This window comes from Pseudomonas sp. SG20052, assembly GCF_031766055.1.
Taxonomy (GTDB): Bacteria; Pseudomonadota; Gammaproteobacteria; order Pseudomonadales; family Pseudomonadaceae; genus Aquipseudomonas; species Aquipseudomonas mandelii.
Genome location: NZ_CP134498.1, coordinates 5,497,270 through 5,553,024 on the forward strand (window position 1 = coordinate 5,497,270; position 55,755 = coordinate 5,553,024).

At 58.5% G+C, this 55,755-nt stretch carries 55 protein-coding genes, 1 tRNA gene and 5 pseudogenes (2 of these 61 cut by a window edge); 22 read left to right on the forward strand and 39 right to left on the reverse strand.

The genetic code is table 11. From position 1 onward, the window contains the following. On the forward strand, positions 1-1,490 hold the final stretch of the coding sequence (locus RHP74_RS25175; protein WP_311096564.1) for a membrane-targeted effector domain-containing toxin. It extends 1,570 nt beyond the left edge of the window; the window shows 1,490 of its 3,060 coding nt (coding positions 1,571-3,060); the start codon falls outside the window, past its left edge; it ends in the stop codon at positions 1,488-1,490. Positions 1,491-1,561: 71 nt separating this feature from the next. On the opposite strand, the gene guaA is transcribed toward RHP74_RS25175, so the two are convergent. From guaA to RHP74_RS25195, 4 genes are all read right to left on the reverse strand, one after another. Further along, complete coding sequence (gene guaA, locus RHP74_RS25180) at positions 1,562-3,139, reverse strand: glutamine-hydrolyzing GMP synthase (protein WP_010457818.1); 1,578 nt, start codon at positions 3,137-3,139, stop codon at positions 1,562-1,564. A gap of 98 nt (positions 3,140-3,237) precedes the next feature. Next, positions 3,238-4,707 (reverse strand): IMP dehydrogenase, encoded by a 1,470-nt coding sequence (gene guaB, locus RHP74_RS25185; protein ID WP_010457821.1) that lies wholly within the window; start codon positions 4,705-4,707, stop codon positions 3,238-3,240. Positions 4,708-4,824: 117 nt separating this feature from the next. Continuing rightward, a complete protein-coding gene (locus tag RHP74_RS25190) occupies positions 4,825-5,373 on the reverse strand; it encodes a sugar ABC transporter ATPase (protein WP_311096565.1) in 549 nt (182 codons plus the stop codon). 164 nt (positions 5,374-5,537) lie between these two features. Next, on the reverse strand, positions 5,538-6,305 hold the full coding sequence (locus RHP74_RS25195) for a sulfite exporter TauE/SafE family protein (protein WP_311096566.1): 768 nt from the start codon (positions 6,303-6,305) through the stop codon (positions 5,538-5,540). 124 nt (positions 6,306-6,429) lie between these two features. On the opposite strand from RHP74_RS25195, the gene xseA reads away from it, so the two are divergent. Together xseA and RHP74_RS25205 are read left to right on the forward strand one after the other, a co-directional pair. Further along, positions 6,430-7,809, forward strand: coding sequence for an exodeoxyribonuclease VII large subunit (gene xseA / locus RHP74_RS25200; protein ID WP_010457826.1), 1,380 nt, complete (start codon positions 6,430-6,432; stop codon positions 7,807-7,809). Between the two features lie 3 nt (positions 7,810-7,812). Next, complete coding sequence (locus tag RHP74_RS25205; RefSeq protein ID WP_311096567.1) at positions 7,813-8,634, forward strand: peptidoglycan DD-metalloendopeptidase family protein; 822 nt, start codon at positions 7,813-7,815, stop codon at positions 8,632-8,634. A gap of 64 nt (positions 8,635-8,698) precedes the next feature. On the opposite strand, the gene RHP74_RS25210 is transcribed toward RHP74_RS25205, so the two are convergent. Beyond that, complete coding sequence (locus RHP74_RS25210) at positions 8,699-9,055, reverse strand: hypothetical protein (RefSeq protein WP_311096568.1); 357 nt, start codon at positions 9,053-9,055, stop codon at positions 8,699-8,701. Between the two features lie 395 nt (positions 9,056-9,450). On the opposite strand from RHP74_RS25210, the gene leuA reads away from it, so the two are divergent. Further along, the gene (gene leuA, locus RHP74_RS25215) at positions 9,451-11,130 is read left to right on the forward strand and encodes a 2-isopropylmalate synthase (protein WP_010457834.1); all 1,680 of its coding nucleotides are present in this window, start codon (positions 9,451-9,453) and stop codon (positions 11,128-11,130) included. A 204-nt stretch (positions 11,131-11,334) separates the two neighbouring features. Here the strand turns inward: leuA and RHP74_RS25220 are convergent, their stop codons facing one another. The 21 genes from RHP74_RS25220 to trmJ form a co-directional block, all read right to left on the reverse strand. Then, positions 11,335-12,126 (reverse strand): amidohydrolase, encoded by a 792-nt coding sequence (locus RHP74_RS25220; RefSeq protein WP_010457836.1) that lies wholly within the window; start codon positions 12,124-12,126, stop codon positions 11,335-11,337. Next, on the reverse strand, positions 12,114-13,262 hold the full coding sequence (locus RHP74_RS25225; protein ID WP_077749337.1) for a pyridoxal phosphate-dependent aminotransferase: 1,149 nt from the start codon (positions 13,260-13,262) through the stop codon (positions 12,114-12,116). Before RHP74_RS25225 ends, RHP74_RS25220 begins: the two co-directional genes overlap by 13 nt. Before the next feature lie 146 nt (positions 13,263-13,408). Continuing rightward, the gene (gene der / locus RHP74_RS25230) at positions 13,409-14,878 is read right to left on the reverse strand and encodes a ribosome biogenesis GTPase Der (protein WP_010457840.1); all 1,470 of its coding nucleotides are present in this window, start codon (positions 14,876-14,878) and stop codon (positions 13,409-13,411) included. Positions 14,879-15,018: 140 nt separating this feature from the next. Continuing rightward, positions 15,019-16,170, reverse strand: a complete 1,152-nt coding sequence (gene bamB / locus RHP74_RS25235) for an outer membrane protein assembly factor BamB (RefSeq protein WP_042932605.1) — start codon at positions 16,168-16,170, stop codon at positions 15,019-15,021. After that, the gene (locus RHP74_RS25240; protein ID WP_145308442.1) at positions 16,163-16,804 is read right to left on the reverse strand and encodes a tetratricopeptide repeat protein; all 642 of its coding nucleotides are present in this window, start codon (positions 16,802-16,804) and stop codon (positions 16,163-16,165) included. Before RHP74_RS25240 ends, bamB begins: the two co-directional genes overlap by 8 nt. Positions 16,805-16,846: 42 nt before the next feature. Beyond that, a complete protein-coding gene (gene hisS / locus RHP74_RS25245; protein ID WP_010457847.1) occupies positions 16,847-18,136 on the reverse strand; it encodes a histidine--tRNA ligase in 1,290 nt (429 codons plus the stop codon). Between the two features lie 23 nt (positions 18,137-18,159). Continuing rightward, complete coding sequence (gene ispG / locus RHP74_RS25250; RefSeq protein ID WP_010457850.1) at positions 18,160-19,269, reverse strand: flavodoxin-dependent (E)-4-hydroxy-3-methylbut-2-enyl-diphosphate synthase; 1,110 nt, start codon at positions 19,267-19,269, stop codon at positions 18,160-18,162. A gap of 3 nt (positions 19,270-19,272) precedes the next feature. Continuing rightward, entirely contained in the window at positions 19,273-20,307 is a 1,035-nt protein-coding gene (locus tag RHP74_RS25255; protein WP_311096570.1) for a helix-turn-helix domain-containing protein, read from the reverse strand. Then, complete coding sequence (gene pilW, locus RHP74_RS25260; RefSeq protein ID WP_311096571.1) at positions 20,307-21,065, reverse strand: type IV pilus biogenesis/stability protein PilW; 759 nt, start codon at positions 21,063-21,065, stop codon at positions 20,307-20,309. Before pilW ends, RHP74_RS25255 begins: the two co-directional genes overlap by 1 nt. 17 nt (positions 21,066-21,082) lie before the next feature. Continuing rightward, a complete protein-coding gene (rlmN, locus tag RHP74_RS25265) occupies positions 21,083-22,225 on the reverse strand; it encodes a 23S rRNA (adenine(2503)-C(2))-methyltransferase RlmN (protein ID WP_010457857.1) in 1,143 nt (380 codons plus the stop codon). Between the two features lie 28 nt (positions 22,226-22,253). After that, positions 22,254-22,679, reverse strand: coding sequence for a nucleoside-diphosphate kinase (gene ndk / locus RHP74_RS25270; RefSeq protein ID WP_010457859.1), 426 nt, complete (start codon positions 22,677-22,679; stop codon positions 22,254-22,256). Positions 22,680-22,771: 92 nt separating this feature from the next. Then, entirely contained in the window at positions 22,772-22,972 is a 201-nt protein-coding gene (gene iscX, locus RHP74_RS25275; RefSeq protein WP_047538086.1) for a Fe-S cluster assembly protein IscX, read from the reverse strand. 14 nt (positions 22,973-22,986) lie between these two features. Next, a complete protein-coding gene (gene fdx, locus RHP74_RS25280; protein WP_010457863.1) occupies positions 22,987-23,328 on the reverse strand; it encodes an ISC system 2Fe-2S type ferredoxin in 342 nt (113 codons plus the stop codon). 2 nt (positions 23,329-23,330) lie between these two features. Next, entirely contained in the window at positions 23,331-25,193 is a 1,863-nt protein-coding gene (hscA, locus tag RHP74_RS25285; protein ID WP_083375808.1) for a Fe-S protein assembly chaperone HscA, read from the reverse strand. A 51-nt stretch (positions 25,194-25,244) separates the two neighbouring features. After that, a complete protein-coding gene (gene hscB, locus RHP74_RS25290; protein WP_010457866.1) occupies positions 25,245-25,766 on the reverse strand; it encodes a co-chaperone HscB in 522 nt (173 codons plus the stop codon). A gap of 8 nt (positions 25,767-25,774) precedes the next feature. Continuing rightward, a complete protein-coding gene (gene iscA / locus RHP74_RS25295; RefSeq protein WP_007903589.1) occupies positions 25,775-26,098 on the reverse strand; it encodes an iron-sulfur cluster assembly protein IscA in 324 nt (107 codons plus the stop codon). Positions 26,099-26,126: 28 nt separating this feature from the next. Further along, on the reverse strand, positions 26,127-26,513 hold the full coding sequence (gene iscU, locus RHP74_RS25300; protein WP_003443374.1) for a Fe-S cluster assembly scaffold IscU: 387 nt from the start codon (positions 26,511-26,513) through the stop codon (positions 26,127-26,129). 84 nt (positions 26,514-26,597) lie between these two features. Further along, a complete protein-coding gene (locus RHP74_RS25305) occupies positions 26,598-27,812 on the reverse strand; it encodes an IscS subfamily cysteine desulfurase (RefSeq protein WP_010457878.1) in 1,215 nt (404 codons plus the stop codon). 50 nt (positions 27,813-27,862) lie between these two features. After that, positions 27,863-28,354: a Fe-S cluster assembly transcriptional regulator IscR gene (gene iscR, locus RHP74_RS25310; RefSeq protein ID WP_007903581.1), complete on the reverse strand. Its 492-nt coding sequence runs from the start codon at positions 28,352-28,354 to the stop codon at positions 27,863-27,865. Positions 28,355-28,579: 225 nt separating this feature from the next. Continuing rightward, positions 28,580-29,356 (reverse strand): serine O-acetyltransferase, encoded by a 777-nt coding sequence (cysE, locus tag RHP74_RS25315; RefSeq protein ID WP_010457882.1) that lies wholly within the window; start codon positions 29,354-29,356, stop codon positions 28,580-28,582. Between the two features lie 2 nt (positions 29,357-29,358). Next, positions 29,359-30,129, reverse strand: a complete 771-nt coding sequence (trmJ, locus tag RHP74_RS25320; protein WP_010457884.1) for a tRNA (cytosine(32)/uridine(32)-2'-O)-methyltransferase TrmJ — start codon at positions 30,127-30,129, stop codon at positions 29,359-29,361. A 145-nt stretch (positions 30,130-30,274) separates the two neighbouring features. Here trmJ and suhB point away from each other — a divergent pair, with 145 nt between their 5' ends. Beyond that, complete coding sequence (gene suhB / locus RHP74_RS25325) at positions 30,275-31,093, forward strand: inositol-phosphate phosphatase (protein WP_008053258.1); 819 nt, start codon at positions 30,275-30,277, stop codon at positions 31,091-31,093. Between the two features lie 250 nt (positions 31,094-31,343). On the opposite strand, the gene RHP74_RS25330 is transcribed toward suhB, so the two are convergent. The 6 genes from RHP74_RS25330 to queA all read right to left on the reverse strand — a co-directional run bounded on the left by RHP74_RS25330 (position 31,344) and on the right by queA (position 37,427). Beyond that, on the reverse strand, positions 31,344-31,892 hold the full coding sequence (locus RHP74_RS25330; protein WP_010457893.1) for a glycine zipper 2TM domain-containing protein: 549 nt from the start codon (positions 31,890-31,892) through the stop codon (positions 31,344-31,346). Positions 31,893-32,012: 120 nt separating this feature from the next. Next, the gene (gene secF, locus RHP74_RS25335) at positions 32,013-32,927 is read right to left on the reverse strand and encodes a protein translocase subunit SecF (RefSeq protein WP_304817020.1); all 915 of its coding nucleotides are present in this window, start codon (positions 32,925-32,927) and stop codon (positions 32,013-32,015) included. 9 nt (positions 32,928-32,936) lie between these two features. Next, the gene (secD, locus tag RHP74_RS25340; protein ID WP_311096572.1) at positions 32,937-34,805 is read right to left on the reverse strand and encodes a protein translocase subunit SecD; all 1,869 of its coding nucleotides are present in this window, start codon (positions 34,803-34,805) and stop codon (positions 32,937-32,939) included. Positions 34,806-34,868: 63 nt separating this feature from the next. Further along, positions 34,869-35,204 carry a preprotein translocase subunit YajC gene (gene yajC / locus RHP74_RS25345; protein ID WP_007982729.1) on the reverse strand — a complete coding sequence of 112 codons (336 nt, stop codon included), beginning with the start codon at positions 35,202-35,204 and terminating at the stop codon, positions 34,869-34,871. A 43-nt stretch (positions 35,205-35,247) separates the two neighbouring features. Further along, entirely contained in the window at positions 35,248-36,363 is a 1,116-nt protein-coding gene (gene tgt / locus RHP74_RS25350) for a tRNA guanosine(34) transglycosylase Tgt (RefSeq protein ID WP_010457900.1), read from the reverse strand. A 14-nt stretch (positions 36,364-36,377) separates the two neighbouring features. Further along, positions 36,378-37,427 carry a tRNA preQ1(34) S-adenosylmethionine ribosyltransferase-isomerase QueA gene (gene queA, locus RHP74_RS25355; RefSeq protein WP_008025479.1) on the reverse strand — a complete coding sequence of 350 codons (1,050 nt, stop codon included), beginning with the start codon at positions 37,425-37,427 and terminating at the stop codon, positions 36,378-36,380. Between the two features lie 107 nt (positions 37,428-37,534). Here queA and RHP74_RS25360 point away from each other — a divergent pair. From RHP74_RS25360 to RHP74_RS25375, 4 genes are all read left to right on the forward strand, one after another. After that, positions 37,535-37,619: transfer RNA gene (locus tag RHP74_RS25360), tRNA-Leu, on the forward strand. A gap of 163 nt (positions 37,620-37,782) precedes the next feature. Beyond that, on the forward strand, positions 37,783-38,112 hold the full coding sequence (locus RHP74_RS25365; RefSeq protein WP_311096574.1) for a hypothetical protein: 330 nt from the start codon (positions 37,783-37,785) through the stop codon (positions 38,110-38,112). Positions 38,113-38,474: 362 nt separating this feature from the next. Further along, positions 38,475-39,170, forward strand: a complete 696-nt coding sequence (locus RHP74_RS25370; RefSeq protein WP_311096575.1) for an HNH endonuclease — start codon at positions 38,475-38,477, stop codon at positions 39,168-39,170. Between the two features lie 191 nt (positions 39,171-39,361). After that, entirely contained in the window at positions 39,362-40,102 is a 741-nt protein-coding gene (locus RHP74_RS25375) for a hypothetical protein (protein WP_311096576.1), read from the forward strand. A 117-nt stretch (positions 40,103-40,219) separates the two neighbouring features. Here RHP74_RS25375 and RHP74_RS25380 read toward each other — a convergent pair whose 3' ends face one another. Continuing rightward, entirely contained in the window at positions 40,220-41,665 is a 1,446-nt protein-coding gene (locus RHP74_RS25380) for a hypothetical protein (RefSeq protein WP_311096577.1), read from the reverse strand. 909 nt (positions 41,666-42,574) lie between these two features. Between RHP74_RS25380 and RHP74_RS25385 the strand changes: the two genes are divergently transcribed. Continuing rightward, entirely contained in the window at positions 42,575-42,883 is a 309-nt protein-coding gene (locus RHP74_RS25385) for a DUF3077 domain-containing protein (protein ID WP_311096578.1), read from the forward strand. A 430-nt stretch (positions 42,884-43,313) separates the two neighbouring features. Here RHP74_RS25385 and RHP74_RS25390 read toward each other — a convergent pair whose 3' ends face one another. Next, positions 43,314-43,682, reverse strand: a complete 369-nt coding sequence (locus RHP74_RS25390; RefSeq protein ID WP_010457986.1) for a PH domain-containing protein — start codon at positions 43,680-43,682, stop codon at positions 43,314-43,316. 74 nt (positions 43,683-43,756) lie between these two features. Then, positions 43,757-44,098, reverse strand: coding sequence for a potassium channel family protein (locus RHP74_RS25395; protein WP_077749351.1), 342 nt, complete (start codon positions 44,096-44,098; stop codon positions 43,757-43,759). Positions 44,099-44,513: 415 nt separating this feature from the next. Here RHP74_RS25395 and RHP74_RS25400 point away from each other — a divergent pair, with 415 nt between their 5' ends. The 9 genes and pseudogenes from RHP74_RS25400 to RHP74_RS25440 form a co-directional block, all read left to right on the forward strand. Beyond that, positions 44,514-44,990 (forward strand): formate dehydrogenase subunit gamma, encoded by a 477-nt coding sequence (locus RHP74_RS25400; protein WP_010457990.1) that lies wholly within the window; start codon positions 44,514-44,516, stop codon positions 44,988-44,990. Beyond that, a complete protein-coding gene (locus RHP74_RS25405) occupies positions 44,987-46,519 on the forward strand; it encodes an NADH-ubiquinone oxidoreductase-F iron-sulfur binding region domain-containing protein (RefSeq protein ID WP_311096580.1) in 1,533 nt (510 codons plus the stop codon). Before RHP74_RS25400 ends, RHP74_RS25405 begins: the two co-directional genes overlap by 4 nt. Continuing rightward, complete coding sequence (gene fdhF / locus RHP74_RS25410) at positions 46,516-49,398, forward strand: formate dehydrogenase subunit alpha (RefSeq protein ID WP_311096581.1); 2,883 nt, start codon at positions 46,516-46,518, stop codon at positions 49,396-49,398. The genes RHP74_RS25405 and fdhF overlap by 4 nt, the downstream gene beginning before the upstream one ends. Next, complete coding sequence (locus RHP74_RS25415) at positions 49,395-49,616, forward strand: formate dehydrogenase subunit delta (protein ID WP_010457997.1); 222 nt, start codon at positions 49,395-49,397, stop codon at positions 49,614-49,616. The genes fdhF and RHP74_RS25415 overlap by 4 nt, the downstream gene beginning before the upstream one ends. A 183-nt stretch (positions 49,617-49,799) precedes the next feature. Then, positions 49,800-49,886, forward strand: a pseudogene (locus RHP74_RS25420) (formate dehydrogenase); the annotation flags it as partial. 183 nt (positions 49,887-50,069) lie between these two features. After that, positions 50,070-50,156, forward strand: a pseudogene (locus tag RHP74_RS25425) (formate dehydrogenase); the annotation flags it as partial. A gap of 183 nt (positions 50,157-50,339) precedes the next feature. Further along, positions 50,340-50,426 (forward strand): annotated as a pseudogene (locus RHP74_RS25430) (formate dehydrogenase); the annotation flags it as partial. 183 nt (positions 50,427-50,609) lie between these two features. After that, positions 50,610-50,696 (forward strand): annotated as a pseudogene (locus RHP74_RS25435) (formate dehydrogenase); the annotation flags it as partial. Positions 50,697-50,879: 183 nt separating this feature from the next. Further along, a pseudogene (locus RHP74_RS25440) lies at positions 50,880-50,966 on the forward strand (formate dehydrogenase); the annotation flags it as partial. A 195-nt stretch (positions 50,967-51,161) separates the two neighbouring features. On the opposite strand, the gene RHP74_RS25445 reads toward RHP74_RS25440, so the two are convergent. The 3 genes from RHP74_RS25445 to RHP74_RS25455 form a co-directional block, all read right to left on the reverse strand. After that, positions 51,162-51,614, reverse strand: coding sequence for a hypothetical protein (locus RHP74_RS25445; RefSeq protein WP_311096583.1), 453 nt, complete (start codon positions 51,612-51,614; stop codon positions 51,162-51,164). 71 nt (positions 51,615-51,685) lie between these two features. Next, the gene (locus RHP74_RS25450) at positions 51,686-53,017 is read right to left on the reverse strand and encodes an ATP-binding protein (RefSeq protein WP_311096585.1); all 1,332 of its coding nucleotides are present in this window, start codon (positions 53,015-53,017) and stop codon (positions 51,686-51,688) included. Next, positions 53,014-53,724, reverse strand: a complete 711-nt coding sequence (locus tag RHP74_RS25455) for a response regulator transcription factor (RefSeq protein WP_311096587.1) — start codon at positions 53,722-53,724, stop codon at positions 53,014-53,016. The genes RHP74_RS25450 and RHP74_RS25455 overlap by 4 nt, the downstream gene beginning before the upstream one ends. A 166-nt stretch (positions 53,725-53,890) precedes the next feature. Here RHP74_RS25455 and RHP74_RS25460 point away from each other — a divergent pair, with 166 nt between their 5' ends. Both RHP74_RS25460 and RHP74_RS25465 read left to right on the forward strand, forming a co-directional pair. Further along, positions 53,891-54,682: a VacJ family lipoprotein gene (locus tag RHP74_RS25460; RefSeq protein WP_311096589.1), complete on the forward strand. Its 792-nt coding sequence runs from the start codon at positions 53,891-53,893 to the stop codon at positions 54,680-54,682. Further along, positions 54,672-54,992: a hypothetical protein gene (locus RHP74_RS25465; RefSeq protein WP_288113018.1), complete on the forward strand. Its 321-nt coding sequence runs from the start codon at positions 54,672-54,674 to the stop codon at positions 54,990-54,992. Before RHP74_RS25460 ends, RHP74_RS25465 begins: the two co-directional genes overlap by 11 nt. 27 nt (positions 54,993-55,019) lie before the next feature. Here the strand turns inward: RHP74_RS25465 and RHP74_RS25470 are convergent, their stop codons facing one another. Further along, positions 55,020-55,487, reverse strand: a complete 468-nt coding sequence (locus tag RHP74_RS25470; RefSeq protein ID WP_288113020.1) for a hypothetical protein — start codon at positions 55,485-55,487, stop codon at positions 55,020-55,022. Between the two features lie 134 nt (positions 55,488-55,621). Between RHP74_RS25470 and RHP74_RS25475 the strand changes: the two genes are divergently transcribed. Beyond that, positions 55,622-55,755, forward strand: partial view of a hypothetical protein gene (locus tag RHP74_RS25475; protein ID WP_311096590.1) — the 5' end (the start) only. Its footprint extends 238 nt past the window's final position; the window shows 134 of its 372 coding nt (coding positions 1-134); it begins with the start codon at positions 55,622-55,624; its stop codon lies off the right edge, out of view.

Genomic DNA, 55,755 nt, shown 5'->3' on the forward strand with positions numbered 1-55,755 from the left:
CGCTGGACTCAAACCCTTCCACCGCCATCATGATGAACGATCAGGCTTATTACGTGCGCTACGAAGCCGACATCAACGGTGGCGGTACGTGGGCGATCATCGACCCCAGTCATCCGCAGGCGTCCACGGGATCGATTCCCGTACGCCTGAATGACGAGGGCGAATGGGAGTTGGCACCCACAGCCGGATTGAAAGGCGGCGGCAAAGGCCTCAGCAAGCCTGCGCCCGTACCCGGTCCTTCCAGGCCGACGACTCACGCCCGGCCAAGGTCTGATTTTTTCAGTCATTTGACGCGATACGATGCACCCAATGGACGTTCGCTGAACTTCCTGGCCCTGGGAAAGCCGGAAACCCATATAAAAGTCGTGGCCATGCCTAACGGGTTCATCAGAGGAGTCTCCCCCTACGAAGAGTATGTCGCTGGGCGTCGAGCGGTGCTGATCAGGGATGCGATCGTATTCCAGACCCCGGAGGACTTTTTTGCCTCGTTGCCCGCCCGGCCGGTGCAGCCCGTGATCACACCCTCCACCACCGTGACGGAACTCATCGAGAACATTTTCAACACTGCGCCCGGCCTTGTCGTCGGTGAAAGTCAGGATCGAATTGCCAGCATGCGGTTCCTGATCGAGAACATGCAGACCCTGGCGAAACAAGGCGTCAAGACGATCTACATGCATCGCCTGCTCAACGACTTCAATCAGGTCGACCTGAACGAGTTCGCCGAAACCGGGGACATGCATGGGATGCTGGAGAAATACCTGCAGAAACTGCCAGGTGATCCTGCCGGACAGTACACCCCCCTTGAAGTCGTCAAAGCGGCCCAGCAGAACGGCATTCGAATCCAGGCCACCGATTGCCTGGCGAGTTATCGCTACACAGATTCAAACTTCCGTGCCATCTCACGACAATCCGTCAAGACCTACCTCACCCATACCATCATGCAAGCCACTCAAGCCCGCAATGGCGGCGGAAAATGGCTGGCGCTCACCGACCAGGAGAGTACAAACACATTCAGGGGGATGGCCGGCATCAGCGAAACGGAGGGAGGTATCGGTCTACGCATCGAAGAAGTGGGCCCAGACCAGCCTATGCACCTGGGCATCGACCATGGCATCGAGGTCGGCCGTGATGTTTCGGAGGCCGGCGCTCAAATGCGCGGTGATTTCGACACCCTGTATGCCGACATCAGCTTGCAGATGCCGACTCCGGTCATTCAACGATCGTCTGAGCAAATCAATCAGCTGCTGTTCCGCCAGGGCATGTTCACCATTGAAAGGTCGGAAGACACGTTGACGCTGATCCATCGCAGCCGGTCGAATCAGATTGTGCGAACGATGATTGAGCGAACGGCGAATGGGGGCTTTCTGATCAACCGCCCTGCCTGGGCCGCCGTGCATCAGGTCACTTACGCGAATCTGATCAGCCTTGTCCACGCGCTCAATCGCATGGGCCTGATGCTTGAAGGGCGCCTGCCCACTGTAGCGGCCTGATCGCAAAAAGGCCCCGTGAACTCACGCTCACGGGGCCTTTCAGGTGTTACGGGCGATCAGTCAGACCGGGATCATTCCCACTCGATCGTCGCTGGCGGCTTGCTCGACACGTCGTAAGTCACGCGGGAGATGCCTTCGATTTCGTTGATGATCCGGCCGCTGACGGTTTCCAGCAGTTCGTAAGGCAGGTGGGCCCAACGCGCGGTCATGAAGTCGATGGTTTCCACTGCACGCAGGGCCACGACCCAGGCGTAACGACGGCCATCACCAACCACGCCAACCGATTTCACCGGCTGGAACACCACGAAGGCCTGGCTGACTTTGTGGTACCAGTCGGCTTTGCGCAGTTCTTCGATGAAGATGTGGTCGGCGCGACGCAACAGGTCGGCGTATTCCTTCTTCACTTCACCGAGGATGCGCACGCCCAGGCCCGGGCCCGGGAACGGGTGGCGGTAGACCATGTCGTACGGCAGGCCGAGTTCCAGGCCCAGACGACGGACTTCGTCCTTGAACAGCTCGCGCAGGGGTTCAACCAGCTTGAGGTTCATTTCTTCCGGCAAGCCACCCACGTTGTGGTGCGACTTGATCACGTGGGCCTTGCCGCTTTTGGCGCCAGCCGACTCGATCACGTCCGGGTAGATGGTGCCTTGAGCGAGGTACTTGATGTTGTCCAGTTTGTTGGACTGGGCATCGAAGACGTCGATGAAGGTACGGCCGATGATCTTGCGCTTCTTCTCCGGGTCGGACTCGCCGGCCAGGTTGTTCAGGAACTGGTCTTCAGCGTTGGCGCGGATCACCTTGACGCCCATGTTCTCGGCGAACATGGCCATCACTTGCTCACCTTCGTGCAGACGCAGCAGGCCGTTGTCGACGAAGACGCAGGTCAGCTGGTCGCCGATGGCTTTGTGCAGCAGCGCGGCAACCACCGAGGAGTCAACGCCGCCGGACAGGCCGAGCAGCACGTTGTCAGTGCCGACCTGGGCGCGGATATTGGCGATGGCGTCTTCCGCAATCTTCGACGGCGTCCACAGGGCTTCACAGCCGCAGATGTCGAGGATGAAGCGCGACAGGATGCGACCGCCCTGCTTGGTGTGGGTCACTTCCGGGTGGAACTGCACGCCGTAGTAGCCACGAGCATCGTCGAACATGCCGGCAATCGGGCAGCTCGGGGTGCTGGCCAGGATGTGGAATTCCTGCGGCATCTTGGTGACCTTGTCACCATGGCTCATCCACACGTCGAGACCGAACAGGCCGTCAGCGTCGATGTGGTCTTCGATGCCGTCGAGCAGGCGGCTCTTGCCGACCACGTCGACACGGGCATAACCGAACTCACGCAGTTCGGAACCTTCAACCTTGCCACCCAGCTGTTCGGCCATGGTCTGCATGCCGTAGCAGATACCGAAGACCGGAACGCCCAGGTCGAACACCGCCTGCGGGCAGCGAGGGCTGTCGGCTTCGTGCACGGACTCGGGGCCGCCGGCGAGAATGACGCCTTTTGGAGCGAATTCGCGAATCGCGTCTTCATCCATATCGAACGGATGCAGTTCGCAGTACACGCCGATTTCGCGCACGCGGCGGGCAATCAGCTGGGTGTACTGGGAACCGAAATCGAGGATCAGGATGCGGTGAGCGTGAATGTCGAGGGCCATGATTCAGTCTCGTCTAGTAATTCAGAAACAGTCGTGATTCAGAAACAACTCGGGGCTGAATAAAACAGCCCCGGTTACTTAACGTTTTGCTTGAAGTCTCAACCTACGCGGTAGTTTGGCGCTTCTTTGGTGATCTGTACGTCGTGGACGTGGGACTCGGCCATGCCAGCGCCGGTGATCCGCACGAACTCAGGCTTGGTGCGCATTTCTTCGATGTCGGCACTGCCGGTGTAGCCCATCGAGGAACGCAGGCCGCCCATCAGTTGATGGATGATGGCGCTCAGGCTGCCCTTGTAAGGAACACGCCCTTCGATGCCTTCCGGAACCAGCTTCTCGGCACCCGCGGAGGAGTCCTGGAAGTAACGGTCGGAGGAACCCTGGGCCTGGGACATGGCGCCCAGCGAACCCATGCCGCGGTATGCCTTGTACGAACGACCCTGGAACAGTTCGATCTCGCCCGGGGCTTCTTCAGTACCGGCGAACATCGAGCCCATCATCACGCAGGAAGCACCGGCTACGATGGCCTTGGACAGGTCACCGGAGAAGCGGATGCCGCCGTCAGCGATCAACGGAACGCCAGTGCCTTCAAGGGCAGCGGCGACGTTGGCGATGGCACTGATTTGCGGGACGCCGACACCGGCAACGATACGGGTGGTGCAGATCGAGCCAGGGCCGATACCGACCTTGACCGCATCAGCGCCGGCTTCGGCCAGGGCCTTGGCAGCAGCGCCGGTGGCGATGTTGCCGCCGATGACCTGCACTTCAGGGAAATTCTGTTTGACCCAGCGAACGCGGTCGATCACGCCTTTGGAGTGACCGTGTGCGGTGTCGACCACCACCACGTCAACGCCGGCATTGACCAGGGCAGCGACGCGGTCACCGGTGTCTTTACCGGTACCGACTGCTGCGCCAACACGCAGACGACCTTGATCGTCCTTGCTGGCCAGCGGGTACGCCTTGGCTTTTTCGATGTCGTTGACGGTCATCATGCCTTTGAGGGCAAATTTGTCGTCGACGATCAGCACGCGTTCGATACGGTGTTTGTGCAACAGCTCGCGAACGTCGTTCTTGTCGGCGCCTTCCTTGACCGTGACCAGACGCTCTTTGGGCGTCATCACTTCGCGGACAGTGGCTTCCAGACGATTTTCGAAACGCACGTCACGGGAAGTGACGATGCCGACCAGGTCGCCATTGTGCAAAACCGGAACGCCGGAGATGTTGTGCAGACGGGTCAGTTCGAACAGTTCACGCACCGTGGCTTCAGCCTCGATGGTGATCGGGTCCTTGACCACGCCGGCCTCGTAACGCTTGACCTTGCGCACTTCGGCAGCTTGCTGCTCGATGGTCATGTTCTTGTGGATGATACCGATGCCACCTTCCTGAGCCATGGCGATTGCCAGACGGGCTTCAGTGACGGTGTCCATGGCGGCAGAAACCAGAGGAATATTCAGCTCGATGCCACGGGTAAGGCGGGTCTTGAGACTGACTTCGTTAGGAAGCACCTCGGAATAACCGGGCACTAGGAGAATGTCGTCGAATGTCAGAGCTTCTTGGCTGATACGCAGCATCGCGGGGGCTCCCGAGCGGGAAAATGGAAGCGCGCCATTATAGTCAGACACCCCCTCGTGTTCAATGTAAAACTCTTTCTATTATTAGCATTACTGATATACGGGGATTGTCGCTTCCTACAACTCGACTTTCACCGAACTGACGGGCTGATCCAGCCAATCGGCAAACTCATCGATAAAGCTCTGCTTGAACCCGGCCTCGGCCCAGTTGTTAAAGATGAACCCCAGGTTGGAAAAGCCGCATTCCTGCAGGAAAAGAAAGCCGTTGATGTCGTCTTCATGCCCGCATTCCGGGCAGGTGAAGTTATCGGTGCGACCTGGCATCCACTCCTCCAGGCTTTCGAACAGCGCTTCGCCGACTTCCTTGCGGCACTCGGCGCAACCCGCCTCCCCCAGGAATCCCTTGGCCGGCGTGTAGATGCAGCGCTTGGTGATGATCTCCAGGCCATTGATCGGCTCGCCGAACGGCAGCGCTTGTGGGTGCAACACCACGGCGCGGGCACCGTCGGCGATGGCGTGGCCCATGCGGTTACCGGTACGGCCACACGTGGTCAGCTCTTCCTTGATGATGTTCTTGCGCACCAGCCAGCGCACGACCGCCCGGGCCCGGGGTTCGTGTACCGGCAGTGTGGAGATTTTCGGGACGATGATGCTTTGCGAATTCATGGTGCAAGCCTACTGCGTCAATTGGATGTTTCTGCGGTGTTCTTACTGACGCCTTCGCGGGCAAGCCTCGCTCCTACCGGAAAAGTTTGCGAACGACTGTAGGAGCGAGGCTTGCCCGCGAAGGCATCGGAACGGCCGGCAGCTTAATCCCTGACGAAATCCGGTCAAGTACTCAAATAACGCCCGATCAAGGCAATCCCGCTCGCCAGCACCAACCAGGTCACCAGCCGCACGAACGCCTCGCGGGACAATCTCAGGGTCAATCGCCGCCCGACCCACAGCCCCACGGCCATGGCCGGCAATAGACACAGGGCCAATATCAATAAGGGTAGCTCGGCATAGACACCTGCGACGGCAAACAGGCTCAAGCGCACCACGGTGCTGCAACTGATCAGCGCACTCTGGGTCGCCCGTGCCGCCTCTTTCGGCAACCGGCTGTTCAAATAGATCGCATATAAAAAGCCGCCACTGCCAAACAGCGCCCCGAACAGCCCACCCACAGTGCCCATCGGCATGGCCCAACCGGCGGACAATTGCGTCGGCCGGGTTTTGACCCACAGGCTGTAAATCGCATAAGCGCTGATGAACAGCCCCATCAACAGCAATAACACATCGGATTTGAGGTTCAGCAGAAAGATCACCCCCAACGTGCAGCCCACCGCCATGCAGGGCAGCAGCCGCAGCAACTCGGGCTTTGCCACATCCCGCCGCGAAGGCAGCAGATTGCCAAACGCTGCGACAAAATCCAGCAGCACCAGCAACGGCACGATCTTCGACAGCGGCATGAACAGAATCAGAATCGGCCCCGCCACCAGCGCAGTGCCAAATCCGGCGATACCAAACACAATATAGGCTAGGGCAATGCCCAGCCCGATCACCAGCCAATCCGTGGCGCCGAATGGCCATGGGGTCAACAGCTCAAGCACACTCATTCCCTCGTCTTCCCTGAATCCCGGGGCTGACTTTACTCCTTATGGGAGCGCGCAGGCCCGCTCTCACAAGGGATTTGTGCGCACTCATGGAGATTGTTCGACGAATGCCTTTATCATGCGCCCCATGATTAAAGATCCCTTTGCAAGACTCGGCCTGGACCGTGAAGTCCTGACTGTCAGCCAGCTCAACGGCCGCGCGCGGGTGTTGCTCGAAGACGTGTTCAGCAACATCTGGGTCGAAGGCGAAATCTCCAACCTCGCCCGCCCGGCGTCCGGCCACGTGTATTTCACCCTCAAGGACAGCGGTGCCCAGGTCCGTTGCGCGCTGTTTCGGCAGAACGCAGCACGGGTTCGCCAGGCGCTGAAGGACGGCCTGGCGGTCAAGGTGCGCGGCAAGGTTTCGCTGTTCGAGGGGCGTGGCGACTATCAGCTGATCCTCGACACCGTGGAGCCGGCCGGTGACGGTGCGCTGCGTCTGGCGTTCGATGCACTGAAGGAAAAACTCAGCGCCGAAGGCCTGTTCAGCGCCGAGCGCAAAGTGCCGTTGCCGGCGCATCCGCAGCGCATCGGCATTATCAGTTCGCCGACTGGCGCGGTGATTCGCGACATCATCAGCGTCTTTCGCCGCCGCGCACCGCAGGTTCAACTGACTCTGATCCCGACCGCCGTACAGGGCCGCGAAGCGACTGCGCAAATCGTCCGCGCGCTGAAACTGGCGGACGCTCGCGGTTTTGATGCGCTGATCCTCGCCCGTGGCGGCGGTTCGCTGGAAGACCTCTGGTGTTTCAACGAAGAAGCCGTGGCCCGCGCCGTGGATGCGTGCGTGACGCCGATTGTCAGCGCCGTCGGCCATGAAACCGATGTCTCGATCAGTGACTTCGTCGCCGACGTCCGCGCCCCGACGCCCTCCGCCGCCGCCGAATTGCTCGCGCCGGATTCCAGCGACCTGGTGCGCCGGGTCGAAAGCCTGCACCGGCGCCTGGTGATGCGCATCCGCGACCGCTTGATGCGTGACCGTCTGCGCCTGGAAGGCATGTCTCGCCGCTTGCGCCATCCCGGCGAACGTCTGCGCCAACAAGCGCAACGTCTGGACGACCTGGACATGCGCATGCGCCGCGCGTTCGAACGCAGCCTCAATACCCGTCGCGAACGCTTGATTCGTCTGGAAACCCGCCTCGCCGGGCAACACCCGGGACGGCAATTGGCAATGCTTCGTCAGCGCCTCGACAGCTTCGCCGAGCGCCTGCCGCGAGCCATGCGCGAAGGGCTCAAGTCCCGTCGCCTGCAATTGCAAAGTCAGGTGCAGACGCTGCAAGTGGTCAGCCCGCTGGCGACCCTGGCCCGTGGCTACAGCATTCTGCTGGATGAACGCGGCAACGCGATTCGCAGCGCCGAGCAAACCCATACCGGTCAGCGCCTGAAAGCCAAACTGGGCGAAGGCGAGCTGCACGTCCGGGTCGAAGACAATCACCTGACGCCTGTCACCCTTTCTTTACTGGATTGATCCATGCCGCGTTTTTTAGCTCCGCTGCTGTTGCTATGCCTGACCTTCAATGCCCACGCCGACAGCTACATCACCCGCCTGTTGAATAAACCGGTGCCGGGGGGCGTGGCCGTGGTGGACCTGGGTGCTTCTGCACAGGCGCCAAAAGCCAGCTACCAAGGCAAGTCGGTGCTGGTGGTCAAGGAACAGAACAATTGGCTGGCGATTGTCGGCGTGCCATTGACGGTTAAACCGGGCACGCAGCAGGTCAGCAGCGGCGGTCGCATCCTGAGTTTCACGGTCGGCAACAAGAAGTATCCGGAACAGCACATCACCCTGAAAAACACGCAGCAGGTCAATCCGAACCCGGAGAACCTTAAGCGCATCGAAGGTGAACTGGCCGAGCAAATCGCCGCCTACCGCACGTTCAGTCCGAACACCCCGAGCAACCTGCTGCTGGACAAACCGGTCAACGGGCCGCTGTCGAGCAAGTTCGGTGTGCGCCGGTTCTTTAATGGCGAAGAGCGCAATCCCCACTCGGGCCTGGATTTCGCCGTGGGCGCCGGCACACCGATCAAGACTCCGGCGGCGGGCAAGGTGATCCTGATCGGCAACTACTTCTTTAATGGCAATACGGTGTTCGTCGACCATGGGCAGGGCTTTATCAGCATGTTCTGCCATATGTCGAAGATTGACGTGAAGGTGGGGCAGCAACTGGCGCGCGGCGGTGTAGTCGGGAAAGTCGGCGCCACCGGGCGGGCGACCGGGCCGCACATGCACTGGAATGTCAGCCTGAATGATGCGCGGGTGGATCCGGCGATTTTTATTGGTGCTTTCCAGCCCTGAATCTTCTTTGAGGCGACTGGCCCATTCGCAATCAGACTCGCGATAGGGCCATCACTGCCGCCGCTTATTCAGCGTCCAGATCCTCAATACCATGGACCTCCCGGTTCGCCAGACAATTGCTGATCCATGTTTGAGTGTCTTGCGAGAAGCCAGCCAATTCTTCAGCCGTGATCAACTCGCGGGCACACAACGCCAGCAAGTGAGAACTGGCGTCATCGCGTGAGAACCTGAAAGCGCCAAATGCCCAATACAGCTCCTTTTGTCCGGCTTTGAGCAGCTCTTCGCTCGCTTCAATTCGATCATAAGGCGCTTGGCTTCTATCCAGCACCGTGCGCTCGACTTCGTCCATGATCCGGTTACACATCCGCTCATGGGCCAACGGGCGCAACGCACTGTAAAGCTTCCAATCCGACTCGTTCATTGCTGACTCCTGCATTCCAGTCGTCTGGTTGAGGCTTTAAGAATAGCTGCCGTCGCCAAGACAAGGCTGCCAACTTTCAATTGCGCCCTCTTCAAACCTCGCGCAAACATCAACACAATCACCCGGCCGAACCGCAATAAAATCGCGATAATCCCGACTATTCGAGTATTCCTCTCAATTTTTTTCGACTGCTTGCCATCCTCAATCACGGCGGTTAGGGTTGAAGGCATGAAAACCTCTCACACCCTCATTCAGCTTCGTCAGCACCGCAGCCTGTGCCTCGTCAGTGCACGACTGCCAGGCTGAATCGCGGTGCCTCGCCCCACGCTTTTCCCCAAGAACATTGATCCACCGGCAGGCCGCCTTTTTTCGGCCCACACAATAAGGATTTCCCGATGAGCATGCTCAAAGACCCGTCTTCGAAATACCGCGCGTTCCCGACCATCGACATCCCGGACCGCACCTGGCCATCGAAGACCATCACCGCAGCGCCGATCTGGTGCAGTTCCGACCTTCGTGACGGCAACCAGTCGCTGATCGAGCCAATGGACGCGGTCAAGAAGCTGCGTTTCTGGAAGACGTTGGTGCAAGTCGGTGTGAAAGAGATCGAAGCGTCGTTCCCGGCCGCGTCGCAAACCGACTTCGACTTCGTGCGTACCCTGATCGAAGGCAACCACATCCCGGACGACACCACCATCCAGGTGTTGACCCAGGGCCGTGAAGACCTGATCGAGCGCACTTTCGAATCCCTGCGCGGGGCGAAGAAAGCCATCGTTCACTTGTACAACGCGACCTCCCCGTCCTTCCGCCGCATTGTCTTCAACCAGGACAAGGAAGGTGTCAAGGCCATCGCCGTGAACGCCGCCAAGCTGTTCGTCAAATATGCCGCCCAGCAACCGGACACCCAGTGGACCTTCGAATACTCGCCGGAAACCTTCAGCGCGACCGAATTGGAGTTCGCCAAGGAAGTCTGCGACGCGGTCATCGACGTCTGGAACCCGACGCCTGAGCACAAGGTGATCCTCAACCTGCCGGCCACCGTCGAATGCGCGACCCCGAACATCTATGCCGACCAGATCGAATGGTTCGGCCGTCACATCAACCGTCGTGACAGCGTGATCATCAGCCTGCACACCCACAACGACCGTGGTACAGGCGTGGCGGCCACCGAACTGGGCCTTATGGCCGGTGCTGACCGTGTCGAAGGCTGCCTGTTCGGTAACGGCGAGCGTACCGGTAACGTTGATCTCGTGACCGTGGCACTGAACCTCTACACCCAGGGCATTCATCCTGAGCTGGACTTCTCCGACATCGACGGCGTGCGCAAAGTCGTTGAAGAATGCAACCAGATCCAGGTGCACCCACGTCACCCCTACGTCGGCGACCTGGTTCACACCGCGTTCTCCGGCTCGCACCAGGACGCGATCCGCAAGGGCTTTGCCCAGCAGAAACCGGACGCCTTGTGGGAAGTGCCGTACTTGCCGATCGACCCGGCCGACATCGGCCGCAGCTACGAGGCGGTGATCCGCGTCAACAGCCAGTCGGGCAAGGGCGGTATCGCCTACTTGCTGGAACAGGAATACGGCATCAGCTTGCCGCGTCGCATGCAGATCGAGTTCAGCCAGGTGGTACAGCGTGAAACCGATCGCCTCGGCTTGGAGATGACCGCCCAACAGATCCACGCGTTGCTGCACAGCGAGTATTTGCAGGCCAACACCCCGTATGCGCTGGTCAGCCATCGCCTGCAGGAAGAAAACGGTCACAGTGCCGTGGAAGTGGAAGTCTCGGGCAAAGGCCAGGGCGAAACCAACCTGCACTGGCGCGGCAAGGGCAACGGCGCGCTGGAAGCCTTGGTGGCCGGCCTGCCGATCCCGGTGGAAATCATGGACTACAACGAACACGCAATCGGCGCGGGCACCAATGCCAAGGCAGCGGCTTACATCGAACTGCGTGTGAACGGTGAACGTGCGGTGCATGGCGTCGGTATCGATGAAAACATCACCACCGCGAGCTTCAAGGCCCTGTTCAGCGCGCTGAACCGCTCCCTGAGCCAGCCGGAAGCGAAAGCGGCGTAAGCGTTCGCGGCAATGCAAAAGGCCCCGAGGTGAAAACCTCGGGGCCTTTTTGTTTGCCTGGCATTTTTAGGGTGCCTGTCATGGCCTCTTCGCGAGCAGGCTCACTCCCACAGGAGGCTTCGGGTGCACACAAAATCTCTATTCACGCGATCCACTGTGGGAGTGAGCCTGCTCGCGATGAGGCCGGCTCAGGCTGCCGAGATATCAGGTGAACTCGAACGTATCAGCATCGAGATTCGCCGGAAACCGTGTGCGATAGGCTTGCAGATCCGCCGCATTCAGCACGACCTGGAACACGCCATCGGCTTCGCCGGCACTGAGCAATGTCTCACCCTGAAAATCCAGCACCTGGCTATCACCAGTGTAAGCAAAGCCTTTGCCGTCGGTACCAATGCGATTGACCGCCGCGACGTAGCACAGGTTTTCAATCGCCCGCGCTGGCAGCAAACGGTTCCAATGCTGACGACGCGCGCCGGGCCAGTTGGCGGTGTAGAGCAGCAAGTCAGTGTCTTGTGCATCGCGGCTCCAGACCGGGAAACGCAAGTCGTAGCAAATCAGCGGCCGCACACGCCAGCCCTTGAGCTCGAACTGCACCTGGCGCTCACCCGGTGTGTAGTGGTTGTGCTCACCGGCCATGCGGAACAGGTGACGCTTGTCGTAGTGCCAGACTTCCCCGTCCGGCCGCGCCCACAACAATCGATTGCGGTGGCTGCCATCAGCGGCCTGGACGATGACGCTGCCGGTGATCACCGCATCAAGTTTCGCCGCCTGGACACGTAGCCATTTGCTGGTCGGACCGTTTTCCGCTTCGGCGAGGGTCTGCGATTCCATGGAAAAACCGGTGGTGAACATCTCCGGCAGAATGATCAGATCCGCCCCGCGAGCCTGCTCAAGCAATGGCTCGAAATGCTCCAGGTTGGCCTGACGGTCGTGCCAGGCCAGGGTGGTCTGGATCAGCGCGACGTTCAGATTGGGCAGTGCACTCAGATCACGCATAGTTTTGCCGCTGCTTCACGCAACGTCTCCTCGCGTTTGGCGAAGCACAAGCGCACCAGGCGCTGGCCTTCAGGTGGTGTCTGGTAGAACACCGAGATCGGGATGCTCGCCACGCCATGTTCACGGGTCATCCACAGCGCCATTTCGACGTCATTGAGGTCCGGGCGGATCTGCGAATAATCGACCAACTGAAAATACGTGCCGGTCACGCGCTTGAAGCTGAAACGCGACGACGCCAGCAGATCGCAGAACAGATCGCGCTTGGCCTGGTAGAAACCCGGCAGTTCTTCGACGTGTTCAGGATGTTCGGCCATGAAGTCGGCCAAGGCGTATTGCAGCGGGGTCACGCCGCAGAAACTGACGTACTGGTGAACCTTGCGCAGCTCGGCGGTGAGCGCCGGCGGTGCGACCACGTAGCCGGTTTTCCACCCGGTGACGTGATAGGTCTTGCCGAAAGAACTGACCACGAAGGCGCGCTGATACAGCTCTTCGTGATTCAGCACGCTGACGTGAGGCACGCCGTCGAAGACCAGGTGTTCGTAGACTTCGTCACTGACGATGTAGATGTCGCGATCCCGAATCAACGCTGCCAACTGGTCCAGCTCAGCACGGCTGATCAGCGCGCCACTCGGGTTATGCGGAGCGTTCAGCACGATCATCCGCGTTCGCGGCGTAATCGCTTCGGCGAGTTTCTCGAAGTCGATGGAAAAATCATTCAGACCCAGTTGCACATGCACGCATCGCCCACCGGCCAGCTCCACCGACGGCTCGTAGCTGTCGTAGCACGGATCGAACACGATCACTTCATCGCCGCTGTGGATAACCGCTTGAATCGCACAGAAGATCGCTTGGGTGGCACCAGGAGTGACCGTCACTTCATGGTCGGCATCCACGCTGACGCCGTAGGTGCGGGCGATCTTCGCCGAAATCTGCTGACGCAGCGCCGGCAGGCCGGTCATCGGTGAATATTGGTTGTGGCCATTGGCAATGTGCCGACCGACCGCATCGCACAGGGCTTGCGGCGCATCGAAATCAGGAAACCCCTGGGACAGGTTGATCGCCCCGGTTTGCGCCGCGAGCTGAGACATCTGAGTGAAGATAGTGATGCCGACATTCGGCAGCTTACTGGTGATCATCGGTAGCCCCTTGCAGGTGAGCTGCAAGTTTCAAGCTGCAAGCTGCAAGTGGTCAAGCAACAAACCATCAGACACAAAAAAGGGCTCTGACTTGAGCCCTTTTCTGCAGTGACTTGAAGCGTGCAGCTTGAAACTTAAAGCTGCTTCTATTTCTTATCGCGGCGCTTTTTGTCGGCCTTTTTGTGGTGCGACATCATGCGACGCTTCTTGTTGACCTGACGGTCGGTGAGCGTGGTCTTTTTGCCTTCGAACGGGTTCTCGCCGCCCTTGAACTCGATGCGGATCGGCGTACCGACCAGCTTCAAGACACGACGGTAAGTGTTTTCCAGATAACGGACGTAAGACTTCGGCACCTTCTCGATCTGGTTACCGTGGATCACGATGATCGGCGGGTTCGCACCACCCAAGTGGGCATAACGCAGCTTGATCCGGCGGTTGTTGACCATCGGCGGCGCGTGCTCGCTGACCGCATCTTCCAGGATCGTGGTCAGGCGGTTGGTTGGCCAGCGGGTAACCGCGGACTTGAACGAGTTCTGTACGGAGGCATAGAGGTTGCCCACGCCCGTACCGTGCAGGGCCGAGATGAAGTGGATGTCGGCGTAGTCGACGAAGAACAGTCGACGTTGCAGCTCGACCTTCACGAAGTCACGCTCGCTCGGCGTCATGCCGTCCCACTTGTTGATCGCGATCACCAGCGCACGACCCGACTCAATGGCGAAGCCCAGCAGGTTGAGATCGTGATCGACCACACCCTCGCGGGCGTCCATCACAAAGATCACCACGTTGGCGTCTTTGATCGCTTGCAGGGTTTTGACCACGGAGAACTTTTCGACTTCTTCGTGGATCTTGCCGCGCTTGCGCACACCGGCGGTGTCGATCAGCGTGTACTTCTCGTCGTTACGCTCGAACGGGATGTAGATGCTGTCGCGAGTGGTACCAGGCTCGTCATAGACGATAACCCGGTCTTCACCGAGCATGCGATTGACCAGGGTCGACTTGCCGACGTTCGGGCGGCCGATGATGGCGATCTTGATCCCGTCTTTTTCGCTAGGGCCAGGAATGCGCTTGGCTTCCTCGCCTTCGGCAACGATCTCTTCCTCGCCTTCTTCCTGTTCGTCATCGTCTTTCGGGAAGTCGCTCAGGGCGATTTCCAGCATCTGGGTGATGCCACGACCGTGGGCGCCGGCGATCGGAATCGCGTGGCCCATGCCCAACGGGGCGAACTCGGCGCGGGCCATTTCAGGGTCGATGTTGTCGACCTTGTTGGCAACCACGTAGGAACGCTTGTTACGTTTGCGCAAATGCTCGGCGATCATCTGGTCGGCGGCGGTAAAACCGGCCTTGGCATCTACCAGGAACAGAACGACATCCGCTTCTTCAATGGCCAGCAACGACTGCTCGGCCATTTTTTCGTCCATACCGTGCTCGTCACCGGAGATACCGCCGGTGTCGACCAGAATGTAGGAACGCCCTTGCCACTTGGCCTCACCGTATTGGCGATCACGGGTCAGACCGGACAAGTCGCCGACGATGGCGTCGCGAGTCCTGGTCAGGCGGTTGAACAAGGTGGACTTGCCGACGTTCGGTCGGCCCACCAGGGCGATTACGGGAACCATGCGGCTCTCCACTTCGTTATTTCAGAAAATACAAAAGCCGCTGCGAGGCAGCGGCTGGTGCTCGGGGCAGCGCTTGAAGGCGCCGCAAGCCTTGCAGAACAAGGCCGCCTGGGGGTTAAACCCCAAGCATAGTCAAACCTTTACTTAATGGTCAGGGCTTCCAGTTTGCCACTGTTGCCATACACATAAATCGTGTCACCCACCACCAGCGGACGGGCACGCAGGCCGTCGCTGTCGATGCGCTCGCGGCCGACGAAACGACCGTCCACCTGGCTCAGCAGGTGCAGGTAGCCTTCCATATCGCCGACTGCAACGTAGCTGGAGAACACTTCCGGAGCCGACAGTTGACGACGGGCCAGCGAATCGTTGCTCCACAAGGCTGTGGTGGAACGTTCGTCGACGCCTTCAACGGTGCCCGAAGACAGGCTCACGTAAACGCTGCCAAAACCTTGAGCGACGCCGGCATAGCTGGAAGCATCACGCTGCCAGAGCTGACGACCGCTTTGCAGGTCCAGTGCCGCAACGCGACCCTGGTAGCTGGCGACGTACAGTGTTTCGCCGGACAGCAGCAGGCCACCGTCGATATCGACCACACGCTCCAGTTCCGAACGACCTTGTGGAATCGCGACCCGTTGTTCCCACACCGGCACGCCGTTGGAAATATCGAGAGCGACCACTTTACCGGTCGACAGGCCAGCCACCGCTAGGCGGTTGGTGACGATCGGTGCGCTGGTGCCGCGCAAGGTCAGGACCGCAGGCGTGCTGTCATACAACCAGCGCTGGGTGCCGGTGGCGGCATCCAAACCAATCAGACGGTCGTCCTGAGTCTGAACCACAACCACGTCACCGTTGTTGGCCGGCGGTGCGAGTACTTCGCTGGACACGCGAGCGCGCCATTTCTCTTCACCATTGATCGCATCCAGAGCAACGATTTCGCCCTTGATGGTGCCGAACATGACCAGACCGTAACCCACGCCAACGGCGCCGGAAACAGGCAGTTCAAGGTCCTTCTTCCATTTGACGTCGCCGTTGCTGCGATCCAGCGCCATCACCACACCGGTGACGTCGGCAGCATAGATGGTATCGCCTTCGATCGCCGGAACCAGCATGTTGTAGGTTTCGCCCTGACCGTCACCGATCGAACGACTCCACTGCTTTTGCAGAACCACTTCTTCTTTGAAGTCGGTCAACTCGGCCGGTGGCAATTCTTTTTTGCTGTTGCTGCTGCAACCCGCGGCCAAAATGGCCAGAGCCAGCAATGCTGCATGTTTCCAACGGATCACGTCACGCATCCCCTTTGGCCAGGTCGTCCAGCTTGATTTGTAGGCCACCGACCGCCGCTTCATCCGACAGTGCCGCCTTGGCTTTTTGATACGCCGTGTTTGCTTCGTCGGTACGACCCAACTGCACCAGCAGGTCGCCTTTGAGTTCTTCGCGCGTGGCCAGGAATGCCTTGTCAGCATCGCCTTCGAGCAGCTTCAGGGCCTCATCGACCTTGTTCTGCGCCGCCAGTACCTGCGCCAGACGCTGACGGGCGATTTCGCCCAGCGCCGGGTTGGCCGGTTTTGCCACGATGGCTTTCAGCTCGGTGGCCGCGTCGTCCAGCTTGCCGCTGTCGACCGCGACTTTTGCCACGAACAAGCTGCCGTACTGTGCATAGGCGCTACCGCCGAACTCGCTGTTGAGCTTGCCGGCCAGGTCCGAAACACGGGCGGCATCAGGCTTGCCGTCAGGCGTCAGCGTGGTTTCGAGCAGTTGCTGATAGAGAATCGAGGCGCCTTGCGACTGATTGCTCTGATACTTCTGAAAGGCCTGCCAGCCGAACACGATGACCAGCGCCAACAGGCCGCCAGTGACCAGGGGCTTGCCGTTGCGTGTCCACCAGTCCTTAAAATCTGCCAGGTTTTCGTCTTCGGTACTCGACACCCCAATACTCCTTAATCGCTAAATCGGCTGTTTATGACAGCTTCAACCCTGCACGACGCAGGTGGCCAGGTGTGCAGCAAGCGCATCCCAGGCAATGCTTTGTTGTTCGCCCTGGCCACGCAGGGGTTTGAAACCTACCACTTGCTGGGCCATTTCGTCGTCACCGAGGATCAGCGCATACAGCGCACCGCTCTTGTCGGCCTTCTTGAACTGGCTTTTGAAGCTGCCCGCGCCGGCATTGACTTGCAGGCGCAGGTTGGGCAATTGATCACGTACACGTTCACTCAGGGCCAGACCGGCCAGCTCGGCGGCTTCTCCGAAGGCGCAGAGGTAAACGTCGACCTGACGGGAGATTTCTTCCGGAATCTGCTCCAGGGTTTCAAGCAACAGCACCAGGCGCTCGATACCCATGGCGAAACCGACGCCCGGGGTTGGCTTGCCACCCATCTGCTCCACCAGACCGTCGTAACGACCACCGGCACACACGGTGCCCTGGGCGCCCAACTTGTCGGTGACCCATTCGAAAACGGTCTTGCTGTAGTAATCCAGCCCGCGAACCAGCTTCGGGTTGATCACGTAAGGAATGCCGGCGGTGTCCAGGCGAGCCTTCAGGCCCTCGAAGTGCACACGGGATTCTTCGTCCAGGTAGTCGGCCATTTTCGGCGCATCGACCAGCACGGCTTGCGTGTCGGCGTTCTTGGTATCGAGCACCCGCAAAGGGTTGGTTTTCAGACGGCGCTGGCTGTCTTCGTCCAGCTTGTCCAGACGGGACGAGAGGAACTCGACCAGCGCTTCGCGATAACGAGCACGGGACTCGGCGGTGCCCAGGCTGTTGAGCTCAAGCTTGACCGCATCACGGATGCCCAGCTCGCCCCACAGGCGCCAGGTCAGCACGATCAGCTCGGCGTCGATGTCCGGACCGTCGAGGTTGAAGACCTCGCAACCGATCTGGTGGAACTGGCGATAACGGCCTTTTTGCGGACGTTCGTGACGGAACATCGGGCCGATGTACCAGAGTTTCTGCACCTGACCACCGCCGGTGATGCCGTGCTCGAGCACAGCACGCACGCAGGCCGCCGTGCCTTCAGGGCGCAGGGTCAGGGAATCGCCGTTGCGGTCGTCGAAGGTGTACATCTCTTTTTCGACGATGTCGGTCACTTCACCAATGGAGCGCTTGAACAGCTCGGTGAACTCGACGATCGGCATGCGGATCTGCTTGTAACCGTAGTTATCCAGCAGACGCGAGACGGTGCCCTCGAAATGACGCCACAGCGGGGTCTGTTCGGGCAGGATGTCGTTCATGCCACGTATGGCTTGCAGAGACTTGCTCACTATAAATCCTTAAATTCGTTCGATCAGCCGCGGGCGATGACTGCCGCGTCGGCTTCGACCTTTTCGGCCGCTTTCTGGCGGATCAAGCGTTCAAGCTCATCCACCAGATTGTCATTCGTCAGTTTCTGCGACGGCTTGCCGTCGATGTAAATCAGGTTTGGCGTGCCGCCGGTCAAGCCGATATGGGCTTCCTTGGCTTCACCCGGCCCGTTGACCACGCAACCGATGACCGCGACATCCAGCGGCACCAGCAGATCTTCGAGGCGCCCTTCCAGCTCGTTCATGGTTTTGACCACATCGAAATTCTGCCGCGAGCAGCTCGGGCAGGCGATGAAGTTGATGCCACGGGAACGCAGGTGCAGGGATTTGAGAATGTCGTAGCCGACTTTCACTTCCTCGACCGGGTCGGCCGCCAACGAGATGCGAATAGTATCGCCAATCCCTTCGGCGAGCAGCATACCGAGGCCCACAGCGGATTTCACCGTGCCTGAGCGCAAACCACCGGCTTCGGTGATGCCCAGGTGCAGCGGCTGGACGATTTCCTTGGCCAGCAGGCGGTAGGCGGCGACGGCCATGAACACGTCGGAGGCCTTCACGCTGACCTTGAAGTCCTGGAAATTCAGGCGTTCAAGGTGCTCGACGTGACGCAGGGCAGACTCGACCAGCGCCGCCGGGGTCGGCTCGCCGTATTTCTTTTGCAGGTCTTTTTCCAGGGAACCGGCGTTGACGCCGATGCGGATCGGGATCCCGCGATCACGGGCGGCATCGACCACCGCGCGCACGCGGTCTTCACGACCGATGTTGCCCGGGTTGATCCGCAGGCAATCAACGCCCAGTTCGGCGACGCGCAGCGCAATCTTGTAGTCGAAGTGGATGTCGGCAACCAACGGCACCTTGACCAATTGCTTGATCTTGCCGAAGGCTTCGGCGGCATCCATGTCCGGCACGGAAATCCGCACGATATCGACACCAGCGGCTTCCAGACGATTGATCTGGGCCACGGTGGCGGCCACGTCATTGGTGTCGCTGTTCGTCATGCTCTGAACAGCGATGGGCGCATCGCCGCCGACGGGCACGTTACCGACCCAGATCTTGCGGGATTCGCGACGTTTGATTGGAGATTCGCCGTGCATGACTTATTGACCCAACTTCAGGCGAGCAGTCTCGCCACTGGTGAACGGAGCGACATCAACCGCCTGCCCGTTGTAGCTGACCTGCGCGCCACGGGCGAAGCCCAGACGCACGGCAAACGGCGGCTTGCCGCTGACGGAAACACTTTCGCCTTTACGCTTCAGACCGCTCAACAGCACTTTGCCGGTGCCATCGGTCACTTGCGTCCAGCAATCGGCGGTGAACTGCAGTTGAACCTGACCTTGGCCGGCAACCGGAGCTGCCGGTGCTGGAGCGGGGATGGTCGGCGTCACCGAAGCGCTTGCAGGCGGAGTTGATACAACAGGAGCCGTCGGAGCCGGCGCTACGGGAGTCGCGACAACCGGAGCGGTGCTGTGCGCCGGTGCAGCAGGCGCTGGGACAGCGGGGGCAGTCGGCGCGGCGGCAGGCGCAGTGGCTTCAGTCCCGGCCGGTGCTTCAGTGGCGTTTTCGGCTTGCGGCAACGCCAGCGCGGTTGCCCCGTCAACCTGACCTTCCGCGACGGCCTGGTCTTCCGGCTCGTCCAGCGGATGGATCTGGGTGGTGCCATCCGCGCCTTCGACTTCGACGTGTTCCGGGCTCGGGGTGATCAGGTCCTTGGTGCGCTGGGAAGTTTGATCCTGCCACCAGACAAAACCACCGCCAATCACTGCGATCAGCAACAGCAGGCTGACAATGCGCAAAATAGTGTGGGAAACCCGAACCGGTTCTTCGATACGCCCCAGGCTGTGGACATTGCTGCCCTGGGAGTCGGTGCCGGTGGATTGGTCGAACTGCTGGACCAGAACGGTCTGGTCCATGCCCAACAATTTGGCATACGCGCGAATATAACCGCGAGCAAAGGTGTGCCCCGGCAGCTTGTCGAAAGCGCCGGCTTCCAGATTACTCAAGGAATTAACGGTGAGGTTGAGCTTGAGGGCCACTTCAGCCAGCGACCAGCCATTGCTTTCGCGGGCCTGGCGCAAAGTCTCACCGGGGTTAACGCGATTCGCTGCTACAACTTCGGGATGCGCCGCTTTCATCATTGCTCCGACAGGTATTGCTGATATTCCGGCGTACCGGGATAGAGTCGTTTTAGTTGCAGGCCAAAACTGGCGGCCTTGTCGCGATCTTCAAACACTTTTGCCAGCCGAACGCCGAGCAATAGACTACGTGCATTTTGCTCGGTGAGCAGGCTAAAACGATCGTAATAGTCACGCGCGGGCACATAATGCCTGTCTTCGAAGGACAACTCAGCCATTTCCAGCAATGCACGCGGTTGTTGGCGGTTCAAACGCAGGGCTTTTTCCAGTTGCTGCTGGGCCAGATCACGCTGACCCAGCTTCGAAGCAGTCATGCCCAGGTTCTCGAACACCCGCGAACGCTCAGGATACAGGGTATCGGCGGCGGACTGTTCAAAGCGCTCGTAAGCCTCTTTGTAACGTTTTTCTTCGAAAAGAAAGCTGCCGTAGTTGTTCAGGATTCGAGCATCGTCGGGGCGGGAAGACAGCGCCTTGCGAAAGTGCTGGTCTGCCAGTTCAGGTTCCATTTCAGCCTGAAACACCAACCCAAGCGCCGCATTGGCATCCGGGTCCGAGTCATCCAGATCCAAGGCTTTCTTCAACGGCACTTTCGCCCGTTCGGTCATGCCTTGCTGCAAGTATCCCAAGCCCAGTTGCACATAGGCAGCACGCGCTTCATCGCGACCTTTGCTGGTTTTCATCGGGTTGAAATCGCCCGACAGGACGCAACCAGCACACAGGCTGGCCAACAGCAGAAGCAGCGCAAAGCGCAGGGACATAGAGATCCTCTCTTGATTTATTCCGCAGCGTTTTGAGCCATATCGTTCTCGGCGTTCAACTCACGCACGGCGATATAACGTTCGCTGCGACGGGTGCGATCCAGCACCTGCCCTACCAATTGGCCACACGCGGCATCGATGTCTTCACCGCGGGTGGTGCGCACGGTGACATTGAAGCCGGCATGGTGAAGCTGATCCTGGAAACGGCGAATCGCGTTGTTGCTCGGGCGCTCGTAACCGGAATGCGGGAACGGGTTAAACGGAATCAGGTTGATCTTGCACGGGATGTTCTTGAGCAACTCGATCATCTCAACGGCATGTTCAACCTTGTCGTTGATGTCCTTGAGCAAGGTGTACTCGATGGTCAGCACGCGCTTTTCGCCCAGGGACGACATGTAGCGCTGGCACGACTCGAGCAGCATCTTAAGCGGATATTTCTTGTTGATCGGCACCAATTGGTTACGCAATGCGTCGTTTGGTGCGTGCAGCGACAACGCCAGGGAGACGTCAATGTGCTTGGACAGCTCATCGATCATCGGCACCACGCCCGAAGTGGACAGGGTCACGCGGCGCTTGGAGATCCCGTAGCCCAGGTCATCCATCATCAGATGCATGGCGGCCACGACGTTGTCGAAGTTCAGCAGCGGCTCACCCATGCCCATCATCACCACGTTGGTGATGGCACGGTCGGCGGTCGCCGGGATGCTGCCGAACGATTTATTGGCAATCCACACCTGGCCGATGACTTCAGCGGCGGTGAGGTTGCTGTTGAAACCTTGCTTGCCGGTGGAGCAGAAACTGCAATCCAGGGCACAGCCTGCCTGGGACGAAACGCACAAAGTGCCGCGCTTGCCCTGGGGAATGTAAACGGTCTCGACGCAGCTACCGGACGCCACGCGCACCACCCATTTACGGGTACCGTCGGTGGAGATGTCCTCGCTGACGACTTCAGGACCGCGAACCTCGGCAATAGCCTTGAGCTTGTCGCGCAAGGCCTTGCTGACGTTCGTCATGGCGTCGAAATCATCGACGCCAAGGTGGTGAATCCATTTCATTACCTGACCGGCACGGAAACGCTTCTCCCCGATTGAGTCGAAGAATTTTTCCATTTCCAGCTGAGTCAGACCCAGCAGGTTGGTTTTTACAGTCGATGTAGTCATGGATTCACCTTCACTCATAAGCCAATGCTTAGCGAGTGGTTACTTCAGTAGCTGCGAAGAAGTACGAGATTTCGCGAGCAGCAGCGGCTTCGGAGTCCGAACCGTGTACAGCGTTGGCATCGATGGAGTCAGCGAAGTCAGCACGGATGGTGCCGGCAGCAGCTTCTTTAGGGTTGGTAGCGCCCATCAGCTCACGGTTCAGAGCGATAGCGTTTTCGCCTTCCAGAACCTGAACGACAACTGGACCGGAGATCATGAAAGCAACCAGGTCGCCGAAGAAACCACGAGCGCTGTGCTCAGCGTAGAAGCCTTCAGCTTCGGCTTTGGACAGTTGCTTCATTTTCGAAGCTACAACCTTCAGGCCGGCTTTTTCGAAACGAGTGGTGATCTCGCCGATGACGTTTTTTGCAACAGCGTCAGGCTTGATGATGGAGAAAGTACGTTGAACAGCCATGGTGTAACTCCAGAAACGGTAATTTGCGAAAAATTAAACCCGCGAATTATACGCGGGTTCTTTGGTATTGCCTAACTGCATACGGCGCAGACTCAGTCTGCTTCTTCGATCCAGGCGGCCTGAATGGCTTCAAGTACCTTCTCGCCACCGCGGGTCGGATCATCACTGAACTCCGGCAATGCCAGCACCCATTTGTGCAGATCGACGAAGTTCACATAACGCGGATCCACTTCCGGCCGGGATTCAGCCAGCTGGATCGCGATTTCCAGCACATCAACCCATTTCAGACTCATGACGTTTCCTTGAATCAGTGCGGCGCTTCGGCCGCATGGTTGAGCGAGTACTTCGGAATTTCGACGGTCAGGTCTTCAGTCCCGACTTTTGCCTGACAGGCCAAGCGTGAGTGGGGCTCCAGCCCCCAAGCCTTATCAAGATAGTCTTCTTCCAGCTCATCGGCCTCTTCCAGCGAGTCAAAGCCCTCGCGAATCAGGCAATGGCAGGTGGTGCAGGCGCAGACGCCGCCACAAGCGCTTTCCATCTCGATATGGTGTTCGTGAGCCAGTTCGAGGATGGAGATGCCGGGTTCAGCCTCCACAACCATGCCGTCCGGGCAAAACTTCTCGTGTGGCAGAAAAATGACCTGCGGCATCGTTATTCCTCAATCTCATTCAAGTTGCGCCCCGCCAGCGCGGCTTTCACCGTTGAGTCCAGGCGGCGGGCAGCAAAAGCGTCGGTCACTTGCGACAGACGCTTGGTCTGCTGCTCGATGGCGAAACCATCGGTACCTTTCATCAGTTCGGTCAGTTCCTGCATCTGCAACTCGATGACCATGCGCTCTTCGGCGTCGAGCAAGCGCTCACCGTCGACATCAAGGGCAGCCTGCACCGCTTCGATCAGGCGCTGGGCGTCGACCTGCTGCTCACGCAACACACGGGCGACCTTGTCGTCGTTGGCGTGCTGGAACGATTCCTTGAGCATTTTGGCGATTTCGCCGTCGGTCAGACCGTAGGACGGCTTGACCTGAATGCTGGCCTCGACGCCTGAACCCAACTCGCGAGCGGAAACACTGAGCAGACCGTCGGCATCGACCTGGAACGTCACGCGGATTTTCGCGGCACCGGCGACCATGGCCGGAATGCCGCGCAATTCGAAGCGTGCCAGGGAACGGCAGTCGCTGATCAGCTCACGCTCGCCTTGCAGCACGTGAATCGCCATGGCCGACTGGCCGTCTTTGTAAGTCGTGAAGTCCTGGGCGCGGGCAACGGGGATGGTGGTGTTGCGTGGAATCACCTTCTCCATCAGGCCGCCCATGGTTTCCAGCCCCAGGGACAACGGAATGACGTCGAGCAAGAGCAATTCGCCGCCATCGCGCTTGTTGCCAGCCAACGTATCGGCCTGGATCGCAGCCCCAATGGCCACCACTTGATCCGGATCGATTTCAGTCAGCGGCTGGCGACCAAAGGCTTCAGCGACGGCTTCACGAACGCGAGGCACGCGCGTCGAGCCGCCGACCATGACCACAGCGTGCACTTCGTCCAGCTCGATGCCGGAATCACGCACCGCGCGGCGGCAGGCTTTCAGGCTGCGGGCGACCATTGGCTCGATCAGCGCATCGAAGGCTTCGCGGGTCAGTTGCGCCTTCCAGTCGCCGTAAGCGACTTCAACCGTCGAGGCATTGGTCAGGGCTTCTTTGGCCGCACAAGCGGTTTGCAGCAGATGGCGCTGAGCACCCGGGTCGAGGTCGGCGGACAAGCCGGCGCTCTCGATGATCCAGCCAGCGATGGCGTGGTCAAAGTCATCGCCACCCAAGGCGCTATCGCCACCGGTAGCGAGGACTTCGAATACACCGCCCGTCAGGCGCAGGATCGAAATATCAAACGTACCGCCACCCAGGTCGTAAATCGCGACCAGGCCTTCGGCATGCTGATCCAGACCGTAAGCCACTGCGGCTGCGGTCGGCTCATTGAGCAAACGCAGCACGTTCAGACCGGCCAGCTTGGCCGCATCCTTGGTCGCTTGACGCTGAGCATCATCGAAATAGGCCGGAACGGTGATCACCGCGCCCACCAACTCGCCACCCAATGCCGCTTCAGCACGCTGACGCAGCACCTTGAGGATATCGGCGGAGACTTCGACCGGGCTTTTCGGCCCCTGAATCGTGTCGATGAACGGCATGTGCGACTCGCCACCGACAAAGCGGTACGGCAGTTGGTCGCCCAATTGCTTGACGTCGGACAGACCACGACCCATCAAGCGCTTGACCGACAGCACGGTGTTCAAAGGATCGGTAGCGGCCGCCAGCTTGGCGGACTCGCCGACTTCGACGCGATCGGCGTGGTAGCGCACGGCGGACGGCAGGATGACCTGCCCTTCGGCGTCGGCCAGAGGCTCGGAAAGACCACTGCGCAACGCAGCGACCAGCGAATTGGTAGTGCCCAAGTCGATCCCCACAGCCAGACGACGCTGGTGCGGTTGAGGACTTTGGCCGGGTTCGGCGATCTGCAGTAGGGCCATCGTTATCAGGACTTATCTGTATATCAGGCGTGCGACCGGAGCGGCACTGGGTTAATCGTCGAGGCGCTCTTCTAACTGGCGCACTTCGTAGGTGAGCTTGTCGAGGAACTGCATGCGCCGCATCAGGCGTTCGGCCTGTTCACGTTGCGCTGCATCATCCCAACAGGCTGCGAAGCTTTCGTTCAGTTCATCCTGAGCCGTCTTCAGGCGACGCTTGAACACTGCAACACCCGCCAGGTCGGCGCTGTCTTGCAGGTCTTCGAGCTCTTCACGCAATTCCATCTGCTGCAGAAGGAATTCCGGATCATGCACCGTGACCTCCAGCGGCAACTCGCCTCCATTCAAAGCGAGCAGGTATCGCGCGCGCTTTGGGGGACTTTTGAGCGTCTGATAGGCCTCGTTGAGGCTCGCGGATTGCTCCAGCGCCAGCCGCTGCTCGCGCTCGGAAGCGTCTGCAAAGCGGTCCGGATGAACACCGCGCGCCAACTCACGATAGCGCGTGGCCAACTGATCGAGATCCAGACGGAAGCTCGGCTGCAGTTCAAATAAAGCGAAATGACAAGGAGTACCCACGAGCAGCCTCAGATGTTGAAGCTTTCGCCGCAGCCACATTCACCGCGCACGTTGGGGTTGTTGAACTTGAAGCCTTCGTTCAACCCTTCCTTGACGAAATCGAGTTCGGTGCCGTCCAGGTAGGCCAGGCTTTTCGGGTCGATGATCACTTTCTCGCCGTGACTTTCGAACACCTGATCCTCTGCAACCACCTCGTCGACAAACTCCAGCACGTAGGCAAGGCCGGAACAACCTGTGGTGCGAACACCCAGGCGAATCCCCTCACCTTTGCCGCGCCCGTTAAGGGAGCGTCGCACGTGTTGAGCAGCCGCTTCTGTCATGCTGATAGCCATCGTTGACTCCTTACTCGTCGCTTAATGCTTAGATCAAGCCTTTCTTCTGCTTGTAGTCGCGAACGGCCGCTTTGATAGCGTCTTCAGCGAGTACGGAGCAGTGAATTTTTACCGGCGGCAGTGCCAGTTCTTCGGCCAGCTGAGTGTTCTTGATGGTCTCTGCTTCATCCAGAGTCTTGCCTTTCATCCACTCGGTCGCCAGGGAGCTGGAGGCGATCGCCGAACCGCAACCATAGGTCTTGAACTTGGCGTCTTCGATGATGCCTTGCTCGTTGACCTTGATCTGCAGGCGCATCACATCGCCGCACGCCGGAGCGCCGACCATGCCGGTGCCGACATCAGGGTCTTCCGCGTCCATCTTGCCGACGTTGCGCGGGTTTTCGTAGTGGTCGATGACCTTTTCGCTGTAAGCCATGATTCTTAATCCTCACTCATCAGAGAGTCGCTCTTGAGCCCTGAAAACCTTGGTTTTGCAGGGCCGGTTTGCGGCGACTTGAAATCAGTGTGCCGCCCACTCGATTTTCGAAATGTCGACACCGTCTTTGTACATGTCCCACAGCGGCGACAGGGTGCGCAGCTTGGTAACGGCCTCGCAGACTTTCTGCGCGGCGTAGTCGATTTCTTCTTCGGTGGTGAAACGGCCGAAGGTGAAACGGATCGAGCTATGGGCCAGTTCGTCGTTGCGGCCCAGGGCGCGCAGTACATACGAAGGCTCAAGCGATGCCGAGGTGCAGGCCGAACCGGACGAAACCGCCAGATCCTTGAGCGCCATGATCAGCGACTCGCCTTCAACGTAGTTGAAGCTCAGGTTCAGGTTGTGCGGTACGCGGGCGGTCATGCTGCCGTTGATGTACAGCTCTTCCAGGCCTTCGACCTGCTTGAAGAAACGGTCGCTAAGGGCTTTGATACGGATGTTCTCGGCCGCCATGTCTTCCTTGGCTACGCGGAACGCTTCGCCCATGCCGACGATCTGGTGGGTCGCCAGGGTGCCGGAACGCATGCCACGCTCGTGACCGCCGCCGTGCATGGTCGCTTCGATGCGCACACGCGGCTTGCGGCTGACGTACAGCGCGCCGATGCCTTTAGGGCCGTACGTTTTGTGGGCAGAGAACGACATCAGGTCGACTTTCAGCTTCTGCAAGTCAATCTCGACCTTGCCAGTGGACTGAGCGGCGTCGACGTGGAACAGAATACCCTTGGAGCGGGTCAGTTCGCCGATGGCTGCGATGTCGTTGATGGTGCCGATTTCGTTGTTCACGTGCATGACCGAGACCAGGATGGTGTCGTCGCGCAGGGCGGCTTCGATCATCGCTGGCGTAACCAGGCCGTCAGTCTGAGGCTCGAGGTAGGTCACTTCGAAACCTTCACGCTCCAGCTGGCGCATGGTGTCGAGGACAGCCTTGTGCTCAATCTTGGTAGTGATCAGGTGTTTGCCTTTGGTCGCATAGAAATGCGCCGCACCCTTGATTGCCAAGTTGTCGGACTCGGTGGCACCGGAGGTCCAGACGATTTCACGCGGGTCGGCGTTAACCAGGTCAGCGACCTGACGACGAGCGTTTTCGACGGACTCTTCAGCTTTCCAGCCGAACACGTGGGAACGGGACGCCGGGTTACCGAAGTTTCCGTCGACCAGCAGGCATTCACTCATCTTTTGCGCAACACGCGGATCAACCGGGGTGGTCGCAGAGTAATCAAGGTAAATCGGCAATTTCATGGACTATCTCCTAATCAGGCTGGCTGGCGTACCGCTTTGCTCTCTGGCTGTCATTCGACGGCGGACGCTTCAATCTTGTCCAGGCGTGGCGCCTTGCTGTTGCAACGGCGCTGGTCCTGACGCTGGGCTACTTCTTGCACCTCACGGCGAGTTACAAGGTCAGCCAAGCTGATACCGCTCAGAAATTCGTGAATCTGCAGGCTCAGATCGCACCACAAGTGGTGGGTCAGGCAGGTGTCGCCTTGATGGCAATCACCTTGGCCCTGGCATTTGGTTGCATCGACCGATTCGTTCACCGCATCGATCACCTGGGCGACCTGGATGCCCTGCATGTCGCGGGACAGTTGGTAGCCACCGCCCGGGCCACGAACGCTGGAGACCAGATTGCTGCGGCGCAATTTGGCGAAAAGCTGTTCGAGGTAGGACAGGGAGATGCCTTGGCGCTCGGAGATATCGGCCAGGGACACCGGCCCGTGCTGCGCGTGCAACGCCAGGTCGAGCATGGCGGTTACGGCGTATCGGCCTTTTGTAGTCAGTCGCATGGACAATTACCACGGAGTTCGGAATGGGGCGAGTATGCAATTCCCGAGTATTTAAGTCAACTATAAGACCTAGTACTTTAGTCAGGATTACCCGCAAAAGAGCGCGCGCATCATAGCAAAGGCTGGGCGCGAACAGCCAGCAGTACCGCGTTATCGTTCATCGCGGGCAAGCCTCGCTCCTACAGGGGTCGCGCCAAGGCTTGCCCGCGAAGGGGTCGGCGCGGTTTAACTGGCCTGGCTCTGATCCTTGTCCTTCACACAGGCAAAGTCTTCTTCGCGCAGCTCAGGCAGATCTTTCGCACAGTAATTACTGCCCAGGTCCTTCAACGCTCCGCACATCCCCTCCAGACGGCCATCGACTGCCTGCAGGTGATCGAGCAATTGGTTAATAGCCCGCGCCACCGGGTCAGGCATGTCTTCGCCAACACCGTAGGCATCGAAACCGATCTTCTCGGCCATGGCCTTGCGCTTGGCGTCCTGCTCTTCATCGGACTTGACGATGATCCGCCCCGGAATTCCGACCACCGTGGCCCCAGCCGGAACCGCCTTGGTCACGACGGCGTTGGAACCGACCTTGGCACCCGCGCCCACCGTGAACGGACCGAGCACCTTGGCGCCCGCCCCGACCACCACGCCATCTTCCAGCGTCGGGTGACGCTTGCCCTTGTTCCAGCTGGTGCCACCCAACGTCACGCCCTGATAAAGGGTGACATCGTTGCCGATCTCGGCGGTCTCGCCAATGACGATGCCCATGCCATGGTCAATAAAGAAGCGACGACCGACCTTGGCGCCGGGATGAATCTCGATCCCGGTCAGCCAGCGACCGAAGTTAGAGACAACCCGCGCCAGCCACTTCCAACCCATACCCCACAGGGCCGATGACAGGCGATGGATCCAGATGGCGTGCATGCCGGGGTAGCAGGTCAGGACTTCAAAGGCGTTGCGCGCTGCCGGGTCACGATGGAAAACACTCTGGATATCTTCACGCAAACGCTCGAACATTTTTAATCCTTCCGCTTTAGAAGCTCGCCACGGGCCGCTTTCTGGGTTTCCGTGAGGATGCCACGCAATATATTCATTTCCGCCCGGCTGACCGAGCTGCGACCGTACAACCGGCGCAGGCGCGCCATCAAGTGCCGTGGTTTTTCCGGATCGAGGAATTCGATGGCCACCAGGGTTTGCTCCAGGTGCTCATAGAATCGCTCCAGCTCATCCATGGTCGCCAGCTCACCACTTTTGGTGGACGCCACCTCATCCTTCTCGACCTTGCTCGGCTGGCCTTGGGCCGCGAGCCAGGACATGCGCACTTCATAACTCAACACCTGCACCGCTGCCCCAAGGTTCAGCGAACTGAACTCAGGGTCTGATGGAATGTGCACGTGATAATGACATCGCTGCAGCTCTTCATTGGTCAGGCCGGAATCTTCACGACCAAAGACCAAGGCAATCTCGGCACCCGATGCCGCTTCCTCGACCACCTTCACACCGCATTCGCGGGGATCGAGCAACGGCCAGGGGATGCGACGGTCACGGGCGCTGGTGCCAAGCACCAGATTGCAGCCGACCAAGGCATCTTCCAAGGTGGCGACGACTTGCGCGTTTTCAAGGATGTCCCCGGCGCCGGAAGCACGGGCATCGGCCTCGTGATGCGGGAACAACCGCGGTTCGACCAGCACCAGCCGCGACAGGCCCATGTTCTTCATGGCACGCGCAGCCCCGCCGATGTTGCCGGGGTGGCTGGTATTGACCAGGACGACACGAATGTTATGCAGCACGGGAGGCGTTCTCGAACACAAATTTGGGAGCAGAATCTTACAGTTGATCCTACCGTTAAGCTATGAAAGCGAACACCAACCTTCACCTGTAGAAAAGTTCTGATAGAATGCCCGGCTTTCTTTAACAACCTTAGGTGACACATCCATGCAGCCCATGCTGAATATCGCGCTGCGCGCCGCCCGCAGCGCCAGTGAATTGATCTTCCGCTCCATCGAGCGCCTGGATACCATCAAGGTCGACGAAAAAGACGCCAAGGATTATGTATCCGAGGTGGATCGCGCCGCCGAACAGAAAATCATCGACGCGCTGCGCAAGGCCTACCCGAATCACTCGATCCTGGGTGAAGAAACCGGCATGCACGCCGGCACCGGGATCGAAGGCGAAGAATACCTGTGGATCATCGATCCGCTGGACGGCACCACCAACTTCCTGCGCGGCATTCCTCACTTCGCTGTCAGCATCGCCTGCAAATACCGCGGTCGCCTGGAACACGCTGTTGTTCTGGACCCGGTTCGCCAGGAAGAATTCACCGCCAGCCGTGGTCGCGGCGCTCAACTGAACGGTCGTCGCCTGCGCGTCAGCGGCCGCACCAGCCTGGACGGCGCCCTGCTGGGTACCGGCTTCCCGTTCCGTGACGACCAGATGGACAACCTCGACAACTACCTGGGCATGTTCCGCGCCCTGGTAGGCCAGACCGCCGGCATCCGCCGCGCAGGTTCGGCGAGCCTGGACCTGGCCTACGTGGCTGCCGGTCGTTTTGACGCCTTCTGGGAGTCGGGCCTGTCCGAGTGGGACATGGCGGCAGGCGCCCTGCTGATCCAGGAAGCCGGCGGCTTGGTGAGCGACTTCACCGGTGGCCACGACTTCCTTGAGAAAGGCCACGTCGTTGCAGGCAACACCAAGTGCTTCAAGGCAGTATTGACGGCGATCCAGCCGCACCTGCCGGCCTCGCTGAAACGCTAAGCGAACGCCCACAAAAAAGCACCCTTCGGGGTGCTTTTTTTATGCCCGGGATTTTTACCTGCAGCACCACGGACCCCATGTAGGAGTGAGCCTGCTCGCGATAGCGATGTATCAGTCTCCACCTGTTTTGACTGATAGATTGCAATCGCGAGCAGGCTCACTCCTACAGGGGATTTGCTGTGTCGCTTAAATCGTGGGCAAAAAAAAGCACCCATCCGGGTGCTTCTTTTTGAATCTGAATTGCAGTTTTCTAGTGAGCCTGTTCGTTCTGCGACAGGACCAGCTTGCCTTCCTTGTCGACCGGAATCTGGTTACCCGGATCACGATCCATCCGCACCTTGCCTTCCTTGCCATCCAGCGAATAACGAACGTCGTAGCCTACAACCTTGTCGCTGATGTCATTCACTGTGTTACAGCGAGTCTGAGTCGTGGTGTAGGTGTCACGCTCTTGCATGCCTTCCTGAACCTTGTTGCCCGCATAACCACCACCGACAGCGCCTGCGACCGTGGCAATCTTCTTGCCGGTGCCGCCGCCGATCTGGTTACCCAGCAAACCACCGGCTAATGCACCGACCACCGTACCGGCGATCTGGTGTTGATCTTTCACCGGCGCTTGCCGGGTTACTGCTACATCCTTGCACACTTCACGTGGCGTCTTGATTTGTGTCTTGACCGGTTCAACGGCTAGCACTTGCGCATACTCAGGGCCGCTTTTAACCAGGCTGTAGGTGGCAACAGCACCCCCGGCTGTTACACCGACAGCACCCAATACCGCACCAACCAGCAACGACTTGTTCACATGAACCTCCTGACAATCACATGCGGGCAAAGCCCGCGCTTCTCCCAGCCTTGGAGCATAAAAAAAGGCGCGAGTTCAACTCGCGCCTTTTTGGGCTGACAGCTGGAGGAGCGATGGCCGTTATGGACGGTCGTCGACTTCCTTGTCAGTGGCCACAGGAGGAATCAGGTCCTCGCTGCTCAGGTTCAGCCAGATCAGCACCACGTTCGCGATGTAGATCGACGAGTAAGTACCCGCCAGAACACCGATAAACAGGGCAATGGAGAAGCCGAACAGGTTGTCGCCACCGAAGAACAGCAGGGCCGCGATCGCCAGCAAGGTGGAGATCGACGTCGCCATGGTGCGCAGCAGGGTTTGCGTGGTCGAGATGTTGATGTTCTCGATCAGGCTGGCCTTGCGCAGTACACGGAAGTTCTCACGAACCCGGTCGAATACCACGATGGTGTCGTTGAGCGAGTAACCAATGATCGCCAGTACCGCCGCCAGCACCGTCAGGTCGAAGGTGATCTGGAAGAACGACAGGATACCGATGGTCACGATCACGTCGTGGATCAGCGAAACGATGGCACCGACCGCGAACTTCCACTGAAAGCGGAAAGCCAGGTAGATCAGAATGCCGCCCAGCGCCATCAGCATGCCGAGGCCGCCCTGGTCGCGCAGTTCTTCACCCACCTGCGGGCCGACGAACTCGACGCGTTTGACCGTTGCCGGGTTGTCGCCGCCGACTTTCAGCAGCGCTTCTGCCACTTGATGGCCCAGCTGCGGGTCTTCACCCGGCATACGCACCAGCAAATCGGTAGTCGCACCGAAGCTCTGCACGATTGCCTCGTGATAACCCGAAGTGACCAGCTGCTCACGCACCTTGGTGACATCGGCCGGACGCTCGTAGGTCAGCTCGATGAGCGTACCGCCGGTGAAGTCCAGGCCCCAGTTCATGCCCTTGGTGGCGACGCTGAACAAAGCCAGCACGGTAAGGAACAATGTGACGCCGAACGCAACGTTGCGAACGCCCATGAAGTTGATTGTACGTAACATGGCAGCCCCTTAAATCCACAACTTCTTGAAGTCACGACCGCCGAAGATCAGGTTGACCATCGCGCGGGTCACCATGATGGCCGTGAACATCGAGGTAAAGATCCCGAGGGACATGGTCACTGCGAAGCCTTTGACTGGACCTGTGCCCATCGCAAAGAGAATCCCGCCGACCAGCAACGTTGTCAGGTTGGCGTCGAGAATCGCAGTAAATGCCCGGCCGAAGCCTTCGTTGATTGCCCGTTGCACGGTCATGCCCGCCGCGATCTCTTCACGAATCCGCGAGAAGATCAGAACGTTGGCGTCGACCGCCATACCCATGGTCAATACGATACCGGCGATACCCGGCAGGGTCAGCGTTGCACCCAGCAGCGACATCAAGGCCAGCAGCAGCACCATGTTCACCGACAGTGCGACGGTGGCGATGATGCCGAAGAAGCGGTAGATGGCGATGATGAACAGCGAGACAAACAGCATGCCCCACAGCGATGCATCGATACCTTTGATGATGTTGTCGGCACCCAGGCTCGGGCCAATGGTGCGCTCTTCAGCGAAGTACATCGGTGCAGCCAGACCACCGGCACGCAACAGCAGCGCCAGTTCGGACGACTCGCCCTGACCGTTCAGGCCAGTGATACGGAATTGAGCACCCAGCGGCGACTGGATGGTCGCCAGGCTGATGATCTTCTTCTCTTCTTTAAACGTCTGGACCGCAACGTCTTTCTCGACGCCGTTGACCATTTGCTTGGTGTACGTGGTGACCGGGCGCTGTTCGATGAAGATCACCGCCATGCTGCGACCGACGTTGCTGCGAGTCGCACGACTCATCAGCTCGCCACCGTGGCCATCCAGACGGATGTTCACTTCTGGCGTGCCGTGCTCGCCGAAGCCTGCCTTGGCGTCAGTCACCTGGTCACCGGTGATGATCAGGCCACGCTCGATCTGTGCCGGTGGACGATTGCCTTCACGGAACTCGAAGCTTTCGGAAGTGGCTTTCGAAGCGCCCGGCTCAGCCGCCAGACGGAACTCAAGGTTGGCCGTCTTGCCGAGGATACGCTTGGCTTCTGCGGTGTCCTGCACGCCCGGCAGCTCAACCACGATGCGGTTGGCGCCCTGACGTTGAACGATCGGTTCGGCAACACCCAGCTCGTTGACGCGGTTACGTACCGTGGTCAAGTTCTGCTTGATGGAGTATTCACGGATTTCCGCCAGCTTGGCCGGGGTCATCGCCAGACGCAGCACCGCCTGACCATTGAGGTCGGCCGGAACAATGTCGAAATCGTTGAAGTTCTTGCGGATCAGTGCGCGGGCCTGTTCGCGGGAAGCTTCATCAGCGAAGCCCAGCTGAATGGCACCGTTGAGTTGCGGCAGGCTGCGATAGCGCAGTTTCTCTTTACGCAACAGACTCTTTACATCGCCTTCGTACACTTTCAAGCGTGCGTCGAGGGCTTTGTCCATGTCCACTTCGAGCAGGAAGTGCACACCACCGGACAAGTCCAGACCCAGCTTCATCGGGTGCGCGCCCAGGTTGCGCAGCCATTGCGGGGTGGTTTGTGCCAGGTTCAGCGCGACGACGTAGTCATCACCCAGTGCCTTGCGCACGACGTCTTTGGCCGGCAGCTGATCTTCTGCCTTGGTCAGACGAATCAGACCGCCCTTGCCATTGGCCGCCAGCGTGGCTGCCTTGACGTTGATCCCGGATTCCTTGAGCGCAGCGCTCACACGATCCAGATCAGCCTGATTGACTTGCAGCGCAGTGCTTGCGCCGCTGACCTGAATGGCCGGGTCATCAGGATATAAATTGGGAGCGGAATAAATCAGACCGACCGCCAGCACCGCCAGGATCAGAATGTATTTCCACAGAGGGTATTTGTTCAGCATCACGCCGCCCGCTTATGACGCGGGGCGCCTTGCGCGCCCCGTCGATTGAGTAGAAGTTGAAACTTAGATCGCTTTTAGCGTGCCTTTTGGCAGCGTGGCGGCAATGGCGCCTTTCTGGAACTTCATTTCGACGGTGTCGGAAACTTCCAGAACCACGAAATCATCAGCCACTTTAGTGATCTTGCCGGCGATGCCGCCGGTGGTCACAACTTCGTCGCCTTTCTGCAGGCTGCTCAGCAGGTTCTTCTGCTCTTTGGCGCGCTTGGCCTGTGGACGCCAGATCATCAGGTAGAAGATGACCAGGAAACCGACCAGGAAAATCCACTCAAAGCCGCCGCCCATTGGGCCTGCAGCAGGTGCAGCAGCGTCAGCCATGGCATTAGAGATAAAAAAGCTCATTTAGCACTCCAGTTGCAAATGTTGAATCTTGGGGTCAGAAAACTCAGTCCAAAGGCGGAACAGGAAGCCCGCGTTTGGCGTAGAAGGCATCGACAAAGGCGGCCAATGTACCCTGTTGAATAGCCTCGCGCAAACCAGCCATAAGCACTTGATAATGACGCAAGTTATGGATGGTATTGAGCATGCTCCCCAGCATTTCGCCGCACTTGTCCAGGTGATGCAGATAAGCGCGAGAGAAGTTCTGGCAGGTATAGCAATCGCAGGTCGGATCGAGCGGCGAATCATCATGGCGATGGAACGCGTTACGGATCTTCAGCACGCCTGTATCAATGAACAGATGCCCATTGCGGGCATTACGGGTTGGCATCACGCAATCGAACATGTCCACACCGCGGCGCACACCCTCAACCAGATCTTCCGGTTTGCCAACGCCCATAAGGTAACGAGGTTTGTCAGCCGGCATTTGCCCCGGCAGGTAATCCAGCACCTTGATCATCTCGTGCTTGGGCTCGCCCACCGACAGACCGCCAATGGCCAGGCCATCGAAGCCGATCTTGTCGAGGCCTTCCAGGGAGCGCATGCGCAGATCCTGGTGCATGCCGCCCTGAACGATGCCGAACAGCGCCGCCGTGTTGTCGCCATGGGCTTCTTTCGAACGCTTGGCCCAACGCAACGACAGCTCCATGGAAATCCGTGCGACGTCTTCGTCGGCCGGATACGGCGTGCACTCGTCGAAAATCATCACGATGTCTGAGCCCAGGTCACGCTGAACCTGCATCGACTCTTCCGGGCCCATGAACACTTTGGCGCCGTCGACCGGAGAAGCGAAGGTCACGCCCTCCTCCTTGATCTTGCGCATCGCGCCGAGGCTGAACACCTGGAAACCGCCGGAGTCGGTCAGAATCGGGCCTTTCCACTGCATGAAATCGTGCAGGTCGCCGTGCTTCTTGATCACTTCGGTGCCAGGACGCAGCCACAAGTGGAAGGTGTTGCCCAGAATGATCTCCGCGCCGGTCGCGACGATATCCCGCGGCAGCATGCCCTTGACGGTGCCATACGTGCCCACCGGCATGAACGCCGGGGTCTCGACGGTACCGCGCGGGAAGGTCAAACGACCGCGACGAGCCTTGCCGTCGGTAGCAAGCAACTCAAACGACATACGACTTTGGCGACTCATTCTTTGTCCTCAGGGCCACGTGGTGCGGGGTTACGGGTGATAAACATCGCATCACCGTAGCTGAAAAAGCGGTATTCATGCTCGACAGCCGCTTTATAAGCGGCCATCGCTTCGGGATAACCGGCGAACGCCGAAACCAGCATCAACAGCGTGGATTCGGGCAAATGAAAGTTGGTGACCAGGGCGTCGACCACATGAAACGGCCGGCCCGGGTAGATAAAGATATCGGTGTCACCACTGAACGGCTTGAGCACACCATCGCGCGCGGCGCTTTCCAGGGAACGCACGCTGGTGGTCCCCACCGCCACCACACGACCACCGCGAGCGCGACAGGCCGCCACGGCATCCACCACGTCCTGGCCGACTTCCAGCCATTCGCTGTGCATGTGGTGATCTTCGATCTTCTCGACGCGCACCGGCTGGAACGTGCCAGCGCCGACGTGCAAGGTCACGAACGCGGTCTCGACGCCCTTGGCGGCAATCGCCTCCATCAGCGGCTGATCGAAATGCAGCCCCGCCGTCGGCGCCGCCACCGCGCCCAGGCGCTCGGCGTACACCGTCTGATAACGCTCGCGGTCCGAGCCTTCATCCGGGCGGTCTATATAAGGAGGCAGCGGCATATGCCCGACGCGATCCAGCAGCGGCAACACCTCTTCGGCAAACCCCAGCTCGAACAACGCATCGTGCCGCGCCAGCATCTCAGCCTCGCCACCGCCATCGATCAGGATCTTCGAACCCGGCTTCGGCGACTTGCTGGACCGCACATGCGCCAGCACACGATGACTGTCGAGCACCCGCTCCACCAGAATTTCCAGCTTGCCGCCGGAAGCCTTCTGGCCAAACAGCCGCGCCGGAATCACCCGGGTATTGTTGAACACCATCAAATCGCCCGGACGCAAATGCTCGAGCAAATCGGTGAATTGACGGTGTGCCAGGGCGCCGCTGACCCCATCAAGGGTCAACAGGCGACTGTTGCGACGCTCGGCCAAAGGGTGGCGAGCAATCAGCGAATCAGGGAGTTCGAAAGTAAAGTCAGCAACGCGCATGATGGGGTTCGTCTAGCAGGGGCCGGAAGTCTAGCCGAAATAGTGAAAATTCTCTATGTACCTGATTGACCGACGGTAATCTCATCTCTATACTTCGCCGCCATTGAGCCCTGATGGCGGAATTGGTAGACGCGGCGGATTCAAAATCCGTTTTCGAAAGGAGTGGGAGTTCGAGTCTCCCTCGGGGCACCAAAATTAAGAAAGGTCTTGCTTAGCAAGGCCTTTTTTTTCGTCTGCGATAAAGTGGCTGACGCCCCGCCTACCTGTAGGAGCTGCCGAAGGCTGCGATCTTTTGATCCTGCTTTTCAACGCCACAACCCGAAACTGCTCGGCTAACGAATCAAGGATTCACACAATGGAATTGCTGCTGGAAACCGTTGCCCTTTTCGCCTTCAAGCTGGCTTATGAGCGGGAAGGTGAAAGTCCGATTCTGCGGGATGATCCGATCATGAGTGACTATGAGCGGGAGGTTTTTGGGTTGTTGGTGCGGCGAGGTGATGTCGAGGCCATTCAGTTCAGAGTGGCGCACTGCGTGGGTTTGGCGCTGGACGCTATAGGCGAGGCGGATACGCCGCTAGGGCGAGAACTGCAACGATTGTCAGCTGATTTCAGCCGTGCGCGGACACTGGAGCAGCTTAATGCGCCGCTCATTGCGCTTAAGGATTACCTGAAAGACATTCAATAAATGAAGGAGGCGGTCTAAAAAACGGGAACGCCCATTAGCTGGAGACGCTGGTCGGGAGCGTCTTATCCACATTAAATCTGCCCTCCTTTTCCACCACTTTCCCATAAAGATAAACCAATCCCCTTTTCCTTTCCCAGCCCCCATTTCCCTGGCCATCTTCTTTTGTTCACCTTAACGCTGATAGGATCCACCAACTTTCATGTGGGTCGGTTGGCAAAATGCCGCACCGAATCAAAAGCTGTACATTGGAGTGAGTTGTGACAGGGAAAAATTGGTACCACGCAGCAGGAATTCTGTGGCCTCAACTTGTTGACGTCGCCTCCAGACGGATGACAGCGACATATGGAGAGTTAGCACCCTCGGTGCAGACCAACCCTTTATCAATGCGTTGGGCGCTCGATCCGATACAAACATACTGCATTGAAGCGAAACTACCTCCACTGACGTCCATTGTGATCGGTGCAAAGTCGGGCGTTCCTGGTACCGGCTTTATAGGGTGTCAGTTGGATGATCTCGAGACAGCCCACCATCTCGTTTTTGATAACGACTGGAGCAAGACTCCAAACCCCTATGGAGCCTTTGGTCCGGCCGACACTCCGGAATCTTTGGCTCAAGCTCTTATCGACCAGCCTGAAAATAGCCATGAGATCTATGCCAAGGTTAAAGTTCGAGGAGTAGCACAAACTGTTTTTAAGGAAGCACTAGTACGAGCATATGGGCAACAGTGCGCAATGTGTGGGCTTAGCATCTACCAAGCCCTTGATGCCGCGCATATTATTCCTTGGAGTCTAGCTACCCCGGGGCAACGCCTCGACCCTCGGAATGGCCTACTACTATGCACAGTGCATCATCGGCTTTTCGATTGTGGGTTTATCACTATCACTCTGGGCGGTCGGACTCGGTATTGCGACCCTGCCATGGAAGACGGCCCCCACTCCCCAGCTGATAAAAATATGACGACAAGACTGCACGGCAAAAAAGCTTACTTACCAAGCAATCCAGCACTGTACCCCAGTCGCGAAGCTCTTGAGCATCACTATCTGCGGCACGGCTGGTGAATTGCATGTTGATCTGGTCATGGGAGACAATCAGCCAAGCGCTTTGAGTTACTCGTGTCTAGTCCTGCAACAGGTGTAAATCTATTTCAGGACTAGACACTGAAAAAATGGAAAAAGCGAGATGGATATATTTTCCGGGCACCCAAAAATAACCCTCCATCCCCTCCACAATAATTAAGGACAAATCTTCGATGCTGAGTGTTGGAGTTTTTCTTTTCGCCACTTTCATATATGGAACGCTTGCGTACCTCATCAAACGTAGAATTTACAACTCTCTAAAGATTGATCGATACCAATCTTTTGACTGGAAACCTGGACATGAATGGGCCCTCATTTTAAGCCCGGACTTTTGGTGGGCTATTCGTTTCAAATCACGCGCAAAAGCTTTATGCGCGGAGCATTCGAAAGAAAAGCTTAAGACATTCGTCACGCTCAGTAACACCTACAATTTTTGGTTTAGCCTAGCATTCGGGGCAATTACACTAATTTTTGCAAGTCACTTCCCAACTTCATATATCGCACAGCTCCTAGTATCACTGGCGGTCTTGCGCTTTATATCTCGCAGTCTTGAAATCACCTACGCCTTTGTCACAGATGCATTTCAAGATTCAGAGTCGACTACTGGCCTCACCAGCAAAGAACGAATCATTCTGGCCATGAGGAGCTACGTAGAGATATATTTCTACTCCGCACCTGCCTACCTTCTTTTCACGAAGTGCAATGATGCATGGGAAGCGATAAGCCTTTCGATGAACATTGGCACATTAACAAACGTAGGCCAAGCATTTTCAATAGTTGGTATGGGCTTCGAAATCAACATGGTTTTTATCCAGGTTTTTACAACATTGAGCCTAGTAATTTTAAGCCTAGCATCATACCTATCCAGATCGGAAGAAATTAAACAGCATCGTCAAACAGGTGAAAATAACTAAAGAACAAGAGGCAGATTGATTTTCAAGAAAATAGATCTTGCCTCCTTTTTTATTCTTGCGGTGCGATACCTAGTGTACCGAACGCTGCGTCAACGACTTGCCCCGTATAATACTTTGTTATGCCTCGTCGCTCTTCGGCTGCTCGCTGCCTGCCACCACTTCTTTTGGGACTTCAGGAAAAACAACTTTACCGATAGAGGTTAAGATAGCTTTCCGACACTTAGCTGCATATTTTGCATCGTGCTTATCTTTCAAGTACTTAGCGATGAGAAAGAGATCGGGGGTAAATACAAGGGCGGTAGAGCTTGAAGATGCAGCGGAAATACACTTTGTTGTAAATGGTTCCGGCCTGTCATCAATCGATTGCAACCTGTATGGATTACCAAACAGTACTGGCTTCGCAGGCTCACAAACTTCATCCCGCTCAAGATCTTCGTGAACATTCATTGCCAACTGCCGAAGTTTATCGATATTTATTGCTTTATTGTCTTTACCTTCAGCTTCGCCAATTAACCTGCCTTCCTTCGACTCAAAAACGGCATCAAATTCAGATTCGCCATTATCAAATTGCGAGACTTCAAATCCAATTATTTTTAGGGCGTCTAAAATTGCAAACTCTAGTGGCTTACCTTTTTCGAATAACAGGTTTCTAAGCCTCCCCAAGTCTTTTACCTCATCGATTACAGCCTCTTTTTCAGCTTGAATAACTTCGAGATCTTGTTCAATTTTCAGAAGCTTCTGAGATGCTAATTTTTCCTGACTCAATCTATATTTGGTATCTTTTGCCCAGTCAGGCTCAGGAGTTAATTCGGAAGATGATCGTAGAGATTTATCTATCGAAATAATCGCTTTTATCATCCTAGCTGCGAACTGCTTTGCTTCTGGTGTCCAACCGCCTTCATTTGCTTCGTCTTCTTCGCCAACAAAAAATGATGCAGGATAAAAGTCAATATCAGGAAGGCATAACAAGGCGCCATTAGAGTTTTTCGACGTAGCTATAGTACCTACCACCTTATCACCATGCTTGGTCAGCAAGCATGGGGTTACTTCACCACCAACGATAACCTTGTACGATGAAACACTCGAGAATTCATACCAATAAGATGATATGCAGTCGGAATTCTTTGCAGAAAGCTTTATCTCTTTCCCTTTTGAGATTATTGGTTTTAGACCTAATGGGATCGACTGATAATTATCATAGCCAGCTACGATTCTTGTCACTTTTTGATTTCTACCAGTTCCAGAATATTCTTTTTTTCCGGTAGCAATACTTAGCGGGGTCAGCTCACTTAAAAATACTAATACTAATTTCCCATGCTCAATAGCTGCTTTTATTTCTCTTCGCCAATGCTCAGACTGTGCTCGCAACTTGAATGATTGATCATCCGATAGGCATGGCTTCCCTTCGAAGGTACTTTCGCGCCTATAGAGGTAATCGTTAATATCTGGCTTAAAAAGTATTATATCCCAATCCAAAAGAGAAGCTTCAGAGTCAAATTCACAAGATTCAGCTTGATCATCAGCCAGCGAAAACCCAATTGTTAATATCTTCTTATTTGCCATGAATTTTCAGCCTCCTTACAACAACATACGGTTCGATTAAGCGCCTTGAGGCTGAGGCGTTTTTTAACGTTCTTTTAGGTCTATTTAGAGGCATCGACCGGCTCTTCTGTCTGGGTGTAGTCCTGCACTGAAAATGGCTGCCCGTACTGGGGCACAGAAACAAGGTGAGACCGCACAATGAATTCGATGCTCCCGACTGCAACTCCTTTCAGGGATGAGGCTGCTCACTGAGAGAGCCCCGAAGGAAAATTCGCACCAGAGGGGCGCACTTGCACTACCTTTTGCTCGGGATAACGTCTGTTCATGAATAACCCCCTGAGCTGCCAGTATGTATGGCGACGAATACTCCATACATACAGACGGTAAAGCAACGTGATATGGGCGAGCAATCAAGGGGGCCGATGTAAATACGGAATCCAATGTCTACTTCTAGTTGATAACGGACTTTGAGTGTAGCGGATAACCATGCCAAAACGGATTGAGCAGATTTTTCGTCTAAAGGGCTTGTGATCGAAGCCTTCAAAGGTTGCAGGGAAAGGGTCTGCACGCTAACCTCCCATCCGTCGCTGCCAATTCAGCGACCGGTGTGGAAACCCGTGTAATTCAAGGCGCAACAGCGCCCCAGACACGTCATCAGGCGCTTTTTTTATGCCTGCGGCGTGAGTTATGGCGGCTGTGCGTGGGACGTCTTCGGGCGTGCCGGTTTCCTTGATTCCCGGTTTTCCACCCTGCGCACAGCTGTCACCCATTCGTGTGGAAACGAATGCGGCAGCTTCACATATCAAGGAGTCTGATAATGCGCAGCATCAATCCGTACAAATTTTGGCTTTTCCCTCAACGCGATTCCCAGTTGCGTGACGTTCCGCTATCCACCCTCGCCCACCGCCTCTCCGTCACCGGAGGTGGCCAATGACCGATCAATCAGAGCTGAAAACCATCGGCCTAACCCCCGCCATTTACTGCGCCGATCAACCCCTCTTCCACGTCACACGCGGCGTTCCCCTCGGCGATGCATTGGCCATGGTTTCTGACTTTCTCTTCCTCGCCAAGAAGCTGAACGAAGATGCCGCCTACGCCACAGACACCGACCGCCACTCTTGGGCCGCGCATTATTTGACGGCGATGAGTAAGGCGGTGGTGGATGATGCGGTGAAGGTACTGACGCGGGATCGGAAGGTTGCGCCGATGTCGAAGCAGGCGGCGGAGGCTGAAGAGTAGCTTCTGGTTTTGAGACGTCAGGCGTAACGCATGTAGGGGCGGGTTTGGTCGCGGGGTGGGGCATTCAGCGGGAATGGTGGTTGCCTTGAGTTTTTCGCGAGCAGGCTCGCTCCCACAGGGGGGGCGGTTAAGCCAATTACTATGCTCCAGAGACAAGAAGGCCCGAACGTAATGCCGGACTGAGACAGCACCAGAGGATCGGGCGCGATTGGGATTGATGCTGTCGAAGCCTGATCATCATGTCTACGCCGACGCTACATAAAACACTGGTTTTTTGCCGACACCTAAGCGGGTGGAGGCTAAGGCTGGAGGTAGTGGCTAGCTTTAAGCGTTGATGGTGGCTGGTCTGGCGCTTTCGCGAGCAGGCCCCACACTGGATGTGTGTTTAGGCAGTTAGCCCCGAATTTTTCGGGGCTTTTTCGTGTTGGGGTTAGAGCAAGTGTTGGGAGATCAGTTTTGAGATTTCGACCATTGATGTCCTGCCGGTGAATTCGAATTTCACTTTTCCCAGCGACGAGAAATAAACCTCCAGTTCGGAGTCCAGGTCGAACGTGCCAGAGGTTTCCACCGAGTACGCCACGATGTTTTTGTAGGGTAATGAGGTGAAGTCTTTTTTGCTGCCGGTGAGGCCCTGGACGTTGACGGCGATGATGCGTTTGTTGGTGAACACCACGCCATCGCGCATGGACTTATAAGCGTCGATGACGTGTTCGCCGTCGATCAAGAGGTCGGAAACGCGTGCGGCGTATTCGTCGTTTTGCTTGAGCTTGAAGAATCCTTTGTTGTTGAAATCAATCATCAGTCTTTCCCGTTTTCAAATGAACATCGCTAGCAGGGCTTCATAGCGTATTTCCCACTACGCCGCCACGTCCCCTACTCCAGGTGGTCTGTCGCCCGCACCGCATTTTCAATCGCCCGAATGCTGATCGCCGCAAATATTGCCGTCATCAGCACCCCGTTAAACCCCAGCAAAACCGCCAGCACCCGTGAGACGGCCAGTTTCGGGACGAGATCGCCATAACCGATGGTCAGGCCGGTCACGAACGCGAAGTAGATACCGTCAAAAGGACCCCATCCTTCCAGATAGCTGATGATCAGACCGAACAGCACGATCAAAAACAGCAGGATGGAAAAAATCGGCCAGACAACGCGAAAGTAGAACCTGACGGCTTTATAGAATTCTCGACGGACGTGTGCTGCATGAGCGATGTTCATGTTATGGGCCCTTTGGGGGTTTGCCTGACCGGCAATCGAATGCTCGGCGCTTCAACACCCTTCAGCTTGGCACAAGCGAGGTCGATCGCCCGCTCATCGTACTCAAGGCGTATCTGAAAGATATTCGGTGAGCAAACGCTTGGCCTTGTGCTCTTCTAGACTTACTGGAGAGTCGTAGGCAGAACCGAACACGTCGCTTTGGTGCAGTTCGATCAATAGCAGCGTGGCAAGCTGCCCTTTATGCCCAATAGAGGTGCGGCGAAGACCGTATCGGGCACAACAAGATGCCCGCTCAGGGTGCCCTGGCCAACGGCCTGACAATGCCACGATACCGTGACGTGGTGTGAATGCCGCAGCCGACACTTTCGGACGACCGACAACCGCCTGGTTTGTCCGTGACCGTGAGGAATGCTGTATGCCTGATGAGATGTTGCAATTGCCTATGGTCAACAGCGTGCTGGAGCGCCACAAAGGCTCTGCGGGTGCACTGTTGCCCATCCTTCATGAGATTCAGGCCGGTATCGGTTACATCCCCGATGCCGCCATCCCCGAGATTGCCCACGCGCTCAATCAGAGTCAGGCCGAGGTTCGCGGGGTGATCAGCTTTTACCATGACTTCCGTACCGCGCCGCCGGCCCGGCATATCCTGCGGTTGTGCCGGGCTGAGTCGTGCAAGAGTCGCGGCGCCGAGCAGCTTGCCGCGCAGTTGCGCGATCGCTTGCAACTGGACGATCACGGCAGCAGCGCCGATGGCAGCATCAGTTTGCGTCCGGTGTATTGCCTCGGTGCCTGCGCCTGTTCGCCGGCGCTGGAACTGGATGGTCAGGTGCATGCGCGGCTCAGTGCCGAGCGTCTCGATGCTTTGCTCGACGCTTGCCGGGAGGACGCATGAGCCTCTATCTCCCCTGTGATTCTCTTGCCCGTGCCGTGGGTGCCGATGCGGTGGCGTCGGCCCTTGCCGGTCAGGACCTGCAACGCACCAGTTCCCGTGGTCTTTACTGGCTTGAGCCGCTGCTGGAAGTGGACACCCCGCAAGGCCGTATCGGCTTTGGCCCGCTGACCGCTAGCGATGTGCCGTCCGTGCTCGATGCGCTGCAAGGTGAGCCGTCCTCGCACCCACTGGCCTTGGGCCTGGTGGAAGAATTGCCCTATCTGAAATCTCAACAACGCCTGTTGTTCGCTCGCGCCGGTATTACCCGGCCGTTGTCGCTGGATGATTACCGGGCCCACGGCGGTTTCGAAGGTTTAACGAGAGCCGTGACCGTTGGCGGTGATCAAACTGCAACGGAAGTGTTCGATTCAGGCCTGCGTGGCCGTGGCGGCGCAGCGTTCCCCGCCGGGATCAAATGGCGCACGGTACGCGCCACCCAGGCTGTGCAGAAATACATTGTGTGCAACGCCGACGAAGGCGACTCCGGCACTTTCGCCGACCGCATGTTGATGGAAGGCGACCCCTTCCTGCTGATCGAAGGCATGGCCATTGCCGGCATCACCGTCGGCGCCAGCTACGGCTACATCTATGTGCGCTCGGAATACCCACAGGCCATCACCACGCTGAACGAGGCGCTGGAGATTGCCCGGTCCAACGGTTACCTCGGGGCCAATGTCGGCGGCAGCGGCTTGGCTTTTGATATGGAAGTGCGTGTCGGGGCCGGCGCTTACATCTGCGGTGAGGAAACCGCGTTGCTGGATTCGCTCGAAGGCAAACGCGGGGTCGTTCGCGCCAAGCCTCCGATTCCCGCGTTGAAAGGCCTGTTCGGCCTGCCGACGCTGGTGCACAACGTGCTGACCCTGGCCTCGGTGCCGCTGATTCTGGCCAAGGGTGCGCAGTTCTATCGCGATTACGGCATGGGCCGTTCCCTGGGCACGATGCCCTTCCAGTTGGCGGGCAATATTCTTCACGGTGGCCTGGTAGAACGGGCCTTTGGCCTGACCCTGCGCGAACTGGTGGAAGACTACGGCGGTGGCACCGCCAGTGGCCGACCGCTGAAAGCCGCGCAGGTCGGCGGCCCGCTGGGCGCCTGGGTGCCGCCGTCGCAATTCGACACGCCGCTGGATTACGAAGCGTTCGCCGGGATCGGCGCGATGCTCGGTCACGGCGGCGTGGTGGTCGCGGACGACAGCCTGGACATGGCGCAAATGGCGCGTTTCGCCTTGCAGTTCTGCGCTGAGGAATCCTGCGGCAAATGCACGCCGTGCCGTATCGGCTCGACCCGGGGCGTGGAGGTGATCGACCGTCTGCTGGCCGCGCCGGACCAGCGTGGTCGCGATGAGCAGGTCATCATCCTCAAGGACCTGTGCGACACGATGCAATACGGTTCGCTGTGCGCCTTGGGCGGCATGGCCCCCTTTCCGGTGGTCAGCGCCCTCAAGTACTTCCCCGCCGACTTCGGTCTGCAATCTTCGGAGGCCGACCAATGATTACCCTCTTCGACCCGAAAACCGATATTGATCTGGGCACCCCGGCCCGCGACAGCGACGTGCAGATAACCCTGAGCATCGACGGGCGCAGCATCAGCGTGCCCGAAGGCACTTCGGTGATGCGCGCCGCCGCGTTGATGGGCACGACTATTCCGAAACTGTGTGCCACCGACAGCCTGGAAGCCTTCGGCTCCTGCCGCATGTGCCTGGTGGAGATCGACGGCATGCGCGGCTATCCCGCGTCTTGCACCACGCCGGTCACCGAAGGCATGACCGTGCACACCCAGACGCCGAAGCTCGCGACCCTGCGTCGCAATGTCATGGAGTTGTACATCTCCGATCACCCGCTGGACTGCCTGACCTGCTCCGCCAACGGCAACTGCGAGCTGCAAACCGTCGCCGGTCAGGTCGGCCTGCGGGAAGTGCGTTACGGCTATGAAGGCGAGAACCATCTGGCCGACGTGAAGGACACCTCCAACCCCTACTTCGACTACGACCCGAGCAAGTGCATCGTCTGCAACCGCTGCGTGCGTGCCTGCGAAGAAACCCAAGGCACCTTTGCGTTGACGATTACCGGACGCGGTTTTGAATCCCGAGTGGCGGCGGCCGGTGGCGATAACTTCCTCGACTCCGAATGCGTGTCCTGCGGCGCTTGTGTACAGGCCTGCCCTACGGCGACGCTGATGGAAAAAAGCGTGGTCGAACTGGGTCAGCCGGAGCACAGCGTGATCACCACCTGCGCCTATTGCGGCGTGGGCTGCTCGTTCCGCGCCGAGATGAAAGGCGACCAGCTGGTGCGCATGGTTCCGGACAAGAATGGCCAGGCCAACCATGGTCACTCGTGCGTCAAAGGACGCTTCGCCTGGGGCTACGCCACCCACCCGGATCGCATCACCAAGCCGATGATCCGTAAACACATCAACGACCCGTGGCAGGAAGTCAGCTGGGATGAAGCGGTGACTTACGCCGCCAGCGAATTCCGTCGGTTGCAGCAAAAGTACGGCCGCGATTCCATTGGTGGCATCACCTCCAGCCGTTGCACCAACGAAGAAACCTACCTGGTGCAAAAACTGGTGCGCGCTGCGTTCGGCAACAACAACGTCGACACCTGTGCGCGGGTCTGCCACTCGCCGACTGGTTATGGGCTGAAACAAACTTTGGGCGAATCCGCCGGCACCCAAAGTTTCGACTCGGTGATGCAGGCCGACGTGATTCTGGTGATGGGCGCCAACCCCAGCGACGCCCACCCGGTGTTCGCCTCCCAACTCAAACGCCGCCTGCGTGAAGGCGCACGCCTGATCGTCATCGACCCACGGCGCATTGATCTGGTGGACGCGGTGCATGCCCGCGCCGAACTGCACCTGGCCCTGCGCCCGGGCACCAACGTCGCCATGCTCAACGCACTGGCTCACGTCATCGTCACCGAAGGCTTGCTCGATCAGGCCTTTATCGACGCCCGTTGCGAGGGCAGCGATTTCGCTCGCTGGAGCGAGTTCGTCAGCCGTGCGGAACACTCGCCGGAAGTGCTCGGCCCGGTCTGCGGCGTCGCCGCTGCCAATATCCGCGCCGCCGCTCGCCTGTATGCCGGTGCCGGCAATGCGGCGATCTACTACGGCCTGGGCATCACCGAACACAGCCAGGGCAGCACTGCGGTCATGGGCATCGCCAACCTCGCCATGGCCACCGGCAACATCGGCCGCGAAGGCGTGGGCGTGAACCCGCTGCGTGGGCAGAACAACGTCCAGGGCTCCTGCGACATGGGTTCGTTCCCCCACGAATTGCCCGGTTACCGGCACATCTCCAACGAAGTGGTACGGGCGCAGTTCGAACAGGCCTGGAACGTCACCTTGCAACCCGACCCGGGGCTGCGTATCCCGAATATGTTCGAGTCGGCGCTGGCCGGCAGTTTCAAAGGCCTGTATTGCCAGGGCGAAGACATCGCCCAGAGCGACCCGAACACCCAGCACGTCACCGCAGCCTTGTCGGCCATGGAATGCATCGTGGTGCAGGACATTTTCCTCAACGAAACCGCCAGGTTCGCCCATGTATTCCTGCCGGGCAGCTCGTTCCTGGAAAAGGACGGCACCTTCACCAACGCCGAGCGGCGTATCTCGCGGGTGCGCAAGGTCATGGAACCGCTGGGTGGCAAGGCTGACTGGGAAGGCACAGTGGCGCTGGCCAACGCCCTAGGCTACCCGATGAACTACACGCATCCGTCGCAAATCATGGATGAAATCGCCAGCCTGACGCCGACGTTCACCAACGTCAGTTACGCCGCACTCGACAGACACGGCAGCCTGCAATGGCCGTGCAACGCCGCGGCGCCGGACGGCACGCCGACCATGCACATCGATCAGTTCGTGCGCGGCAAAGGGCGCTTCATGCTCACCGGGTACGTGCCCACCGAGGAGAAGGTCAACAATCGTTATCCGCTGCTGCTGACCACTGGGCGCATCCTCAGTCAGTACAACGTCGGCGCTCAGACACGGCGAACCGAAAACGTCGCCTGGCACGATGAAGACCGCCTGGAAATCCACCCGACCGACGCCGAGAGCCGAGGCATCAACGAAGGCGACTGGGTCGGCATCGGCAGCCGCGCCGGTCAGACAGTACTGCGTGCGCGGGTTACCGAGCGGGTCGCGCCGGGCGTGGTGTACACGACGTTCCACTTCCCGGAATCGGGGGCCAACGTCATCACCACCGACAACTCCGACTGGGCTACCAACTGTCCGGAGTACAAGGTCACGGCCGTGGAAGTCAGCCGCGTCTACCACCCTTCCGAGTGGCAAAAACGCTATCAGGCCTTCAGTGATGAACAGGACCGTCTGCTCAAGGAACGCCGGCATGCCCGTGGCGCCAAAGCGGAGGTGCGCCGATGAGTACGGAGAACCTGATCAAGATGGTCAACCAGATCGCCCTGTATTTCGCCACCGAACCGGACCAGCAAGCGGCCGTGCTCGGTGTGCGTAACCATTTGCAGATGTACTGGACGCCGGGCATGCGCAAGGAATTGCTGGCCTGGCAGACAGAACATCACGGGGCGGATTTGCATCCGTTGGCGCAGGCGGCGGTCAGTGGCGCGGGGTGGGAGGCTTAGGTTCACACGATCCCGTGAGATTGCCCCGGCCTGCTGGCTGGCACTAACACCTGTGGCGAGGGAGCTTGCTCCCGCTGGGCCGCGAAGTGGCCCCCTTATCCATGAAAAGAAGGGGACTGCTGCGCAGTCCAGCGGGAGCAAGCTCCCTCGCCACAGTATTTTGATCGACTGGGTGCGGCGTTATTGCTGGCTTGGCAGACAGAACATCACGGGGCGGATTTGCACCCGTTGGCGCAGGCGGCGGTCAGTGGCGCGGGGTGGGAGGCTTAGGCCCACACGATCCCGTGAGATTGCCCCGGCCTGCTGGCTGGCACTAACACCTGTGGCGAGGGAGCTTGCTCCCGCTGGGCCGCGAAGCGGCCCCCTTATCCATCAAAAGAAGGGGACTGCTGCGCAGTCCAGCGGGAGCAAGCTCCCTCGCCACAGTATTTTGATCGACTGGGTGCGGCGTTATTGCTGGCCTGGCAGACAGAACATCACGGGGCGGATTTGCATCCGTTGGCGCAGGCGGCGGTCAGTGGCGCGGGTTGGGAGGCTTAGGTTCAAACGATCCCGTGAGATTGCCCCGGCCTGCTGGCTGGCACTAACACCTGTGCCGAGGGAGCTTGCTCCCGCTGGGCCGCGAAGCGGCCCCCTTATCCATCAAAAGAAGGGGACTGCTGCGCAGTCCAGCGGGAGCAAGCTCCCTCGCCACAGTATTTTGATCGACTGGGTGCGGCGTTATTGCTGGCCTGGCAGACAGAACATCACGGGGCGGATTTGCATCCGTTGGCGCAGGCGGCGGTCAGTGGCGCGGGGTGGGAGGCTTAGGTTCACACGATCCCGTGAGATTGCCCCGGCCTGCTGGCCAGCGCTAATACCTGTGGCGAGGGAGCTTGCTCCCGCTGGGCCGCGAAGTGCCCCCCTTATCCATCAAAAGAAGGGGACTGCTGCGCAGTCCAGCGGGAGCAAGCTCCCTCGCCACAGTATTTTGATCGACTGGGTGCGGCGTTATTGCTGGCCTGGCAGACAGAACATCAAGGGGCGGATTTGCACCCGTTGGCGCAGGCGGCGGTCAGTGGCGCGGGGTGGGAGGCTTAGGTTCACACGATCCCGTGAGATTGCCCCGGCCTGCTGGCTGGCGCTAACACCTGTGGCGAGGGAGCTTGCTCCCGCTGGGCCGCGAAGCGGCCCCCTTATCCATGAAAAGAAGGGGACTGCTGCGCAGTCCAGCGGGAGCAAGCTCCCTCGCCACAGTATTTTGATCGACTGGGTGCGGCGTTATTGCTGGCCTGGCAGACAGAACATCACGGGGCGGATTTGCACCCGTTGGCGCAGGCGGCGGTCAGTGGCGCGGGGTGGGAGGCTTAGGTTCACACGATCCCGTGAGATTGCCCCGGCCTGCTGGCTGGCACTAACACCTGTGGCGAGGGAGCTTGCTCCCGCTGGGCCGCGAAGCGGCCCCCTTATCCATAAAAAGAAGGGGACTGCTGCGCAGTCCAGCGGGAGCAAGCTCCCTCGCCACAGTATTTTGATCGACTGGGTGCGGCGTTATTGCGTCAGGGGCTACTCGATCTCAATCGGCCCTCTAGTCCCGGCATCACTGTCCATCCAGTAATCCTCCCCCGTCAGCCGTCGATCACCTTGAATCGTGAAGGTGATCTTTCCCTGCTTGAATTGCAGCCCGCCATCAGTGCGCTTCGCGTTGACCCGCTTGCCGTCCACCCAGACCTGTTCCTTGGCATCGATACGAATCGTGGCAACGGTCGCACCGGCATCGCTCTTCGCGACCCATTGCCCGGCATAAGGTGTCTGGGTGCTTGCGCTGTCCGCCGCTGGGTTGGTAAACCCGGCCTTGGCGTTTTCCGCTTTGCTCTTGTGGATATCGCAGCCCTGAAGTTCGCTCACTTGGGTGCAACCGGATTGCTCGAGTTGTTTGCGGTATTTGTCATTGATCGCGTGGGCGGGGAATTGCACCAGCATCAATAGGGCCAGTGTTGGCAGGATGATTTTGTTCATCAGTTCTCTCCTTCGATCAGCGCCTTTCCGCGCCCCTGGATAATTCACTGTAGTCCGAACCCGGTACTCGGTTACACGGGCAACACCACCAACGCCTCCAACCCGCCTTTCGACCGATTTCGCAGTTTCAATTCCCCGCCATGCTCCAACACTATCGCCCGCGCCGCCGATAATCCCAAGCCCACACCGCCGGTGCTTTTGTTGCGTGATCCTTCCATGCGAAAGAACGGCACAAACACTTGTTCAAGGCTGGCCTGCGGAATACCCGGCCCGCGATCCAGTACTTTGATCCGCACTTCCACAGCATCAGCAATCAACTCAATTGCCGGTTCACTGCCGTACTTGATCGCGTTATCCAGCAGATTGGTCATCACCCGCTTAAGCCCCAGCGGCCGCCCGAAATACACCCACCGCGTCGGCCCGACGTAGGCGATCTCAACCCCCTGATCCCGGTAATCATCCAGCAACGTTTGCAGCAACTCGGCCAGATCGAACTGGGTCGCCGGTTCAAGCCGCGCATCATCCCGGAAGAATTCCAGCGCCGAGTTGATCATCGCCTGCATTTCATCCACATCACGAAACAGTCGCTGCTGTTGCTCGCTGTCTTCGATGAACTCCCCGCGCAAACGCATCCGCGTCAGGGGCGCGCGCAGGTCGTGGGAGATGGCGGCGAGCATTTGGGTGCGGTCGCGAATGAAGTGTTGCAGTTGGGCCTGCATGGCGTTGAACGCGAGGATCGCCTGGCGGATTTCCTGAGGGCCTAGCGGTTCGATCGGCGGGGCGCGGAAGTCCACGCCGAAACGTCGGGCGCCTTCGGCGAAGTGTTGCAAAGGTGTGGCGAGGCGGCGGGTGGCGATCAGCGCGACCAGGGCGGTGGAGATCAGCACCAGCAGGATGACGATCAGGTAGCGCGGCGCTTCGTCCAGGCCCCAGCTGCGCGAAGGGGCGGAGAACATGACCCAGGTCGCGTCCGGCAGCTGGATCAGCAGCGCGTAACGGGCGTCCGCCGAGGACTCCGTCCAGTCGGCCGGCTCGTAGGTCTGTATTCGTGCGGCAAACTTAAGCAACGGATGCAGGATGGTCGAGCCGATTTCGGAATCCAGGTCCTCCACCGTCGGCAGATTGAGGTCACGTCGATCAAGGTGCCAACTGACGATGAAGCCCTCATCACTGACGGCGTGCGCCAGTTGGCTGCGCAGCGGCGCCGGGGCGGCCTGGATGATGCGGGTGATGGCGGCCATTTTGTCCAGCAACCCGGTTTCGGTCAGCGGTGGGCGCGCCCACACACCCGCCAGTTGGATAAACAGCCCGTTGAGCGCCAATGAGATCAGCATCGCCAGAATGATGGTCAAGGCGATCCAGCGCGCCACCGTGTCCCGGCGAATCCGCTTCAACCAGCTCATCGCCGGGTCACGCTGGGGGTGAACAGATAACCGCCATTGCGCACCGTGCGAATCATCGCCGGGCGTTTGGTGTCGGATTCGAGCTTGCGTCGCAGGCGGCTGACTTGCACATCGATGCTGCGATCAAACGCGTCATGGCAATGCCCCCGCGCCAGGTCCAGCAACTGCTCGCGGGTGAGGATGCGTTGAGGGTTTTCGACGAAGACCAGCAGCAAGTCGAACTCACCGGCCGACAGCGGGATCATCACGTTGTCCGGCGAGCGCAGTTCACGGCGGGTGACGTCGAGGTGCCAGTCGGCGAAGTCGATCAGCGGCCGTGGGCGCTCCTGCACGACCGGCCGGCGTTCGTCCACGCGCCGCAGCACGGCGCGCACCCGGGCCAGCAGCTCGCGGGCGTCGAAAGGTTTGGTCAGGTAATCATCGGCGCCGAGTTCGAGGCCGACGACCCGGTCGCTGAGTTCGCCCATGGCGGTCAGCATGATCACCGGCATCGCGTAGCGAATCCGCAATTGCTGACACAGGATCAATCCGCTGTCCCCCGGCAACATCACGTCAAGAATGATCAGGTCCGGCGGCTGGCGCTCGATGGCCGCCCACAGTGACGCGCCGTCGGTGGCGACCTCGACGCTGTAGCCGTGCTGCACGAAGAATTTTTTCAGCAGATCGAGGACTTCAAGGTCGTCGTCCACAATTAAAAGGCTGTTCACCGAAGGTCACTTAAGGGGCGAATGGAGCCGCCATCTAAAACCATTCCCGCCAGCGCGTCATATATTTCAATCCTGCAATAAAGCGTCAGCACCGCAATAAACCAGACATCTTTGTGCAAGGCCTGGGGCTCAGCATCTCGGCGAATTCCTCCCGAGACTTGCGTCCATGTTGCCTTTCAAATGTGCTCCCTGGCTGGTCCGCAACACATCGATGGCCGTGCTGGCCGCCGGGCTGGCGGGTTGCAGCAGCCAACCGCCGGCGTCCGCCACCGTGACGTGTGCCGAAATCAGCTATTCGGTGTACGACCCGGCGGAACCGTTCAACCGCGGTGTCTTTGCCTTCAATCGGGTGGCCGATGACTATGCCCTGGCGCCGGTCGCCCGTGGCTATCGGTACTTGCCGGACTTTTTCCAGACCGGTGTGCACAACTTTGTCGCGAACTTTGGCGAGCCCAAGGTCTTTATCAACGACCTGCTGCAAGGCAACCCGATGCGCTCGGTCAATACGTTGGGACGTTTCGCGCTCAATACCACCGTGGGCGTGGTGGGCTTGATCGATGTGTCCGGCATGGCCGGCATCCCGCGTCACAAAGCAGATTTCGGCCAGACCTTCGGCGTGTGGGGCATCGGCAACGGTCCGATCGTCGAGCTGCCCTTGTTCGGCACCTCGAACAGCCGCGATGCGGCCGGGCGAGTACTGAGTTTTGTGGTCGATCCGTTCGGCAGCAACAGCGATACCGTGGACACGCTGTCCATGATCAACACGGTCGGCGGCATCGTCGATGGTCGAGCGCAAGCGTTACCGCTGACGGACAGCCTGCAAAAACTGCCGGATTATTACAGCGCCTTGCGCAACGTGGTCGCCGAGCATCGAGCCGCTTATGTGGAGGATGGCAAACAAGGCTCAGCGCAAACAACCCAACCTCAATGCGAAGGAGTACCGACCGATGGTTTCTGAAAGCAATCATTTGACGCTGCAACAGCGAGTGACCCGGCACGACGCGGTTAATGTGCACTGCCGGGAAATCACCCTGCGCCTGTCACCCGACTGCCGCCAACTGGTGCTCAGCCGTTACACCGAACACTACGGCCCGGCGGTGGTACGTTGGATCGAGCGCAGTCATACGGTGTCGCTGAGTGAAGTGTTTCGATGGATGGTGGCCAATGGCGAGAGTGATGTCAGTCAGCACTTGTCACTGCCTTCAGCACCCGAGCCACACATTGCACAGGCACATTCCGTTATTGATTCCCGACATCAGCGCTGCTGAAAACCTGGCCGCGTCGTCCATCGATGGCTATCCACTCCTTACAAGAATCCAGCCATTCGATGGCAGGGAACACCAAAGCCAGATCCCTGCGAACATGACAAACATGAAGAACAGCAGCCACAGTTGCCACAGCCGTACTTTATGAACCACTTTCCAAAAACCAGGTTCATCATTCAGGACTTTGTTTCCAAGTGACTTCACGTCAAACGCCTTTGCCTCCCCCTTTCCAATATGCAAAGCCATTATCAAAGCCATTTCTTTGTAAAACCGGATAAGGGCATGACACTTGATCATGCAGGCAGCCCCAAACAGACCCATTGCGACAAAGGCATAAGCTATTGAAAGGTCCTGCTCATCCAGCCGTTGATCTATCGCTGCAACAGCGACCAAGGCACCAATGATGACGGTCAACGTGCTCGCAATGGCTCGGCGTTCATCCTGATGATGTCGAACCTGCTCACAATATTGTTCATAAACACTAATTGCCGCGTCCATCTCCACCTCTGTCAGTGCCGACAAATCCATTGAAAACAACGAGCCGTTTACGGGAATAAGGTTTGAGGCGCGAAGCTACTATTTTGATATCTTGCCGTCCACCGTGAGCACATCTCCAAAAAGGAAGGGATTGAATGATTGTATTGTTGCTGTTCTTTGGGTCTGCAGCAGGGATGTGGCTCTGGGTCGTGAAAAAACGGGGGGCCTGGAGTTTGCTGTTTGCCAACTTGGCGGGTGCCTTCAGCGGTTTCATAATCGGATCATTGCT

Excerpts from the sequence above, each read along its gene's own strand:
- guaA (WP_010457818.1), bottom strand. The coding sequence starts at position 3,139 with ATGGCCCTCGACATTCACGCTCACCGCATCCTGATCCTCGATTTCGGT.
- guaB (WP_010457821.1), bottom strand. The coding sequence starts at position 4,707 with ATGCTGCGTATCAGCCAAGAAGCTCTGACATTCGACGACATTCTCCTA.
- RHP74_RS25190 (WP_311096565.1), bottom strand. The coding sequence starts at position 5,373 with ATGAATTCGCAAAGCATCATCGTCCCGAAAATCTCCACACTGCCGGTA.
- RHP74_RS25195 (WP_311096566.1), bottom strand. The coding sequence starts at position 6,305 with ATGAGTGTGCTTGAGCTGTTGACCCCATGGCCATTCGGCGCCACGGAT.
- xseA (WP_010457826.1), top strand. The coding sequence starts at position 6,430 with ATGATTAAAGATCCCTTTGCAAGACTCGGCCTGGACCGTGAAGTCCTG.
- RHP74_RS25205 (WP_311096567.1), top strand. The coding sequence starts at position 7,813 with ATGCCGCGTTTTTTAGCTCCGCTGCTGTTGCTATGCCTGACCTTCAAT.
- RHP74_RS25210 (WP_311096568.1), bottom strand. The coding sequence starts at position 9,055 with ATGAACGAGTCGGATTGGAAGCTTTACAGTGCGTTGCGCCCGTTGGCC.
- leuA (WP_010457834.1), top strand. The coding sequence starts at position 9,451 with ATGAGCATGCTCAAAGACCCGTCTTCGAAATACCGCGCGTTCCCGACC.
- RHP74_RS25220 (WP_010457836.1), bottom strand. The coding sequence starts at position 12,126 with ATGCGTGATCTGAGTGCACTGCCCAATCTGAACGTCGCGCTGATCCAG.
- RHP74_RS25225 (WP_077749337.1), bottom strand. The coding sequence starts at position 13,262 with ATGATCACCAGTAAGCTGCCGAATGTCGGCATCACTATCTTCACTCAG.
- der (WP_010457840.1), bottom strand. The coding sequence starts at position 14,878 with ATGGTTCCCGTAATCGCCCTGGTGGGCCGACCGAACGTCGGCAAGTCC.
- bamB (WP_042932605.1), bottom strand. The coding sequence starts at position 16,170 with ATGCGTGACGTGATCCGTTGGAAACATGCAGCATTGCTGGCTCTGGCC.
- ispG (WP_010457850.1), bottom strand. The coding sequence starts at position 19,269 with ATGCACGGCGAATCTCCAATCAAACGTCGCGAATCCCGCAAGATCTGG.
- RHP74_RS25255 (WP_311096570.1), bottom strand. The coding sequence starts at position 20,307 with ATGAAAGCGGCGCATCCCGAAGTTGTAGCAGCGAATCGCGTTAACCCC.
- pilW (WP_311096571.1), bottom strand. The coding sequence starts at position 21,065 with ATGTCCCTGCGCTTTGCGCTGCTTCTGCTGTTGGCCAGCCTGTGTGCT.
- rlmN (WP_010457857.1), bottom strand. The coding sequence starts at position 22,225 with ATGACTACATCGACTGTAAAAACCAACCTGCTGGGTCTGACTCAGCTG.
- ndk (WP_010457859.1), bottom strand. The coding sequence starts at position 22,679 with ATGGCTGTTCAACGTACTTTCTCCATCATCAAGCCTGACGCTGTTGCA.
- iscX (WP_047538086.1), bottom strand. The coding sequence starts at position 22,972 with ATGAGTCTGAAATGGGTTGATGTGCTGGAAATCGCGATCCAGCTGGCT.
- fdx (WP_010457863.1), bottom strand. The coding sequence starts at position 23,328 with ATGCCGCAGGTCATTTTTCTGCCACACGAGAAGTTTTGCCCGGACGGC.
- hscA (WP_083375808.1), bottom strand. The coding sequence starts at position 25,193 with ATGGCCCTACTGCAGATCGCCGAACCCGGCCAAAGTCCTCAACCGCAC.
- iscA (WP_007903589.1), bottom strand. The coding sequence starts at position 26,098 with ATGGCTATCAGCATGACAGAAGCGGCTGCTCAACACGTGCGACGCTCC.
- iscU (WP_003443374.1), bottom strand. The coding sequence starts at position 26,513 with ATGGCTTACAGCGAAAAGGTCATCGACCACTACGAAAACCCGCGCAAC.
- RHP74_RS25305 (WP_010457878.1), bottom strand. The coding sequence starts at position 27,812 with ATGAAATTGCCGATTTACCTTGATTACTCTGCGACCACCCCGGTTGAT.
- iscR (WP_007903581.1), bottom strand. The coding sequence starts at position 28,354 with ATGCGACTGACTACAAAAGGCCGATACGCCGTAACCGCCATGCTCGAC.
- cysE (WP_010457882.1), bottom strand. The coding sequence starts at position 29,356 with ATGTTCGAGCGTTTGCGTGAAGATATCCAGAGTGTTTTCCATCGTGAC.
- suhB (WP_008053258.1), top strand. The coding sequence starts at position 30,275 with ATGCAGCCCATGCTGAATATCGCGCTGCGCGCCGCCCGCAGCGCCAGT.
- secF (WP_304817020.1), bottom strand. The coding sequence starts at position 32,927 with ATGTTACGTACAATCAACTTCATGGGCGTTCGCAACGTTGCGTTCGGC.
- secD (WP_311096572.1), bottom strand. The coding sequence starts at position 34,805 with ATGCTGAACAAATACCCTCTGTGGAAATACATTCTGATCCTGGCGGTG.
- yajC (WP_007982729.1), bottom strand. The coding sequence starts at position 35,204 with ATGAGCTTTTTTATCTCTAATGCCATGGCTGACGCTGCTGCACCTGCT.
- tgt (WP_010457900.1), bottom strand. The coding sequence starts at position 36,363 with ATGTCGTTTGAGTTGCTTGCTACCGACGGCAAGGCTCGTCGCGGTCGT.
- queA (WP_008025479.1), bottom strand. The coding sequence starts at position 37,427 with ATGCGCGTTGCTGACTTTACTTTCGAACTCCCTGATTCGCTGATTGCT.
- RHP74_RS25365 (WP_311096574.1), top strand. The coding sequence starts at position 37,783 with ATGGAATTGCTGCTGGAAACCGTTGCCCTTTTCGCCTTCAAGCTGGCT.
- RHP74_RS25375 (WP_311096576.1), top strand. The coding sequence starts at position 39,362 with ATGCTGAGTGTTGGAGTTTTTCTTTTCGCCACTTTCATATATGGAACG.
- RHP74_RS25380 (WP_311096577.1), bottom strand. The coding sequence starts at position 41,665 with ATGGCAAATAAGAAGATATTAACAATTGGGTTTTCGCTGGCTGATGAT.
- RHP74_RS25385 (WP_311096578.1), top strand. The coding sequence starts at position 42,575 with ATGACCGATCAATCAGAGCTGAAAACCATCGGCCTAACCCCCGCCATT.
- RHP74_RS25390 (WP_010457986.1), bottom strand. The coding sequence starts at position 43,682 with ATGATTGATTTCAACAACAAAGGATTCTTCAAGCTCAAGCAAAACGAC.
- RHP74_RS25395 (WP_077749351.1), bottom strand. The coding sequence starts at position 44,098 with ATGAACATCGCTCATGCAGCACACGTCCGTCGAGAATTCTATAAAGCC.
- RHP74_RS25400 (WP_010457990.1), top strand. The coding sequence starts at position 44,514 with ATGCCTGATGAGATGTTGCAATTGCCTATGGTCAACAGCGTGCTGGAG.
- RHP74_RS25405 (WP_311096580.1), top strand. The coding sequence starts at position 44,987 with ATGAGCCTCTATCTCCCCTGTGATTCTCTTGCCCGTGCCGTGGGTGCC.
- fdhF (WP_311096581.1), top strand. The coding sequence starts at position 46,516 with ATGATTACCCTCTTCGACCCGAAAACCGATATTGATCTGGGCACCCCG.
- RHP74_RS25415 (WP_010457997.1), top strand. The coding sequence starts at position 49,395 with ATGAGTACGGAGAACCTGATCAAGATGGTCAACCAGATCGCCCTGTAT.
- RHP74_RS25445 (WP_311096583.1), bottom strand. The coding sequence starts at position 51,614 with ATGAACAAAATCATCCTGCCAACACTGGCCCTATTGATGCTGGTGCAA.
- RHP74_RS25450 (WP_311096585.1), bottom strand. The coding sequence starts at position 53,017 with ATGAGCTGGTTGAAGCGGATTCGCCGGGACACGGTGGCGCGCTGGATC.
- RHP74_RS25460 (WP_311096589.1), top strand. The coding sequence starts at position 53,891 with ATGTTGCCTTTCAAATGTGCTCCCTGGCTGGTCCGCAACACATCGATG.
- RHP74_RS25465 (WP_288113018.1), top strand. The coding sequence starts at position 54,672 with ATGGTTTCTGAAAGCAATCATTTGACGCTGCAACAGCGAGTGACCCGG.
- RHP74_RS25470 (WP_288113020.1), bottom strand. The coding sequence starts at position 55,487 with ATGGACGCGGCAATTAGTGTTTATGAACAATATTGTGAGCAGGTTCGA.